Origin of the sequence: Bradyrhizobium sp. 134, from assembly GCF_023074155.1 — a bacterium.
Classification (GTDB): domain Bacteria; phylum Pseudomonadota; class Alphaproteobacteria; order Rhizobiales; family Xanthobacteraceae; genus Bradyrhizobium.
The window spans coordinates 1-56,147 of sequence record NZ_JADPKX010000087.1 but is presented as its reverse complement, the minus strand read 5'-3'; the positions used below and the strand labels follow the sequence as shown (position 1 = coordinate 56,147).

The 56,147-nt window shown below is 64.8% G+C and carries 53 protein-coding genes and 1 tRNA gene (1 of these 54 running past the window's edge); 28 read left to right on the top strand and 26 right to left on the bottom strand.

Annotated features, from left to right (window positions below; all coding sequences use genetic code 11):
- From fabF to IVA75_RS39270, 3 genes are all read right to left on the bottom strand, one after another.
- Window positions 1-47: the 5' portion of a beta-ketoacyl-ACP synthase II gene (gene fabF, locus IVA75_RS39280; RefSeq protein WP_247291192.1), read on the bottom strand. 1,210 nt of this gene lie to the left of the window's left edge; only the first 47 of its 1,257 coding nucleotides appear in the window; the start codon lies at window positions 45-47; the stop codon falls past the left edge of the window.
- Window position 48: 1 nt separating this feature from the next.
- Entirely contained in the window at window positions 49-564 is a 516-nt protein-coding gene (locus tag IVA75_RS39275) for a helix-turn-helix domain-containing protein (RefSeq protein ID WP_247291190.1), read from the bottom strand.
- Between the two features lie 414 nt (window positions 565-978).
- The gene (locus IVA75_RS39270; protein WP_247291188.1) at window positions 979-1,986 is read right to left on the bottom strand and encodes a polyprenyl synthetase family protein; all 1,008 of its coding nucleotides are present in this window, start codon (window positions 1,984-1,986) and stop codon (window positions 979-981) included.
- A gap of 132 nt (window positions 1,987-2,118) precedes the next feature.
- Here IVA75_RS39270 and IVA75_RS39265 point away from each other — a divergent pair, with 132 nt between their 5' ends.
- The 6 genes from IVA75_RS39265 (at window position 2,119) to glyS (ending at window position 7,755) form a co-directional block, all read left to right on the top strand.
- Window positions 2,119-2,346: a DUF2007 domain-containing protein gene (locus IVA75_RS39265; protein ID WP_007594964.1), complete on the top strand. Its 228-nt coding sequence runs from the start codon at window positions 2,119-2,121 to the stop codon at window positions 2,344-2,346.
- On the top strand, window positions 2,339-3,109 hold the full coding sequence (locus IVA75_RS39260; RefSeq protein WP_247291186.1) for a methyltransferase: 771 nt from the start codon (window positions 2,339-2,341) through the stop codon (window positions 3,107-3,109). Before IVA75_RS39265 ends, IVA75_RS39260 begins: the two co-directional genes overlap by 8 nt.
- Window positions 3,110-3,320: 211 nt before the next feature.
- Window positions 3,321-4,229, top strand: a complete 909-nt coding sequence (locus tag IVA75_RS39255) for a S49 family peptidase (RefSeq protein WP_247291184.1) — start codon at window positions 3,321-3,323, stop codon at window positions 4,227-4,229.
- Between the two features lie 118 nt (window positions 4,230-4,347).
- Window positions 4,348-4,539: a hypothetical protein gene (locus tag IVA75_RS39250; RefSeq protein ID WP_007607173.1), complete on the top strand. Its 192-nt coding sequence runs from the start codon at window positions 4,348-4,350 to the stop codon at window positions 4,537-4,539.
- A 169-nt stretch (window positions 4,540-4,708) separates the two neighbouring features.
- Entirely contained in the window at window positions 4,709-5,656 is a 948-nt protein-coding gene (locus IVA75_RS39245) for a glycine--tRNA ligase subunit alpha (RefSeq protein ID WP_247291182.1), read from the top strand.
- Window positions 5,656-7,755 (top strand): glycine--tRNA ligase subunit beta, encoded by a 2,100-nt coding sequence (gene glyS / locus IVA75_RS39240; RefSeq protein WP_247291180.1) that lies wholly within the window; start codon window positions 5,656-5,658, stop codon window positions 7,753-7,755. Before IVA75_RS39245 ends, glyS begins: the two co-directional genes overlap by 1 nt.
- Before the next feature lie 266 nt (window positions 7,756-8,021).
- Here glyS and IVA75_RS39235 read toward each other — a convergent pair whose 3' ends face one another.
- Complete coding sequence (locus tag IVA75_RS39235; RefSeq protein WP_247291178.1) at window positions 8,022-8,375, bottom strand: DUF1236 domain-containing protein; 354 nt, start codon at window positions 8,373-8,375, stop codon at window positions 8,022-8,024.
- 222 nt (window positions 8,376-8,597) lie between these two features.
- On the opposite strand from IVA75_RS39235, the gene IVA75_RS39230 reads away from it, so the two are divergent.
- The 3 genes from IVA75_RS39230 (at window position 8,598) to IVA75_RS39220 (ending at window position 13,762) form a co-directional block, all read left to right on the top strand.
- A complete protein-coding gene (locus IVA75_RS39230; RefSeq protein ID WP_007594951.1) occupies window positions 8,598-8,753 on the top strand; it encodes a DUF3096 domain-containing protein in 156 nt (51 codons plus the stop codon).
- A 96-nt stretch (window positions 8,754-8,849) separates the two neighbouring features.
- Window positions 8,850-11,828: a pyruvate, phosphate dikinase gene (gene ppdK, locus IVA75_RS39225; RefSeq protein WP_247291176.1), complete on the top strand. Its 2,979-nt coding sequence runs from the start codon at window positions 8,850-8,852 to the stop codon at window positions 11,826-11,828.
- A gap of 479 nt (window positions 11,829-12,307) precedes the next feature.
- Window positions 12,308-13,762 (top strand): cell wall hydrolase, encoded by a 1,455-nt coding sequence (locus tag IVA75_RS39220; RefSeq protein ID WP_247291174.1) that lies wholly within the window; start codon window positions 12,308-12,310, stop codon window positions 13,760-13,762.
- Window positions 13,763-13,918: 156 nt separating this feature from the next.
- Here IVA75_RS39220 and nadC read toward each other — a convergent pair whose 3' ends face one another.
- Genes nadC through nadA form a run of 3 tightly spaced genes read right to left on the bottom strand, consistent with a single transcriptional unit; the run spans window position 13,919 to window position 17,526 of the window.
- The gene (gene nadC / locus IVA75_RS39215) at window positions 13,919-14,797 is read right to left on the bottom strand and encodes a carboxylating nicotinate-nucleotide diphosphorylase (RefSeq protein ID WP_247291172.1); all 879 of its coding nucleotides are present in this window, start codon (window positions 14,795-14,797) and stop codon (window positions 13,919-13,921) included.
- Between the two features lie 11 nt (window positions 14,798-14,808).
- Window positions 14,809-16,410 (bottom strand): L-aspartate oxidase, encoded by a 1,602-nt coding sequence (locus IVA75_RS39210; protein ID WP_247291170.1) that lies wholly within the window; start codon window positions 16,408-16,410, stop codon window positions 14,809-14,811.
- A 9-nt stretch (window positions 16,411-16,419) separates the two neighbouring features.
- Window positions 16,420-17,526 (bottom strand): quinolinate synthase NadA, encoded by a 1,107-nt coding sequence (gene nadA / locus IVA75_RS39205; RefSeq protein ID WP_247291168.1) that lies wholly within the window; start codon window positions 17,524-17,526, stop codon window positions 16,420-16,422.
- 330 nt (window positions 17,527-17,856) lie between these two features.
- On the opposite strand from nadA, the gene IVA75_RS39200 reads away from it, so the two are divergent.
- The 9 genes from IVA75_RS39200 (at window position 17,857) to IVA75_RS39160 (ending at window position 31,848) form a co-directional block, all read left to right on the top strand.
- On the top strand, window positions 17,857-19,110 hold the full coding sequence (locus tag IVA75_RS39200) for an MFS transporter (protein ID WP_247291166.1): 1,254 nt from the start codon (window positions 17,857-17,859) through the stop codon (window positions 19,108-19,110).
- A 40-nt stretch (window positions 19,111-19,150) separates the two neighbouring features.
- Window positions 19,151-20,137 carry an MDR family oxidoreductase gene (locus tag IVA75_RS39195; protein ID WP_247291164.1) on the top strand — a complete coding sequence of 329 codons (987 nt, stop codon included), beginning with the start codon at window positions 19,151-19,153 and terminating at the stop codon, window positions 20,135-20,137.
- Window positions 20,138-20,249: 112 nt separating this feature from the next.
- Complete coding sequence (locus tag IVA75_RS39190) at window positions 20,250-20,849, top strand: hypothetical protein (protein WP_247291162.1); 600 nt, start codon at window positions 20,250-20,252, stop codon at window positions 20,847-20,849.
- Window positions 20,850-21,011: 162 nt separating this feature from the next.
- Entirely contained in the window at window positions 21,012-21,263 is a 252-nt protein-coding gene (locus IVA75_RS39185) for a hypothetical protein (protein ID WP_247291160.1), read from the top strand.
- Window positions 21,264-21,470: 207 nt separating this feature from the next.
- On the top strand, window positions 21,471-23,204 hold the full coding sequence (locus tag IVA75_RS39180) for a HAMP domain-containing methyl-accepting chemotaxis protein (RefSeq protein WP_027568627.1): 1,734 nt from the start codon (window positions 21,471-21,473) through the stop codon (window positions 23,202-23,204).
- 415 nt (window positions 23,205-23,619) lie between these two features.
- The gene (locus IVA75_RS39175) at window positions 23,620-25,689 is read left to right on the top strand and encodes a methyl-accepting chemotaxis protein (RefSeq protein ID WP_247291159.1); all 2,070 of its coding nucleotides are present in this window, start codon (window positions 23,620-23,622) and stop codon (window positions 25,687-25,689) included.
- 280 nt (window positions 25,690-25,969) lie between these two features.
- The gene (locus tag IVA75_RS39170) at window positions 25,970-27,712 is read left to right on the top strand and encodes a methyl-accepting chemotaxis protein (RefSeq protein ID WP_247359784.1); all 1,743 of its coding nucleotides are present in this window, start codon (window positions 25,970-25,972) and stop codon (window positions 27,710-27,712) included.
- Window positions 27,713-27,905: 193 nt separating this feature from the next.
- Window positions 27,906-29,876 (top strand): HAMP domain-containing methyl-accepting chemotaxis protein, encoded by a 1,971-nt coding sequence (locus tag IVA75_RS39165; protein ID WP_247291154.1) that lies wholly within the window; start codon window positions 27,906-27,908, stop codon window positions 29,874-29,876.
- A gap of 283 nt (window positions 29,877-30,159) precedes the next feature.
- Window positions 30,160-31,848: a methyl-accepting chemotaxis protein gene (locus tag IVA75_RS39160; protein ID WP_247291152.1), complete on the top strand. Its 1,689-nt coding sequence runs from the start codon at window positions 30,160-30,162 to the stop codon at window positions 31,846-31,848.
- A 3-nt stretch (window positions 31,849-31,851) separates the two neighbouring features.
- Here the strand turns inward: IVA75_RS39160 and IVA75_RS39155 are convergent, their stop codons facing one another.
- From IVA75_RS39155 to IVA75_RS39130, 6 genes are all read right to left on the bottom strand, one after another.
- Window positions 31,852-34,557 (bottom strand): DUF2339 domain-containing protein, encoded by a 2,706-nt coding sequence (locus IVA75_RS39155; RefSeq protein ID WP_247291150.1) that lies wholly within the window; start codon window positions 34,555-34,557, stop codon window positions 31,852-31,854.
- A 49-nt stretch (window positions 34,558-34,606) separates the two neighbouring features.
- A complete protein-coding gene (locus IVA75_RS39150; RefSeq protein WP_027568632.1) occupies window positions 34,607-35,575 on the bottom strand; it encodes an NAD regulator in 969 nt (322 codons plus the stop codon).
- A 19-nt stretch (window positions 35,576-35,594) separates the two neighbouring features.
- A complete protein-coding gene (locus IVA75_RS39145; protein WP_027568633.1) occupies window positions 35,595-36,101 on the bottom strand; it encodes a protein-tyrosine phosphatase family protein in 507 nt (168 codons plus the stop codon).
- Window positions 36,102-36,232: 131 nt separating this feature from the next.
- On the bottom strand, window positions 36,233-36,847 hold the full coding sequence (locus IVA75_RS39140; RefSeq protein ID WP_027568634.1) for an HD family hydrolase: 615 nt from the start codon (window positions 36,845-36,847) through the stop codon (window positions 36,233-36,235).
- Complete coding sequence (locus tag IVA75_RS39135; protein ID WP_247291148.1) at window positions 36,844-37,470, bottom strand: DNA-3-methyladenine glycosylase I; 627 nt, start codon at window positions 37,468-37,470, stop codon at window positions 36,844-36,846. The genes IVA75_RS39140 and IVA75_RS39135 overlap by 4 nt, the downstream gene beginning before the upstream one ends.
- Window positions 37,467-38,348, bottom strand: a complete 882-nt coding sequence (locus IVA75_RS39130) for a folate-binding protein (protein ID WP_247291146.1) — start codon at window positions 38,346-38,348, stop codon at window positions 37,467-37,469. The genes IVA75_RS39135 and IVA75_RS39130 overlap by 4 nt, the downstream gene beginning before the upstream one ends.
- A 101-nt stretch (window positions 38,349-38,449) precedes the next feature.
- Here IVA75_RS39130 and IVA75_RS39125 point away from each other — a divergent pair, with 101 nt between their 5' ends.
- The 5 genes from IVA75_RS39125 (at window position 38,450) to IVA75_RS39105 (ending at window position 42,576) form a co-directional block, all read left to right on the top strand.
- Entirely contained in the window at window positions 38,450-39,784 is a 1,335-nt protein-coding gene (locus tag IVA75_RS39125; RefSeq protein ID WP_247291144.1) for a dihydroorotase, read from the top strand.
- Window positions 39,785-39,960: 176 nt separating this feature from the next.
- Entirely contained in the window at window positions 39,961-40,830 is an 870-nt protein-coding gene (locus IVA75_RS39120; protein WP_247291142.1) for a sulfurtransferase, read from the top strand.
- Window positions 40,831-40,917: 87 nt separating this feature from the next.
- Window positions 40,918-41,622 carry an RNA polymerase sigma factor gene (locus IVA75_RS39115; RefSeq protein WP_247291139.1) on the top strand — a complete coding sequence of 235 codons (705 nt, stop codon included), beginning with the start codon at window positions 40,918-40,920 and terminating at the stop codon, window positions 41,620-41,622.
- 92 nt (window positions 41,623-41,714) lie between these two features.
- On the top strand, window positions 41,715-42,248 hold the full coding sequence (locus tag IVA75_RS39110; RefSeq protein WP_247291137.1) for a DUF4142 domain-containing protein: 534 nt from the start codon (window positions 41,715-41,717) through the stop codon (window positions 42,246-42,248).
- A gap of 10 nt (window positions 42,249-42,258) precedes the next feature.
- A complete protein-coding gene (locus tag IVA75_RS39105) occupies window positions 42,259-42,576 on the top strand; it encodes a cupredoxin domain-containing protein (RefSeq protein ID WP_247291135.1) in 318 nt (105 codons plus the stop codon).
- A gap of 92 nt (window positions 42,577-42,668) precedes the next feature.
- Here the strand turns inward: IVA75_RS39105 and IVA75_RS39100 are convergent, their stop codons facing one another.
- The 4 genes from IVA75_RS39100 to IVA75_RS39085 form a co-directional block, all read right to left on the bottom strand.
- Entirely contained in the window at window positions 42,669-42,935 is a 267-nt protein-coding gene (locus IVA75_RS39100; protein ID WP_007594892.1) for a hypothetical protein, read from the bottom strand.
- A 300-nt stretch (window positions 42,936-43,235) separates the two neighbouring features.
- Window positions 43,236-43,613, bottom strand: coding sequence for a TIGR02301 family protein (locus IVA75_RS39095; RefSeq protein ID WP_007607220.1), 378 nt, complete (start codon window positions 43,611-43,613; stop codon window positions 43,236-43,238).
- Between the two features lie 48 nt (window positions 43,614-43,661).
- The gene (locus tag IVA75_RS39090; protein ID WP_247291133.1) at window positions 43,662-44,096 is read right to left on the bottom strand and encodes an NUDIX hydrolase; all 435 of its coding nucleotides are present in this window, start codon (window positions 44,094-44,096) and stop codon (window positions 43,662-43,664) included.
- An 18-nt stretch (window positions 44,097-44,114) separates the two neighbouring features.
- The gene (locus IVA75_RS39085) at window positions 44,115-44,615 is read right to left on the bottom strand and encodes a hypothetical protein (RefSeq protein WP_027516476.1); all 501 of its coding nucleotides are present in this window, start codon (window positions 44,613-44,615) and stop codon (window positions 44,115-44,117) included.
- A gap of 63 nt (window positions 44,616-44,678) precedes the next feature.
- On the opposite strand from IVA75_RS39085, the gene IVA75_RS39080 reads away from it, so the two are divergent.
- Window positions 44,679-45,434, top strand: coding sequence for an SOS response-associated peptidase (locus IVA75_RS39080; protein ID WP_247291131.1), 756 nt, complete (start codon window positions 44,679-44,681; stop codon window positions 45,432-45,434).
- Window positions 45,435-45,522: 88 nt separating this feature from the next.
- On the opposite strand, the gene IVA75_RS39075 is transcribed toward IVA75_RS39080, so the two are convergent.
- The 6 genes from IVA75_RS39075 to IVA75_RS39050 all read right to left on the bottom strand — a co-directional run bounded on the left by IVA75_RS39075 (window position 45,523) and on the right by IVA75_RS39050 (window position 51,223).
- The gene (locus tag IVA75_RS39075) at window positions 45,523-46,716 is read right to left on the bottom strand and encodes a CoA transferase (RefSeq protein ID WP_247291129.1); all 1,194 of its coding nucleotides are present in this window, start codon (window positions 46,714-46,716) and stop codon (window positions 45,523-45,525) included.
- A 36-nt stretch (window positions 46,717-46,752) separates the two neighbouring features.
- Entirely contained in the window at window positions 46,753-47,682 is a 930-nt protein-coding gene (locus IVA75_RS39070) for a glycine reductase (RefSeq protein WP_247291127.1), read from the bottom strand.
- A 70-nt stretch (window positions 47,683-47,752) separates the two neighbouring features.
- A complete protein-coding gene (locus IVA75_RS39065) occupies window positions 47,753-48,334 on the bottom strand; it encodes a GDP-mannose pyrophosphatase (RefSeq protein WP_027568647.1) in 582 nt (193 codons plus the stop codon).
- Between the two features lie 9 nt (window positions 48,335-48,343).
- Window positions 48,344-48,787, bottom strand: a complete 444-nt coding sequence (locus IVA75_RS39060) for a GNAT family acetyltransferase (RefSeq protein WP_247291125.1) — start codon at window positions 48,785-48,787, stop codon at window positions 48,344-48,346.
- On the bottom strand, window positions 48,784-50,211 hold the full coding sequence (locus IVA75_RS39055; RefSeq protein WP_247291124.1) for an FAD-binding oxidoreductase: 1,428 nt from the start codon (window positions 50,209-50,211) through the stop codon (window positions 48,784-48,786). The genes IVA75_RS39060 and IVA75_RS39055 overlap by 4 nt, the downstream gene beginning before the upstream one ends.
- Window positions 50,212-50,233: 22 nt before the next feature.
- Window positions 50,234-51,223, bottom strand: coding sequence for an L-threonylcarbamoyladenylate synthase (locus IVA75_RS39050; protein WP_247291122.1), 990 nt, complete (start codon window positions 51,221-51,223; stop codon window positions 50,234-50,236).
- A 68-nt stretch (window positions 51,224-51,291) separates the two neighbouring features.
- On the opposite strand from IVA75_RS39050, the gene IVA75_RS39045 reads away from it, so the two are divergent.
- Window positions 51,292-51,368, top strand: a tRNA-Pro gene (locus IVA75_RS39045).
- Window positions 51,369-51,779: 411 nt separating this feature from the next.
- Complete coding sequence (locus IVA75_RS39040) at window positions 51,780-52,754, top strand: tripartite tricarboxylate transporter substrate binding protein (RefSeq protein WP_247291120.1); 975 nt, start codon at window positions 51,780-51,782, stop codon at window positions 52,752-52,754.
- Window positions 52,755-52,787: 33 nt separating this feature from the next.
- Here the strand turns inward: IVA75_RS39040 and IVA75_RS39035 are convergent, their stop codons facing one another.
- The 3 genes from IVA75_RS39035 to IVA75_RS39025 form a co-directional block, all read right to left on the bottom strand.
- Window positions 52,788-53,114, bottom strand: a complete 327-nt coding sequence (locus IVA75_RS39035; protein ID WP_027568651.1) for a hypothetical protein — start codon at window positions 53,112-53,114, stop codon at window positions 52,788-52,790.
- 221 nt (window positions 53,115-53,335) lie between these two features.
- Window positions 53,336-53,560, bottom strand: coding sequence for a hypothetical protein (locus tag IVA75_RS39030; RefSeq protein ID WP_007594875.1), 225 nt, complete (start codon window positions 53,558-53,560; stop codon window positions 53,336-53,338).
- A 156-nt stretch (window positions 53,561-53,716) separates the two neighbouring features.
- Window positions 53,717-53,977: a hypothetical protein gene (locus tag IVA75_RS39025; RefSeq protein ID WP_247291429.1), complete on the bottom strand. Its 261-nt coding sequence runs from the start codon at window positions 53,975-53,977 to the stop codon at window positions 53,717-53,719.
- A 177-nt stretch (window positions 53,978-54,154) separates the two neighbouring features.
- Here IVA75_RS39025 and IVA75_RS39020 point away from each other — a divergent pair, with 177 nt between their 5' ends.
- Together IVA75_RS39020 and IVA75_RS39015 are read left to right on the top strand one after the other, a co-directional pair.
- Window positions 54,155-54,613, top strand: coding sequence for a hypothetical protein (locus IVA75_RS39020; protein WP_247291117.1), 459 nt, complete (start codon window positions 54,155-54,157; stop codon window positions 54,611-54,613).
- Window positions 54,614-54,804: 191 nt separating this feature from the next.
- A complete protein-coding gene (locus IVA75_RS39015) occupies window positions 54,805-55,764 on the top strand; it encodes an N-carbamoyl-D-amino-acid hydrolase (RefSeq protein WP_247291115.1) in 960 nt (319 codons plus the stop codon).
- Window positions 55,765-56,147 lie beyond the last annotated feature (383 nt).

Below are 56,147 nucleotides of genomic sequence, written 5' to 3'. Positions count from 1 at the left end.
CCAAGCGGCGACACCGCGCCTATTCCCGTCACGACGATACGACGCATGTCAGTCTCCAGCCGGCGCGACGGCCGGGTTCATGGCTTTGAGCGAGGTCAGCCGTTTGCGCATGACACGGCTGGCGCGGGGACCGGCGATGATGACCGCATTGGTGAGCGTGATCGGCTGCATGTCGGCGGCATCGACCACGACCGGATTGAATGGACGACGATCGTGCCGGTTCGCGAGCAGGATCGCTTCGCCCTTCGGTGCGAGATGCTTGTTGCCCCAGGCGAGCAGGGTTGCGACCACGGGGAAGAAGTCCCGCGCCTTGTCCGTCAGCACATATTCATAGCGCGGCGGCCGTTCATTGTAGCGGCGGCGGACGAACATGCCGCTTTCGGTGAGATGGGCCAACCGTCGCGACAGGATGTTCGGCGCGATCCCGAGGCTTTGCGAAAACTCGTCGAACTTCGTTGCGCCCTGGAAGGCATCCCGCAGGATCAAGATGCTCCACCATTCGCCGACCGTCTCCACGGCGCGGCCGACGGGACATTCCTGGATGGAGGCGAATTTGGGCTGCATGGTTCGAAAATAGGCATGTAACTTTCAAAATGCAAGTAACAAGGGGCAACTTCCCCGCACGGGAGGACGAGGTGCGGGACTGCAAAACTATCTCTGCGATCCGGATGCGAGTTGGCGAGCGACGCCGGCGCTCCTTGCTCCGTCATTGCGAGCGGAGCGAAGCAATCTAGAGTCCCTCTGCGAAAAGATTCTAGATTGCTTCGCTGCGTTCGCAGTGACGCTGTTGATGCAGTGGTGGCGCTACCTCAACGATGTCGTCCCGGCGAAGGCCGGGACCCATAGCAACGACTGTTGTTGTGGTGCACGATCGTTGCCACAGACGCTAAGACAACGCTGATCGGGGTAATGGGTCCCGGCCTTCGCCGGGACGGCACTGAGGGTGTGGCTACCAGCAAGCGATAAGGATGCAAGTAGCTAATGAGACCGTGCCAGACAGAACGCCACGACCTGCTCCAGCGCGCTCTTCATCGGCGAGGACGGGAATAGCGCCAGCGCGTCCACCGCCATGGCGCCGTAGTGCTGGGCGCGGCTGCGCGTGTCTTCGAGCGCACGATGCTTGTTCATCAACCCGATGGCGTGGTCGAGGTCGGTGTCGCCGATCTCGCCGCGCTCGAGCGCGCGGATCCAGAAGGCGCGCTCGGTGTCGTTGCCGCGGCGGAAGGCGAGCACGACGGGCAGCGTGATCTTGCCCTCGCGGAAATCGTCGCCGGTGTTCTTGCCGAGCTTGGCGCTCTTGCCGCCATAGTCGAGCACGTCGTCGACGAGCTGGAAGGCGATGCCGAGATTCATGCCGACCGAGCGACAGGCGGTCTGCTCTGCCTTCGGGCGGTTGGCGATCACGGGTCCGACCTCGCAAGCGGCCGCGAACAGCTCGGCGGTCTTGCCGCGGATCACGGCGAGATATTCGTCCTCGGTGGTCGCGGTGTTCTTGGCGGCGGCAAGCTGCATCACCTCGCCCTCGGCGATGGTGGCGGCGGCGGCGGAGAGAATGTCGAGCGCGCGGAGCGAGCCGACCTCGACCATCATGCGGAAAGCCTGGCCGAGCAGGAAGTCGCCGACCAGCACGCTCGCCTCATTGCCCCAGAGCATCCGTGCCGACAGCTTGCCGCGGCGCATCTCGCTTTCGTCGACGACGTCGTCATGGAGCAGGGTGGCGGTATGCATGAACTCGACGCTGGCGGCGAGCTTGATATGGCCGTCACCGGTGTAGCCGGCGAGGTTGGCCATGGCCAGCGTCAGCATCGGCCGCAGGCGCTTGCCCCCGGAGGAGATCAAATGGTTGGCGACCTCCGGGATCATGGTCACGTCCGAACCGGTCCGCGACAGGATCGTGGCGTTGACGCGCTCCATGTCACCGGCGACAAGGGCAACCAGCTCTTCGATCGACGCGCCGGGAGATTCGAAAGGTACGATGACGGCCACGCCGGTCTCCAATATTTGCCCCGGAAGGGCTATTCTGATGGAAAGACAATAGAAACTGGACGGGGATGCGGCAAGGGCCGTGGAACCATTGACATTTGGCGCTTAATCCCCGTCAGGCAGGAGGCCTGTGTTTTGCGAGAACTGGTTCGGACCAACGATATGGTGCTGGTGTCGGCGATCGGCGCGCTGCTCGACGGCGCCAACATCCATCATCTGGTGCTCGACCAGAACATGAGCATCATCGAGGGCTCGCTCGGCATTTTGCCGCGGCGGATCCTGGTCCATGAGGACGACGCCCTCGAAGCCCGGCAGCTTCTGACCGAGGCCGGCCTCAGCCACGAACTGCGCGGCGATGAGTGAAGCACTGGCAGACCTCACCGAGGACGCCTTTCTCGGCGGGCAATTGCGGCTGAAGCAGAAGCGGTCCGGCCATCGCGCGGGGCACGACGCCATTCTGCTCGCGGCGGCGACGGAGGCGAGCGCGGGCGACCGCGTCGTCGATCTCGGCGCCGGCATCGGCACGGCCGGGCTTGCGTTGGCGCGGCGCGTTGCCGGGATCAGGCTCGGCCTGGTCGAGATCGATCCCCAGCTGGCGGAGCTTGCGCGCGCCAATGCGGCAGCGAATGCGATTGCCGCCGAGACGATCGTGCTCGACGTCACCGCGGACGCGCAGGCCTTCGCGGCCAGCGGGCTCGCGCCGGACAGCGTCGACGTGGTGCTGACGAACCCGCCCTTCAACGATTCCGCTCGCCATCGCGGCTCGCCCGATCAGGCGCGCCAGATCGCGCATGTGGCGACGGATAAGACGCTGAATGCCTGGGTGCATGCGGCGCGGCGCATCCTCCGCTCGCATGGCGCGCTGACATTGATTTGGCGCGCAGATGGGATCGCGGAGGTTTTGGCGGCACTGTCTCGCGGCTTCGGCAGTCTCGCGATTCTGCCGGTTCACGGTGAAGCCGGGCGGCCCGCGATCCGCGTGCTGGTGCGCGCGGTCAAGGGCGGGAGGGCCCCGGCACGATTGTTGCCGGGCCTCGTGCTCAACGAGGAATCACGCGTGCCTAAAAAAGAGGTGATGGATATTCTGGAGGGAAGGGCGGCTCTACCCCTGGTGGAGCCGTGCTGAGCTATTGCGGAAGCGATTCCGACTGCTGCTCTTGCGGAGTCGTCAGGCGGATCGCCATGAACAGCGCACCGATCAGCAGCATCAGCAGATAGATTTTCATGGTGTTCTCCGCTGGCCCATTGCAGCCTCTCAACGGGGTTTCTGCAAAACACGTTCCGGGCCCTTCCAATGACAGTCGCGTGATAAGAAATAGTTAATCAGAGGTAACGGCATGGCCGAACAATTGAACGATCGTGAGAGTTCCGGCTTGGCCGACAAGCTCATGCAATATCTGCCGGCGCGCTTCCGTCCCGGCACGGCCGTGGTGCCGGTGGTGCGGCTGTCCGGTGTGATCGGTGCAGTGACGCCGCTGCGCCCGGGCATGACGCTCGCGACCGTTTCGCGGGTGCTGGAGCGGGCGTTTTCGACGCGCAACGCCAAGGCGGTGGCGCTGGTGATCAATTCGCCCGGCGGCTCGCCGGTGCAGTCGCGCCAGATCTACCTGCGCATCAAGCAGCTCGCGGCGGAGAAGAAGCTGCCGGTGCTGGTGTTCGTCGAGGACGTCGCGGCCTCCGGCGGCTACATGATCGCCTGCGCCGGCGACGAGATCATCTGCGATCCGTCCTCGATCCTCGGTTCGATCGGCGTGGTCGGCGGCAGCTTTGGTTTCCAGGAGGCGATCAAGCGGCTCGGCATCGAGCGGCGCCTCTACACCGCCGGCGCGCACAAGGCGATGCTCGACCCGTTTCTCCCTGAAAACCCCGACGACGTCGCCAAGCTGAAGGCGCTCCAGCGCGAGATCCACCAGATCTTCATCGCGCTGGTGAAGGAAAGCCGCGGCGCGCGGTTGAAGGGCTCCGACGACACCCTGTTCACGGGCGAATACTGGGCCGGCGAGAGTTCGATCGCGCTCGGGCTCGCCGACAGCATCGGCGATCTCCGCTCAACTCTTCGTGCCCGCTTTGGCGAGAAGGTTCTCACCCCCGTGATTGCCCAGCCGACCGGTCTGCTCTCCGGCCTTTTGGGTCGGAAATCGCCCGGCGCGGGGCAGCTTTCGGCCATGGAATCAATGACCAGCCTGCCGGACGAGCTGATCTCCGCGGTCGAGACGCGGGCGATTTGGGCGAAATTCGGATTCTAGACGGAGCCCTGCCGCGCCATTTGGCCCCAAGGAGACTTGAAGCCGTGCCAATTGCAGCGCGGCCCGGTCTGCGCAAGAATGCGCGTGGGGGCTGAGCATTGTGAACAAGGAACGACCGATGCCGCCGTTCGTCGCATTCGCGGGCGTCCTGGGCGGGCTTGCCGTGGTCCGCTGGGCCTACAAGACCGCTGTCAGGATCAACCAGGAGCTGGAGGAGATGCGCCTCTCGCGCGTCGCCGAGGCCGCCCATCGGGGGGCCGTCCAGACCCTGAAACAGGATCCCGTGACCGGAGCCTATCGCCCGGGTTAGCTGCTGCGCTCGTCATGGCCGGGCTTGTCCCGGCCATCCACGCCTTGCCGACGCACGAAGAACGTGGATGCCCGGGCATGACGGGATTGGCCCCCTTTGCCTTGATTCCCACCCCTGCCGTCGATACGGTCCCGCGCGATTCAACCCCCCGCGAGAGCCCGATCTGACGATGGACGCCTCCTTGCCCGCCCATATGCGCCCGGAACGCTCGTTCCAGGGCTTCATCCTCGCGCTCCAGCGGTTCTGGGCCGAGCAGGGCTGCGTGATCCTGCAGCCTTACGACATGGAAATGGGTGCGGGTACCTTCCATCCGGCGACCACGCTGCGCGCACTCGGGCCAAAGCCCTGGAATGCGGCCTATGTGCAGCCCTCGCGCCGGCCCAAGGACGGCCGCTACGGCGAGAATCCGAACCGGATGCAGCATTACTACCAGTTCCAGGTGATCATGAAGCCGTCGCCACCGAACCTTCAGGAGCTGTATCTGAAGTCGCTCGCCGCGATCGGCATCGATTCCGCCGTGCACGACATTCGCTTCGTCGAGGACGACTGGGAGAGCCCGACGCTGGGTGCCTGGGGCCTCGGCTGGGAGTGCTGGTGCGACGGCATGGAAGTCAGCCAGTTCACCTATTTCCAGCAGGTTGCGGGTGTCGAATGCGCGCCGGTCGCGGGCGAGCTCACCTACGGGCTCGAGCGGCTCGCGATGTACGTGCAGGGCGTCGATCGCGTCTACGACCTCAACTTCAACGGCCGCGACGGTGACGCCAAGGTCACCTATGGCGATGTCTTCCTGCAGGCCGAGCGGGAATATTCGAAGCACAATTTCGAAGTCGCCGACACCACGATGCTGTTCGAGCAATTCAAGATGGCGGAAGCCGCCTGCCGGAAATATCTGGACGCGGGTTGGCAAAAAAATTCGGAGTCCGGCAAGCGCGAGGCGCATCTGATGTCGCTGCCGGCCTATGACCAGTGCATCAAGGCGAGCCACGTCTTCAACCTGCTCGACGCGCGCGGCGTGATCTCGGTGACGGAGCGGCAGAGCTACATTCTTCGTGTGCGCGAACTGGCAAAAGCTTGCGGCGAGGCCTGGATCCATACTGAAGCGGGCGGAGCGGCCTGATGCCCGATCTTTTGCTTGAACTGTTCTCGGAAGAAATCCCCGCGCGGATGCAGGCCAAGGCGGCCGACGATCTGCGTCGCATGGTCACCGACAAGCTCGTCGCCGAAGGTCTCGTCTACGAAGGCGCAAAGGCGTTCGCGACACCGCGCCGCCTTGCGCTGACCGTGCACGGCATCCCGGCGCGCCAGCCCGATCTGAAGACCGAACGTCGCGGCCCGAAAATGGGCGCGCCCGATGCGGCCGTGCAGGGGTTCCTGAAAGCGACAGGTCTGGCTTCGCTCGACGAAGCCAAGATCCAGCGCGACCCGAAGGGCGACTTCTACATCGCGCTGATCGAGAAGCCCGGCCGCGATGCGATCGACGTGCTCGCGGAAATCCTTCCGGTGATCATCCGGACTTTCCCCTGGCCGAAATCGATGCGCTGGGGTGCGCGCTCCGGAAAACCGGGATCGCTGAGCTGGGTGCGTCCGCTGCACGCGATCACCGCGACGTTCGGGCCCGAGACCGAAGAGCCCGATATCGTGAAATTCTCGGTGGATGGCATCGAGACCGGCCAGATCACCTACGGCCACCGCTTCATGGCACCAGCTGCGATTTCCGTGCGCCGCTTCGAGGACTATGAAGCGAAGCTGAAGGCGGCCAAGGTCATCCTCGATCCGCAGGCGCGCAAGGACATCATCTTCGCCGACGCCAAGGAGCTGACCTTCGCCCAAGGGTTCGAACTGGTCGAGGACCAGGTGCTGCTCGATGAGGTCTCAGGCCTGGTCGAATGGCCGGTCGTCATGATGGGATCGTTCGAAGCGGAGTATCTGGCGATCCCGGACGAGGTGATCCGCGCCACCATCCGCAACAACCAGAAGTGCTTCGTCGTCAAAGATCCCAAGACGGGCAAGCTGACGAACAAGTTCGTCCTCACCGCCAACATCGAGGCGCCCGACGGCGGCAAGACCATCGTCGCCGGCAACGAGCGCGTGATCCGTCCGCGCCTGTCGGATGCGAAGTTCTTCTACGAGACGGATTTGAAGACGAAGCTGGAAGACCGGCTGCCGAAGTTCGAGCAGATCGTGTTTCATAAAAAGTTGGGGACGCAGGCGGAGCGTATTGAGCGGATCACGCGTCTCGCCGCTGAGATCGCGCCGCTCGTCGGTGCCGATGTCGCGAAAGCGAAGCGTGCTGCGCAACTCGCGAAGGCGGATTTGTTGACGGAAGTCGTCGGCGAATTCCCTGAAGTGCAAGGCCTGATGGGCAAGTACTACGCGCTGGCGCAGGGCGAGGATGCCTCGGTGGCCGCCGCTTGCGAGGAGCACTACAAGCCGCAGGGGCCCGCGGATCGCGTGCCGACCGATCCGGTCAGCGTCGCAGTGGCGCTCGCGGACAAGCTCGATACGCTGGTGGGCTTCTGGGCAATCGACGAGAAGCCGACGGGAAGCAAGGACCCGTATGCGCTGCGTCGTGCGGCGCTGGGCGTGATCAGGCTGATCATCGAGAACGGACTGCGTCTGTCGCTTATGAAGATGGCGACATCCGCACTCGCCGCCTTGTCCTTGAAGCCTGCCGATGCGCAGAAGCTTCCGAGCGACCTGCTCGCCTTCTTCGCAGATCGCCTGAAAGTTCAGCTCCGCGAGCAGGGCGCGCGGCACGATCTCGTCGACGCCGTGTTCGCGCTCGGTGGCCAGGATGACCTTCTGATGATCGTCCGCCGCGTCGAGGCGCTCGGCAAATTCCTCGAGTCCGAGGACGGCAAGAATTTGCTCGCCGGCATCAAGCGCGCCAGCAATATCCTCGGCATCGAGGAGAAGAAGGACAAGCGCACGTTCGACGGGGCGCCGGATGCCGCGCTCTACGGTCTCGGCGAGGAGAAGGCGCTGGCCAAGGCGATCGGCGAGGTGACGGCGGAGGCAAGCGCTGCTGTCGCGAAGGAAGACTTCGCGGCCGCAATGAGTGCGATGGCCAAGCTACGTCCGCCGGTCGATGCGTTCTTCGAGAAAGTTCGCGTCAACGACGACGATGCGAAGGTGCGCGAGAACCGCCTGAAGCTGCTCAACGAGATCCGCAGCGCCACGCGTGCGATGGCGGATTTCTCGAAGATCCAGGATTGAGCGCGGTTTGGGCGCAATGAACACCGTCATGCCCGGGCTTGTCCCGGGCATTCACGTCCTTCTTCTCGTGGAGACGCGTGGATGGCCGGGACAAGCCCGGCCATGACGACGGAGTTGCTGGCCGCATTACTGTGCGCGAAGAGTGTCCACACAAAAAAGCCCCGCCCGGCGGGGGGAGGACCGGGCGGGGCCTGATGTCCGACTATACTGCTCGCGTCAGCCTGATTGATGTGACGCGCCGGACATCTAGTTGATCTCTGACTGCGCTAGTCCATCACCTCGACGATGCGCCGCGAGCGCGGCTCGACCAGCACGGTCTCGCCGTTCACGACGGTATAGCGATAGGTGGTGGCGCCGAAACGTTGCGGCACGTCATAATAGGTGACGCCGCTTTCAGGTAAGGTGGCACCGACCACCACGCGATCCGGGATGCGGAAAGCCGGCACGCGTTGTTCGACGACATAGTCGCGGAAAGCCGGCCGCTGCTCGACGGCAATGGTCGGGCCGCTGTCGACGACGACGGGCGCGCGTCCCACTGTGACGCCGCTTTGCGCCTGCGCCGCAAGGGGCGAGCCGATCACGGCCGCGAGCGCTGCAAGAGCAAGAATCCTGTTCCGCATGGGCAACTCCTTCGAGAAGGTTTTCGGAAGCGCCAATGGCGCGACCGGTTGCCAATGCATGCGTCTCCGCGATGTTCCGGAAAACGCCCGCCGCATTCGCGGCATTTTCGGGCTGTTTTCGCGGAGCCGGGAACTCGCCCGCGCCCAGTGCGTCTCTACCCGCGGAACCCAGTCCGCTATGATCCCGCCGCGATTCGCCCCCACCCCACGGAAAGAAAATTCATGCACATCACCGTCGCCCATATCTCGCCGATCCTGTCGCTGCTTGCGGGTGTGCTCATCCTGATCATGCCGCGCCTCCTGAACCTGATCGTCGCGATTTTTCTCATCATAAATGGTGCGATCGGGCTCGGATTGTTGAAGTGGCTCCATCTCTAGGCCTTCATTCTACGGAACTCTTCGACTTGCGCGGACCTGCCCAAAGTGGTGTAAGGCCCGCAATTACCCATTCCTCTCGCAGGTTGTGTGCAAGCTATGGCCAAAGCCGCCTCGAAAACTCCAGCGAAAATGCCAGCGAAATCAAAGTCCTCCGCCAAGGCGAAAGCCGCGCCGGCGGCCCGCAAGGCACTTGCCAAGCGCGCCCCGAAGCCCGTGGCCAAAGCCGCTGTTAAGCCGCTGGCCAAGCCGGCTGTGAAGCCTGCCGCCAAGTCGGTTTCCAAGTCGGTTTCCAAGGCTGTTGCAAAGGCACCGACGAAACCGGTTGCGCCGAAGGTTGCCGTGAAGCCGGTACCGAGCAAGGCTGCTTCAAGCAAGGCCGTGCCTGTTGCGGCCAAGGCCGGCAAGTGGGTGTTCACGTTCGGCGACGGCAAGGCCGAGGGCAAAGCGGAGATGCGCGACCTGCTCGGCGGCAAGGGCGCCAACCTCGCCGAGATGGCCAATCTCGGCCTGCCGGTGCCTCCGGGCTTCACCATCCCGACCTCGGTCTGCACCTATTTCTACGCGCACGACAAATCCTACCCCAAGGAACTGCGGTCGCAGGTTGAGAAGGCGCTCGATCATGTCGGCAAGTTGACCGGCAAGATCTTCGGCGATTCCAGGAACCCGCTGCTCGTCTCCGTGCGTTCCGGCGGCCGCGCCTCGATGCCGGGCATGATGGACACCGTGCTCAATCTCGGCCTCAACGACGAAACCGTCGAAGCGCTCTCGGAACTGTCGGGCGATCGCCGCTTCGCCTATGACAGCTATCGCCGCTTCATCACCATGTATTCGGACGTGGTGCTCGGCTTCGAGCATCATCATTTCGAGGAAATCCTCGACACCTTCAAGGACAGCCAGGGCTACACGCTCGACACGGATCTCACCGCCGACGACTGGGTCGATCTGGTCGGCAAGTACAAGGACGCGGTCGCTCGCGAAACCGGCAAGGATTTTCCGCAGGATCCGCACGACCAGCTCTGGGGCGCGATTGGCGCCGTGTTTTCATCCTGGATGAACGCCCGAGCGGTGACCTACCGCAGGCTGCACGACATTCCGGAATCCTGGGGCACCGCGGTCAACGTGCAGGCCATGGTGTTCGGCAACATGGGCGAGACCTCGGCGACCGGCGTTGCCTTCACGCGCAATCCCTCGACCGGCGAGAGCAAGCTCTACGGCGAGTTCCTGATCAACGCGCAAGGCGAGGACGTGGTCGCCGGCATCCGCACGCCGCAGGACATCACCGAGGAAGCGCGGAAGGACTCGGGCTCCGACAAGGCGTCGATGGAATCGGCGATGCCGGAGGCCTTCAAGGAGCTGACGCGGATCTACACGCTGCTCGAGAAGCACTACCGCGACATGCAGGACATGGAGTTCACGGTCGAGCAGGGCAAGCTTTGGATGCTGCAGACCCGCGGCGGCAAGCGCACCGCGAAAGCGGCGCTCCGCATCGCGGTCGAGCTCGCCAATGAAGGCCTGATCACCAAGAAGGAAGCGGTGACGCGGATCGACCCGGCCTCGCTCGATCAGCTGCTGCATCCGACCATCGACCCCAACGCCAAGCGCGACGTGATCGCGACCGGCCTGCCGGCCTCGCCGGGTGCGGCCTCCGGCGAGATCGTGTTCTCCTCGGACGAAGCGGCCAAGCTTCAGGCCGACGGACGCAAGGTGATTCTGGTCCGGATCGAGACCAGCCCCGAAGACATCCACGGCATGCACGCCGCCGAAGGCATCTTGACCACCCGCGGCGGCATGACCTCGCATGCTGCGGTGGTCGCGCGCGGCATGGGCAAGCCCTGCGTCTCCGGTTGCGGCACCATCCGGGTCGATTACGGCCGCGGTACCATGAGCATCGGCTCGCGCACCTTCAAGACCGGCGACGTCATCACCATCGACGGCTCGCTCGGCCAGGTGCTCGCCGGCCGCATGCCGATGATCGAGCCCGAGCTGTCCGGCGAGTTCGGCACGCTGATGAAATGGGCCGACCAGGTCCGCAAGATCGGCGTGCGCGTCAACGCGGACACGCCGGAGGACGCGCACACCGCGATCAAGTTCGGCGCGGAAGGCATCGGCCTCTGCCGTACCGAGCACATGTTCTTCGAGGAGACGCGCATCCGCACGGTGCGGGAGATGATCCTCTCCGAGGACGAGCAGTCGCGCCGCGCTGCGCTGGCAAAGCTGCTGCCGATGCAGCGCGCCGACTTCGTCGAGCTGTTCGAGATCATGAAGGGCTTGCCCGTCACGATCCGTTTGCTTGATCCGCCGCTGCACGAGTTCCTTCCGCACACCCATGCCGAGGTCGAGGAAGTGGCCCGCGCCATGAACACCGACCCGCGGCGCCTGGCCGACCGCGCGCGCGAGCTTTCGGAGTTCAATCCGATGCTCGGCTTCCGCGGCTGCCGTATCGCGATCGCCTATCCCGAGATCGCCGAAATGCAGGCGCGTGCGATCTTCGAAGCAGCGGTCGAGGCCGAGAAGCGCACCGGCAAGGCCGTCGGCCTCGAGGTGATGGTGCCGCTGATCGCCACCAAGATGGAGCTCGACCTCGTCAAGGCGCGCATCGATTCCACCGCGAAGGCGGTGATGCGCGACACCAACACCAGGCTGACCTATCAGGTCGGCACAATGATCGAGCTGCCGCGCGCCTGCCTGCTCGCGGCCGAGATCGCGGAGAGCGCCGAGTTCTTCTCGTTCGGCACCAACGACCTCACGCAAACGACGTACGGCATCAGCCGTGACGATGCCGCGAGCTTCCTCGGCACCTACGTGTCCAAGGGCATCCTGCCGATCGATCCCTTCGTCGCGCTCGACCAGGAAGGCGTCGGCGAGCTCGTCAAGATCGGCGTCGCACGCGGTCGTAAGACGCGCGCCTCGCTCAAGGTCGGCATCTGCGGCGAGCACGGCGGCGATCCCGCCTCCGTCGCCTTCTGCCATGCGATCGGCCTCGACTACGTCTCCTGCTCGCCCTACCGCGTCCCGATCGCCCGCCTCGCCGCCGCGCAAGCCGCGCTCGGCAAGGCGGTGGCGAGCCAGGCATAATCGGAGCGGCGACTTGAAATATTGAGAGCGAAAGAGGCGGGGCAAAACCCCGCCTCTTTTCATTTTGAGGCTCGACTGCTTCCACGCCGTCATTGCGAGCGCAGCGAAGCAATCCAGAATCTTCCTGCGGCAGCAGTCTCGATTGCTTCGTCGCAAGAGCTCCTCGCAATGACGAGCTTGAGCGCGTGCGTGTGAGCACATCGCAGTAGCGGGAACTCAGCGCGCGTCCCGTAATGAGACGTGCGCGCAAGAGTTCCTTCACCATTCGCGTTGACCAATTGTTTACCCCCTCGCGTGAGGGCGCATTTACCAAGGCGCATCATCACCCCGTGAAAACACCTGCGATTGCTTGCGTGTGCCGCAAGCGCAACGCCGATTAACGCCCCGGCAACCTAAATTAGATACTCACGATAAAGATCGAATTGCACGGATGTACTGCGGCTCGATTTTTCTAGCGTAAGCGTAGCGTGAGCGTATCGATGTTTTTGTTGCGTACCCATCCGAAGGGCGCGCGGTTCGCGTCCTTCGGCATCGGTCTCTGCATCTTCGCATTGATGCCGAGAGAGACCGGCTATCAGGACATTGCCTCGCTGCTGGCGCGCCAACCCGGCGTCGCGGAGCGTTGGCAGAAGCAGGTGTTCTCTGCTGCGTCTTCCATCCAGCTCGCCACTTACAGTTTTTCCCGGCCGATCGGCACTTCGGCTCCGCAGAGCGCGATGGTTCGTCTCGCGAGCCTCGACGGCCGCGACGTCACCGGCGCGATCAGCCGCAATCCGGCGCTTCAGGCGCCGCCGCGCTACCAGGCCGCCGATTTTCCCAAGGTCGATCGCTCCATGAAGGGTGATCGCCTCGCAACGGTCACACCGACGCAGGCTCCCGAAGCGGGTGCGCCGACGGCAGCGCCGACGCAGGAAGATCCCGCAACGTCGAACAGCTCGGTGTTCGGCGCCAAAACCGTCGCGCTGCCACAGGCGATGTCGCCGGAGTCCGCGGCCGCGCTCGATCCCGAACTCGCGGAAGCGCTGCGCGCGCCGCCGCTGCCGCAATACACCAATGCACCACAAGCCAGTGATGCTGCGCGCTCGCTCGCGCTCCAGCCGCTCGAAGCGCTGAAGCAGGCCACCATACCGGCCGCACCGCCGCGCGATCCATTCCGCGTCAAGACCTCGAACCTGTTCTTCGGCAGCTCCTCGCTTGGTGGCAATGTCGAGAGCATCGAGAGCTGGCAGCCGGGTGCCGAGCCGCTGATCGTGATGCCCGACCCCGACATGAAGGTGACGGCCTCGCTGTCGCCGCCGTCGGAGGAAATTGCGAAGGATATCGAAAGCGGCGAGAGCGTCGCGCCGAAGGGTGAGGTCAACGTCGACAACCAGCGCGCCAGATCGCCGGCGGAGCGGCTCGCGCTCGACGACAAGTCGCGCGCGAAGTCCGAAAAATGCCTTGCGGAAGCCGTCTATTTCGAGTCCCGCGGCGAGGCCGTGCGCGGCCAGATGGCGGTTGCGCAGGTGGTGATGAACCGCGTGTTCTCCGGCAAATATCCGGACACCGTGTGCGGCGCGGTCTATCAGAACAAGCACCGCCATCTCGCCTGCCAGTTCACCTTTGCCTGCGACAGCAATGCCGACGTGATCCGCGAGCCCGAGATGTGGGAGCGTGCGAAAAAGATCTCCAAGGCCATGCTCGACGGCCAGATCTGGCTACCCGAGGTCGGCAAGTCCACGCACTACCACGCCTACTGGGTTCGCCCGTCCTGGGTCGCCGAGATGAAGAAGATGTACAAGACCGGCGTCCACACCTTCTATCGCCCACGCGCTTGGGGCGACGGCAGCGAGGAACCAAGCTGGGGCACCCCAGCGCAGACCGCCGCGCTCTCCGCCGAGCTCACCCAGGAAGCCAAGAGCTCCGCCGAGATGGGCGCGACCGAGCGAAGGTAGCTGTTCACAAGAATTCGTCATGCCCGGGCTTGTCCCGCCTGCGCGGCCGAAGCCGCTTCGGCGAGGCGAAGGCCCGGGCATCCACGTTGTTTGCACAGAGTTGCAAGGCGTGGATGGCCGGGACAAGCCCGGCCATGATGGAGAGGGAACCCCGCATCACGCCTCGATATCCAGTGCGCAGTCGAAATTCGGCGCCGAATGCGTCAGCGCACCGGCTGAGGCGTAGTCGACGCCGGTCGCCGCGATGGCTGCGATCGAGTCCAGGGTGACACCGCCGGATGCCTCCAATTCGAGGCGTCCCTCGTTGATCCCAACGGCTTCGCGCAACGTCGCAATGTCCATGTTGTCGAGCAGCACAGCGTCGGCAAGGCCTGTGTCGAGCACCTCGCGCAACTGCGGCAGCGTGTCGACCTCGATCTCGATCTTGACGAGGTGGCCGGCATGGGCGCGGGCGCGCTCCAGCACGGGGCGGATGCCGCCGGCGACCGCGATGTGGTTGTCCTTGATCAGGATCGCGTCGTCGAGCCCGAAGCGGTGATTGAAGCCGCCGCCGCAACGTACCGCGTATTTCTCCAACGCGCGCAGCCCGGGCGTGGTCTTTCGCGTGCAGCAGATTCGCATTCGGGTGCCCTCGGTGCGCGCAACATAGTCCGCCGTGAGCGTCGCAACGCCTGACAGGCGGCCGACGAAATTCAGCGCGGTCCGCTCCGCCGTGAGGATGGCGCGTGCCGGCCCCGAGATCGTCAGCACCTGCTGCCCGCGGGCGACGCGCGCGGCGTCGCGAACATGTGCGCGTATCTCGATGTCGGGCGAGAGTTTTTGCAACGTGGCGAGGGCCAGCGGCAAGCCGGCGATCACGCCGGACTGCCGAGCGACCAGGATCGCTTGCGCCTTCGTTGCCTCGGGGATCGTCGCAAGCGAGGTGATGTCGCCGGCGCGGCCGAGATCCTCATCGAGCGCGCGGAGCACGGCCTCGTCGATCGCGAGCGGGGAGAGAAAGGCGTCGGGATAGAGCAGAGAGGTTGAGGTGATCATGGCAGACTCCGTCAGGCGATCATGGGTTGCGCGGTGCGCGGTGTCGGGCGTTCGGTCAGGCTATCTGCGATCTCGCGCACTGCTGCGAGCGTCGTCATTGTGCGTTGCGCGAGTGCGGGAACGTCCGCGGAATGGTCGGAGCGGAAATGCGCGCCGCGGCTCTCGCACCGGTTCCAGGCCGACGCCGCCACGAGCAGGGCTGCCGTTGCCATGTTGCGCACCGCGATGCTCGTGGCCTCGCGTTCGAGCGTGGTGAAGCTGCGAACCGCGTCCGCAAGCCCGTCACCATCGCGGATCACGCCGACATGCGCGCTCATCAGCGTCCGCAGCCGCTTCACGGCCGCAGCATCCGGCGCGCCGCCCCGCGGCGTCGCCACGTCCGAAAGGTGGGCGGGCGAGGGAATCGCGCGGCCGGCGATGTCGTCGGCGATGCGCGCGGCGTAGACCACGGCCTCCAGCAGAGAATTCGAGGCGAGGCGATTGGCGCCATGCGCGCCGGTGGACGACACTTCGCCACCGGCCCAGAGCCCTTCGATCGAGCTGCGTCCGCGATGGTCGACCGCGATGCCGCCCATGTGATAGTGCGCCGCAGGTGCGATCGGGATGACCTGCGTGGCGGGATCGATGCCGGCGGCGATGCAGCTTGCATGAACGGTCGGGAATCTGTCGGCAAAACATGCGCCCAGCGCTTGCCGCGCATCGAGGAAGGCGCCGCGCCCTGCCGATATCTCCGCGGACACGCCGCGGGCCACGATGTCGCGCGATGCAAGCTCGGCGAGCGGATGACGCGCCGCCATGAAACGCTCGCCACGGCCGTTGATTAGTGTCGCGCCTTCGCCGCGCAGCGCTTCCGTGGCGAGCGGCGCGGGATCGCGGCCGACCATGATGGCGGTCGGGTGAAACTGCACGAACTCGGAATCCGCGATGACCGCGCCTGCGCGTGCAGCAATCGCAAGGCCGGATCCGCTAGCCTCGCACGGATTGGTGGTGACGGCATAGAGATGGCCGATGCCACCCGTGGCCAGCACCACCGTCCGCGCGGCGAGCAGGACCGGCCGTGCGGCGAAATTGTCGGCTTCGCGCAACTGAAGGCCGGTGACGGCGCCGTCCTCGGTCAACAGCGCCTCGGCGACGAAACCTTCGATCAGTCGGATCGACGGCGTGCGCCGCACGGCATCGCTCAGCGCCGCGATGATGGCGGCGCCCGCGCCATCGCCACGCACATGCACGATGCGGCGCGCCGAATGTGCGGCTTCGCGCCCGACTGCGAGCCTGCCTTCGAGATCGCGGTCGAACGGCACGCCATAGGCGAGAAGGTCGTGAATCCGCGGTGCGGCCTCGCGCGCGATCCCGAGAGCGACAGCTTCGTCGACGATGCCGCCGCCAACTGCAACCGTGTCCGCGGCGTGCGCTTCCGGCGTATCGCCTTCAGCCATTGCCGCGGCGATGCCGCCTTGCGCCCATGCGGACGACGCGCCCTGTCCGAGCGGCGCGGCCGAGATCAATGTCACGGGCCGCGGCGCGAGCTTGAGCGCGCAGAACAATCCGGCAAGGCCGCCGCCGACGATGATAACGTCTTCGGAGCGGGGGAGCGTGTTGATGTTGTTTGTCATGGCTTTATCTCAATTCTTTAAATTGATCATCCGCTCGACCGAGCGCCTTGCGCGGTCCGCAAGTGCGGGATCGATCGTCACTTCCTCGCGAAGCGTCAGCAGGCTCTCCAGAATGTTGGCGAGCGTGATGCGCTTCATGTGCGGGCAGATATTGCAGGGACGCAGCATCTCGACATCGGGCAGCTCGGCGCGGACATTGTCGGCCATCGAGCATTCCGTGATCATCACCAGCCGCCGCGGCCGCCGCTCACGCACCCAGTTGATCATGTGCGCGGTCGAGCCCGTGAAATCGGCCTCGGCCAGCACGTCCGGCGGGCATTCGGGATGAGCGATGATCTGCACGGAGGGATCGGCCTCGCGGTAGCTGCGCAGCTCGGCGCCAGTGAAACGCTCGTGCACCTCGCAGGCGCCCTTCCAGGCAATGATCTTCACGTCGGTCTTCGAGGCCACGTAGGTGGCGAGATAGCGGTCGGGCAGGAAGATCACGCTGGGCGCGCCGAGGCTCTCGACCACCTGGACCGCATTCGACGAGGTGCAGCAGATATCGACCTCGGCCTTCACCTCCGCGGAGGTGTTGACATAGGCAACGACAGGCACGCCGGGAAATTTGTCACGGAGCAGGCGGACGTCGGCGCCGGTGATGCTGGCAGCGAGCGAGCAGCCGGCGCGCGTGTCAGGAATCAGCACCGTCTTGTCCGGATTGAGCAGTTTCGACGTCTCCGCCATGAAGTGCACGCCGCACTGGACGATGATGCCGGCCTTCACCCTGGTGGCTTCGACCGCGAGCTGGAGCGAATCACCGCCGATGTCGGCGACGCAGTGGAAGATCTCCGGCGCCTGGTAATTGTGCGCGAGGATCACCGCGCCCCGGGCCTGCTTCAGCTCGTTGATCGCCTTGATCGTCGGGGCCATCAGCGGCCATTCGATTGGCGGGATGACGTGTTTCACGCGCTCGTAAAGCGGCGCGGTGGCTCGCTCGACCTCCGGCGTCCATTCCAGCGAAGGCATCGGCAGCGGAGGTCCGGTTCGCGCCTGCTCGGCCCGTGCCGGGGTGATGACGTGGCCCTGCGGCCGGTTCGCAAAGTCGTCGGGGCCGTAAATTCCAGTTAGCGGCATCGAAGCCTCCGTGCATGTCTATTTATACTCATCATGAGTATATATAGAGCCTGAGAAATCCGGCCGACGGGCCCGAATCCCATTCGATATGCTCGATATGAGCAAATAGTAAATAACACGTCGTGTTGGGAGCCGCCAGATCTCGCCGCACACATTTCCGTCAGGTCGGGCGCCTGGCGCGTCCGACGAGGCCGCGAGGAAATGCAATGCTCCCGCGCCAGCTCTTCGCGGAATGCAATCGTTTTTGACTTGGGGTTTTCATGCAGATGCATTAAACGAGCTCGCTCGCGGCTGCCATTTGCGAAACCGCGCCGACGCACGAGGAACAGCATGTCGACACAGATGGGTGAGCTCGGTTCGGTCTCCCGTTCCTCCTCCTGGCGCACGCCGGCGATCATCATTCTCTGCGGCTGCGCGATCGGGATGCTCGGCTTCGGCCCGCGCTCGGCGCTGGGCTTCTTCGTGCAGCCGATGAGTCATGAATATGCCTGGGGTCGCGACGTGTTCGGCCTCGCGATTGCCTTTCAGAATTTGCTGTGGGGACTGGGCCAACCCGTCGCCGGTGCGGTCGCCGATCGCTTCGGCCTGTTCCGGGTGATGTGCGTCGGCGCTCTGCTCTATGCCGGCGGCTTGCTCCTGATGCGCTATTCCTCGACGCCGCTGTCCCTCAACATCGGCGCTGGCGTCATGGTCGGCTTCGGTCTCGCCGGCTGCTCGTTCAATCTGGTGCTGTCAGCCTTTACCAAGCTCTTGCCGGCCGAGAAGCGCGGCCTTGCGCTCGGCGCCGGCACTGCGGCGGGATCGTTCGGGCAATTCCTGTTCGCGCCGATCGGTGTGGCCCTGATCGACAATTTCGGCTGGCAGCAGGCGCTCACCGTGTTCGGCTTCCTGATGCTGCTGATCATCCCGCTGGCGCTGGCGCTCTCGACGCCGCCGGTCGCAAGCACCGCAAACGCGCCGCCTGCGGACCAGCAGACCTTCACCAAAGCGCTCGCGGAAGCCTTCGGCCATCGCTCCTACGTGCTGCTGGTGCTCGGCTTCTTCACCTGCGGCTTCCAGCTTGCCTTCATCACGGTGCATCTGCCGGCCTTTCTGGTCGACAGCGGCATCTCCACGCAAATCGGCGGCTGGGTGATCGCCGCGATCGGCCTGTTCAACATCATGGGATCGCTGAGCGTCGGCTATCTCCAGAACAGCCTGCCCAAGCGCTACATCCTCTCGACCATTTATTTAACGCGCGCGCTTGCGACGCTTGCCTTCATCTCGTTCCCGATCACGCCGTTCTCGGCGATTGCGTTCGGCGCGGTCTCCGGCCTGACCTGGCTGTCGACCGTCCCGCCGACCTCGGCGCTGGTCGCGATCATGTTCGGCACGCGCTGGTTCGCCACCCTCTATGGCTTCGCCTTCGTCAGCCATCAGGTCGGCGGCTTCCTCGGCGTCTGGCTCGGCGGCATCGTGTTCGAGCGGTTCGGTTCCTACACGCCGATCTGGTGGCTCTCGATCCTGTTCGGCGTGCTCTCGGCGCTGATCAATCTTCCGATCGTGGAGAAACCGGTCCAGCGGGCGGTTGCGCAGCCTGCCTGATCGGCTAAACATCCCCTGAAACAAGTCAGGGAGTTTTGCTGTGGCGACGTTCAAGGCGATCCGGATTGACAAGGCGGACAAGGGCACCACCGCGCAGCTCACGCAGTTCGACGAAGCCGAGCTGATGGAGGGCGACGTAACCGTCCGCGTGGAATGGTCGACCTTGAACTACAAGGACGGCCTTGCGCTCACCGGCAAGGCGCCGGTGGTGCGCCGCTTCCCGATGATTGCCGGCATCGATTTCGCCGGCACGGTCGAGCAGTCCTCGCATCCGCAATGGAAGGCGGGCGACAAGGTCGTCTGCACCGGCTGGGGCATGGGCGAGACGCATCTCGGGGCCTATGCCGAGAAGGCGCGGGTGAAAGGCGACTGGCTGGTCGCTCTTCCGCAGGGCCTGTCGGCGCGCGACGCCATGGCGATCGGCACCGCCGGCTTCACCGCGATGCTGTCCGTGCTTGCGCTGGAGAAGCACGGAGTATCGCCGAAGAGCGGTCCGGTCGTGGTGACGGGCGCGGCGGGCGGCGTCGGCTCGGTTGCGACCGCCGTGCTCTCAAAGCTCGGCTATCACGTCATCGCGTCCACCGGCCGTGCGTCCGAAGCGGACTATCTGAAAGAGATCGGCGCGACGGAGGTGATCGACCGCAACGAATTGTCGGCGGCCGCCAAGCCCATTGCGAGGGAGCGCTGGGCGGGTGGCGTCGACAGCGTCGGCTCGACCACGCTCGCAAACCTACTGTCGATGACGAAGTACGGCGGCGCGATCGCGGCGTGCGGCTTGGCTGCCGGCATGGACCTGCCGTCTTCCGTCGCTCCCTTCATTTTGCGCGGGGTGTGCCTTCTCGGCATCGATTCCGTGATGTGTCCGATCGAGCCGCGGAAAGCCGCCTGGCAGCGCCTGGCGTCCGATCTGGATCGGACAAAACTAGCTGAAATTACTCACGAAATTTCGCTTTCCGACGTTCCGGAGCGGGGCGCGAAAATCCTGGCCGGCCAGGTCCGCGGTCGCACCGTTGTAAAAATTGTCTAACGGCGTTCAGACTTTACCAACCATGCTGCTTCAATGTCGCCATGGTTAGTATGGTAAGCAGCGGGTAAAGAGATAAGGCATAGCCCGCTGCGGGGTTGGTTCGGAGTTGAGCATGCTTGCGCGTATTGTGTTGGGGGCGGTCACGGCGGTAGCGACGCTTGCGCCGGCCATTGCTGGAAGCATGAACGCCGATGAGGCGCGCCGCTTCGTCGCCGGGAAGGTGTTTGCTTTCACCTGCTTTGACGGGACCCGCGGCGCTGGCCGCATCATGGACGACCTCGGCGCCGCCGGCGCCGTGCAGTTCTCGGGTGCAGGTCCGGTGAAACATCTCCGCCTGCCCGGCAACACGCTTCAGATCCGCGGCCAGAACGTCTGCGCCTCCATCAAGGGCATTCCGTTCGAGCCCTGTTTCAACCTTGAAAAGACCGACGATCGCAGTTTCCGCGGCTCGGTATCGGGGATGGGCTTCGCCTATTGCGACTTCCATCATCAGGGCGGCAACCAGATGCTGATGGCGCGCGCCGTGGCGCGGCCGCGCTCGCTGCGCACTTCGGAACACACGGGTTCGGTCGGCACGCCCAACACCGAAGTCGCCGCGCGTGTCGAGACCCCGCGCGTCGAGAGTAGCCGGCTCGAGCCGGTGAAGCCGCAAGTCAAATCGGAGCCCGCCAGGGACGAGGCCCCGCTGGAGCTGCGCCGCTCCACCCAGTGAGTTGGTGCGCGGGACAGTCCGCGCACTTTGTCGTTGAGAGCTGCCATCAGACACGAAGCCGCCGCGCCGTAGTCATACGGACGGCGGCTTTCATGCGTTGGTAGCTGTTCGCGCCCCAGTTTGCATACGGCCGGGGGCGCGGCCCGATAAAAGGGTTCAACGATGTCGCTGTACTTCTTCCGTATCAGCACGGGCCGCTATTCCGGTGCTGCCGACCAGCCATATGAGTTCGAGGACCGCGCCGCAGCCTGGACCGAGATGACCGAAGTCTGTGCCAATCTGCTCGGCGGCATCTCGCGCAGTCTGAAGCCGAACGCCGAATGGCGCATGGAGCTGCTCGACGAGAACAAGGAGCCGGTGTTCCGGATTAGCCTGATCGGCGAGGGCCAAAAGGCCCTTGGTCGCACTGGCTAGAAATCGGGCATCCTACCGTTGCGTGTGGTTAACCTGTTAAGCGCGCAGACCGTGCCGTTTTTCAAGGGATTTTCCGGTAAGTCCGGTATTTGTCCGGGGGCGATCGTTAACCGGATCACCACACCTGAAGCTCAGTTTTTAGGCAAGGGCGATCAACGCCGAGGGCGGCCGACAATGACTTGGCCGCGCAACCCGGGAAACGCCCTCATGTCGAGACTCATCCAGAATCTGCAAATCGGTACCAAGCTCGCGCTCGCTTCGGCGTTCGGCGTTATTCTCGTCGGCGCCATGATCGCGAGCCAGGTCATGGGCAACAACACCGTGCGTCATTCCAACCAGGCCGCGATTGCGCAGCAGGAATTGGTGCGCGAGGCCACCGAAGCCAAGCTTGGGATACGCGGCTTGCAACTCGCCGTACGAGACATGCGTCTCGCCAACAATCAGGGTGACTTGCAAAAGGCGAGCGAGCTTCTGCTGGAGCGGTCGAAAGCACTGAACGGCGTTGTCGATTCCATGCTCAGGTTGTCGCACGCCCCGGAAAACCGCGCGCGGATGGAGAAGCTCAAGTCTACGTCGGCCGATTACCTGAAGGGCGCGCAGCAGAACGCCTCTGTTCGCAGCGAGGCCATTGCGGTTGCGGCCACGGACCCCGTCCGCGCCGCCAAGATTTCCGAGGAAGGCGCGCGCCAGATCCGCGAGGTGACGCTGCCGCTTGCCACACAGCTGGACAATTTGACCAGCGAGATTGCCGATTTCGCCAAGCACAAGAGCGATGAAGAAATCGCTGCCGCGAGCCAGGAGATGGCCGCGAGCGAGCGTCTCGGCATGGTGGTCGGTGCGTGCGCCGTGCTCGTCCTCATCGGTTCGTGGTTGATGTCCTTCCTGACCATCGCGCGGCCGATCCGCGCGCTCACGGTTGCCATGGACAAGCTCGCTGGTGGTGACTTCTCTGTTGTCCTGCCGGGTCTCGGCCGCAAGGACGAGGTCGGCGGCGTTGCCGGTGCCGTCGAGAAATTCAAGATCGTGTCGGAGCAGAAGGCGCGCGAAGAAGCGGAAGCCAAGATGCGGCAGGACCAGGTGGCGGCCGAGCAGCGCAAGGCCGATATGCGCAGGCTTGCCGACAGTTTCGAAGGCGCCGTCGGCGAGATCGTCGATACGGTGTCGTCGGCCGCGACAGAGCTCGAGGCTTCGGCCTCGACGTTGACCTCGACGGCGGAGCGGGCACAGGAGTTGACGATAGTGGTGGCCGCAGCCTCGGAGGAAGCCTCGACCAACGTGCAGTCGGTCGCGTCGGCCACGGAGGAGCTGTCGTCCTCGATCACCGAGATCAGCCGCCAGGTGCAGGAATCGGCGCGGGTCGCGAGCGAGGCGGTTACCCAGGCCCGAACCACGACCGACCGTGTCGGCGAATTGTCCAAGGCGGCGGCGCGCATTGGCGACGTGGTCGAGCTGATCAACACCATCGCCGGCCAGACCAATCTGCTGGCACTCAATGCCACGATCGAGGCGGCACGCGCCGGCGAGGCCGGCCGCGGCTTTGCCGTGGTGGCTTCCGAAGTGAAGGCGCTGGCGGAGCAGACCGCGAAGGCGACCGGCGAAATCGGCCAGCAGATTTCGGGCATCCAGGCGGCGACGCAGGACTCGGTCGCCGCCATCAGCGCCATCAGCAACACCATTGAAAAGCTGTCCGAGATATCGTCCACGATCGCTGCGGCCGTCGAGGAGCAGGGCGCGGCGACGCAGGAGATCTCGCGCAACGTGCAGCAGGCGGCCGAAGGCACTCATCAGGTCTCGTCCAACATCACCGACGTGCAGCGCGGTGCAGGCGAAACCGGCTCGGCATCGTCGCAGGTGCTGGCAGCCGCGCAGTCGCTGTCCGGCGACAGCAACCGCCTCAAGCTCGAGGTCGGCAAGTTCCTCGACACCGTGCGCGCCGCCTAAGAACCTCGTTCCAGACAGTTAGTAGAGACGCCCTGCCTCTCTCAGGCGAGGCGTTTTTGCATCCGATCGTCGCCGCGAACGTCTCGCGCATGCCTTCGGCGAACATCGGCTGCAAAAGCAAACGGCGGCGACCTCCAGCTGAAATTTACAACTTACTCGCGAAATTATCTCTTCCATTTCAATTATTTGGGCTGAAATCTCGGTATTTCTCCGGGCCCTCCCGTTAACCAGAATGCGAAACTCGAGGACTAGATTCTCCGGCAAGGGCGATCAACGTCCATGCAGCCGGCAAGGACTTGGCTGCGTGTTTCCTTTGGGGGAAACTAGCATGTTGAGCCCTGCTCATCATCAGCAGGTCCGAACTCAGGCCGCCAGCGCGTGGAGTCGGCTTGGAAATGTTCGGATCGGCACGATCTTGCCGATCATCATCTCTGCCCTGGTCTTGCTGGGGTTGGCCTCGGCTGGATTCATCGCCTATGAGGCCATCCTCAAGAGGCGAGAGTCAGAGGCATTCCTGAAGGTCAATGCAGTTGCCCATCTGCTGCTGCGCAGCGCAGGACATTGGGCGATTGAACGCGGGCTGACCAACGCCGTGCTGAAGTCTCCTGATGTCGTCAGCCCCGAGCGCCGTGCCGAAATCGCCAAGGCGCGCGCGACGGCCGACGAGGCCTTTCGCCAAGCCGCCCTCGATATCAGCGCGGTTCCCGAAATGACGGCGGGGCAAAAACAGATTGCGGACGCCGCGGTGAAATTTGAGGCGCTGCGTCTCTTGCGTGAGAAGGCCGATGCGGGAATGTCGCGCCCGCGCGTCGAACGCGAGCCTGACCTCGTAGATGGCTTCGCGCCGACAATTACGGAGGTGATCGACGTCGCGAGCAACCGTTTGCGGCTGACGCTCGAGACGCTCACCAGCCCGCCCGTGGCAAGGCTGGCTCAGCTCATCGGCTTGCGACATCTGACAGCTCAGATGGCCGAGAATGCCGGAAGGGAGCGGGCCCTGCTGGCTGGGGTCGTCGGTGCGCGCGCGAAGCTCGGGATGGAGGGCTATGAGCGCCTTTCGGCGCTCCGAGCCAAGGTCGAACTCGCATGGGACACGGTATTGCCGGTGCGGCTGCGCTCCGACCTCGCCGTGCAGATCGGCGAGGCGATGACGGAGGTTGAGAAGTCCTATTTTGGAGCCTACGGCGAAACGCGGGCAATTGTGCTCGCCGGTGGCGAAGGCGGGGACTACAAGATCACCGGACCCGAATACTTCACGCGGGCCACTGCCGGCATCAATGCGGTGCTGAAGCTCGGTGAAGCCATTGGCGCGGCCGCTGACCGCGAAGCCACGATGCAGGCAGAAGGCAGCACTCGTAATTTCGCTTTCACGGCCGTGTTGCTCTGCGCCTCGGTGATGCTCGCTGGCCTCAGTTTCTGGATCACCTTTGGCCGGATCCTCAAGCCGCTATCAGCCATTTCGGTTGCGATGGGTGGGCTCGCCAATGGCGACTTCACGACATTCGTGCCAGGCACCCGCCGAGGTGACGAGGTCGGCGAGATGGCGCGGACCGTCGAAGTCTTCAAGCAAAACGGCCTCGAAGTCGAACGCATGCGCGGCGATCACGCTGCGGCCGAGCGGCGGGCAGACGAGCAGCGCAAGGCGGATATGCGGAAGCTGGCCGACGGCTTCGAAGCCGCCATCGGGGAGATTGTCGATACCGTGTCCTCTGCAGCGACCGAACTCGAAGCCTCGGCGTCGACGCTCACATCGACCGCGGAGCGCGGGCAGCAGCTCACGACCATGGTTGCTGCGGCCTCCGAGGAGGCGTCGACCAACGTGCAGGCGGTGGCGTCGGCGACCGAGGAGCTATCGTCCTCTATCACCGAGATCAGCAGGCAGGTGCAGGAATCGGCCCGCGTGGCCCACGAAGCTGTCGGCCAGGCGCGCGTCACCACCGAGCGTGTCAGCGAATTGTCCAGGGCGGCGACGCGGATCGGCGACGTGGTCGAGCTGATCAACACCATCGCGGGTCAGACCAATCTCCTGGCGCTCAACGCGACCATCGAGGCCGCGCGCGCCGGCGAAGCCGGTCGCGGCTTTGCGGTCGTCGCCTCCGAGGTCAAGGCACTCGCCGAACAGACCGCGAAGGCCACCGGCGAGATCGGGCAGCAGATCGCCAGCATCCAGACCGCGACCGAGCATTCGGTCGACGCAATCAAGGACATCAGCGGCACTATCGAGAAGCTCTCGGAGATTTCCTCCACCATCGCGGCTGCCGTGGAAGAGCAGGGCGCGGCGACACAGGAAATCTCCCGCAACGTGCAGCAGGCGGCGGAAGGCACCCATCAGGTCTCGGCCAACATCACCGACGTGCAGCGCGGGGCGAGCGAGACCGGCTCGGCGTCGTCGCAGGTGCTGGCGGCGGCCCAGTCGCTCTCCGGAGACAGCAACCGCCTTAAGCTCGAGGTCGGCAACTTCCTCGATACCGTGCGCGCAGCGTGACGCGGCATCGCGCAGTCGCGACCGAATCCGAAATCGGTTGCGTCTGCGGAGCGACCTCGTAGGGGGTGGACGTTATCGCACGCGGACCTCGCAAATTCGCGAAGCATGTTCCGATTGCGCGGGATAGTTCCGGTAATCCGGCAATTCGAGCGGCGCATTCAGTATTTCTACCTAAGCGGCGCCGCTCTCGCGCTTAACGTTAATGGAGGGCTCGTCAGATATTCTTCCCAGCTGTTCACGCGCTTGGTCGCGACAATGCGTATCCCAAGGATATTTTTCGATGATGATCATTCAGAACCTGCGAATTGGCACCAAGCTCGCCATCACCTCGGCGCTGACTCTCGCGCTCGTCGCCGTGATGATCCTCCTCCAGATGAGCGGAGGCGCCGAGGTCCAGAAGTTCGGCGATAGCGCATCGAGACAGCAGGCGATCGCGCTCAATGCCGCGGAAGCGAAATCGTCGGTGCGGGGCATGCAGATCGGCATTCGCGACATCCTGATGTCGAGCTCACCGACCGAGATGCAGAAAGCCGCCAGCTATTTCAATGACCGGCAGACGTCGGCCCTGAAGTTCTCGGGTGAAATGGCAAGGCTTTCGCAATCGCCGGAGAACCACAAGCGTATCGACCGCCTGACCGTGTTGATCGGAAATTTCCAGAAGGGCGAGCAGCAGATCGAGGCGATCCGCAAGCAGGAGCTCGCACTCGAGTCGAAGAAGGACGGCGAAGCGGCGACGCAGTTAGCAAAGCTGACCGCCGAGATCGACCGCATCCGCAAGGAAACGTTGGCGCCGATCAACGCGGAAATATCGGAGCTCGCCGACGAAATCACGAACTTCGCCAAGCACAGGAGTGAGGAGGCGCGCACGGCGGCGGAAGCGCAGGCTGCGTCCGTTGCGCGGACGTCATTGATCGCAGGCGTGCTGGTCGCGCTCGTCCTGATCGGCGCCTGCGTCTTCTCGATCTTCAGTATTGCCCGTCCGATGCGCGCCCTGACTGCCGCAATGGAGAAGCTCGCCGGCGGCGACTTCGCCGTGGTGCTGCCGGGCCTCGGCCGCAAGGACGAGGTCGGCGGCGTTGCCGGTGCCGTCGAGAAATTCAAGATCGTGTCGGAGCAGAAGGCGCGCGAAGAAGCGGAAGCCAAGATGCGACAGGACCATGTGGCGGCCGAGCAGCGCAAGGCCGATATGCGCAGGCTTGCCGACAGTTTCGAAGGCGCCGTCGGCGAGATCGTCGATACGGTCTCCTCCGCCGCGACAGAGCTCGAGGCTTCGGCCTCGACGTTGACCTCGACGGCGGAGCGGGCACAGGAGTTGACGATAGTGGTGGCCGCAGCCTCGGAGGAAGCCTCGACCAACGTGCAGTCGGTCGCGTCGGCCACGGAGGAGCTGTCGTCCTCGATCACCGAGATCAGCCGCCAGGTGCAGGAATCGGCGCGGGTCGCGAGCGAGGCGGTTACCCAGGCCCGAACCACGACCGACCGTGTCGGCGAATTGTCCAAGGCGGCGGCGCGCATTGGCGACGTGGTCGAGCTGATCAACACCATCGCCGGCCAGACCAATCTGCTGGCACTCAATGCCACGATCGAGGCGGCACGCGCCGGCGAGGCCGGCCGCGGCTTTGCCGTGGTGGCTTCCGAAGTGAAGGCGCTGGCGGAGCAGACCGCGAAGGCGACCGGCGAAATCGGCCAGCAGATTTCGGGCATCCAGGCGGCGACGCAGGACTCGGTCGCCGCCATCAGCGCCATCAGCAACACCATTGAAAAGCTGTCCGAGATATCGTCCACGATCGCTGCGGCCGTCGAGGAGCAGGGCGCGGCGACGCAGGAGATCTCGCGCAACGTGCAGCAGGCGGCCGAAGGCACTCATCAGGTCTCGTCCAACATCACCGACGTGCAGCGCGGTGCAGGCGAAACCGGCTCGGCATCGTCGCAGGTGCTGGCAGCCGCGCAGTCGCTGTCCGGCGACAGCAACCGCCTCAAGCTCGAGGTCGGCAAGTTCCTCGACACCGTGCGCGCCGCCTGACGGGCGCATATCATGAGAGAACTGCAACCGCCGCGCGTAGAAGCGCGGCGTTTGCGCGCGTGCATATTGCGGAGCCGCGACGAAGACCGCGCAGGGTTAACCTTCCGGAAAACCGATGCAGTCATGATGCCCGCAATATTCCGGGCGCTGAGTCGCCCTCCCGTATTGCGTATCGACGTATTGGAGCACACTCATGAGCGGCCTTTCCATCCGTCTCACCCACAAGGTCATGGCGATCGGACTTTTCGGTCTCGTCGGCCTCGTCGCTTTTGGCTCGATCTACCAGATCGGCAGCCTCTCCCAGGATGCCTCCCGTGCCGTCTCCAACCGCGCTCGCGCGATCGCTGACCTCGACAAGCAGCTCTCCATCGAGATGCTGGAGGCCCGCCGCAACGAGAAGAACTTTCAGCAGCGCCGCAACGAGAGCTACGCCAAAGCCCATGCCGAATTGATCGGGCCGATCAATCGCGATTTCGACGAGGTGGAGCGGCTGATGTCGGCCGGCGGCTTGGGCGCGCTGTCCGACCGGATGAAGCAGGCCCAGGACGGCTTCAAGCGATACGCGTCGGACTTCGGCGCATTGGTGGTCGCGGAGACCCGGCTCGGCCTAAACGAGACTCTGGGCCTCTCCGGCTCACTCCGCGCCGCCGTGCACGACATCGAGGCCAAGCTCAAGGAGATCGACGATCCCAGGTCCACCAGCTGGATGCTGATGATGCGCCGGCACGAGAAGGACTTTATGCTGCGGCGCGACCCAAAATACATCGCCGAGATGAAGAAGGCCGCAGTCGAGTTCTCCAAGGCGATAGAGGTCGTCGCAATCCCTACCGTAGTGATGAACGACATCACAGCCAAGCTGCAGAAATACCAGTCCGAGTTCACGGCGTGGGTGGAGACGGCGCAGCAAACTGCGGCCCTCGACGCCAGCATGATGAAAACGTTCCGTGGGTTAGAACCAAGCATGATCGAGGTGCGCAACACAGTCGAAGACCTCTACAGGAAGGCCGACGTTGCGGAAGCTGCGACCCGCGATGCCGTGCGCATGTGGATGATGGTCGCCTTCGGCGTTACCGTCGTCGTGCTCGCCGCGGTCGGCTTCCTTCTGGGGCGTTCGATCTCGAAGTCGCTTGCCGGCATGGTCGGTGCGATGACGCGGCTTGCGCGCGGCGAGCTTTCGATTTCCGTCCCCGGCGTCGGGCGCAGGGACGAGATCGGCGAGATGGCCGGCGCCGTCGAGGTGTTCAGGACCAGCATGGCGGAGGCCGAGCGGCTGCGCATCGAGCAGATCGAGGCCGAGGCGCGCGGGCACCAGCAGCGCAAGGCCGACATGCACCGGCTCGCGGATAATTTCGAAGGCGCGGTTGGCGAGATCATCGATACTGTTTCGTCGGCTGCAACCGAGCTCGAAGCATCTTCGAACACGCTGACGCAGGCCGCCGAGCGCGGCAACGGGCTTGCCACCGTCGTGGCGGCCGCCTCCGAAGAGGCCTCCGCGAACGTGCAGTCGGTGTCTTCAGCGAGCGAGGAAATGACCTCCTCGATCTCCGAGATCAGCCGCCAGGTGCAGGAATCGGCGCGTGTTGCCGACGTCGCGGTCGAGCAGGCCCAGCGCACCAATGCGCGCGTCGCCGAGCTGACCAAGGCCGCCTCCCGCATCGGCGACGTGGTCGAGCTCATCAACACCATCGCCAGCCAGACCAATCTGCTGGCGCTGAATGCAACGATCGAGGCGGCGCGGGCGGGCGAAGCCGGCAAGGGCTTTGCCGTGGTCGCGACCGAAGTGAAGGCGCTCGCCGAGCAGACTGCAAAAGCCACCGGCGAGATCGGCCAGCACATCGGTGCGATCCAGAACGCGACGCAAGACTCGGTCGGTGCGATCAAGGAGATCGGCAACACCATCGCGCGGATGTCGGAGATCTCGTCGGCCATCGCCGCCGCGGTCGAGGAGCAGGGCGCCGCGACGCAGGAGATCTCCCGCAACATCCAGCAGGCGGCGAACGGCACCTCCGAAGTCTCGGCGAATATCGGCGACGTCCAGCGCGGCGCAGGCGAAACCGGCGCTGCCTCGGCGCAGGTGCATTCGGCCGCGCAATCGCTGTCGCAGGAGAGCAACAGGCTCAAGAGCGAGGTCGCGCGCTTCCTGGACTCGGTGCGGGCGGCGTGACGGCGGCTGTCTCTGTCGGATGTTGCAACGCAAGCGCAGCGCTCGCGTGGCAGCATGAGGTGCCGCTGCCGCTGCAACAGATGGTTGCAGAAGAAATAATGACGGTCAGGGCTATCCCGTAGTTTTACGTAGGTTCCTGTTAACGCCTGTTTGCAACTATGGGCGCAAGCTCACGGGATAAAAATCAGCCAGCATTGTTGAACTGACCTCCGTCTCGCCACCGTCGTGGCGATTGCGGCGAAGGTGATTTGCGCCTTGCAAGGTAACATCGGGATTTGTCGTGATGTCGAAATTGTCCATCGTCTTCAAGCTTCTGGCCGTGCTGTCGGTCCTCGTCCTTTCGCTCGCCGGTGTCGGCGTGACGGCGATCGGCACCATGCAGAACATCAATTCCCATACGGTCGAGATCGCGGAGAGCTGGCTGCCCAGCGTGCGCGCGCTCGGCTCGCTTCGCGCCGACATCAACGAGCTGCGCGTCGCGCTCCGGTTGCATCTGATGCAGGACACCGTTGAGGGCAAGGACGCCGCCGAGAAGCGCCTCGCCTCGCTCCGGGCGCGTATCGACCAGACGCGCAAGGTCTACGAGCCGCTGATCACCTCCGCCGAAGAGCGCTCGCTCTATGGGCAATGGAGTACGGCGTGGGCCGAGTATCTGAACGGCGTGCAGGACGTGATGGCGCTGTCGCGCAAGGGTGTTGGACGTTTCCCGGCCGACGCCAACGAGCTACTGCAGACCAAGGTTGCGAAGATGGCCCAGGCCGCCGACCCCCTGCTTCAGAAGGGCATCGAGCTCAACAACCGCGGCGCCGAGCTTGAGACGAAGCAGGCCGCCGACAGCTACGCGATGATCTTCCGCGTGCTGGTCGGCATCATCGTGCTCTCGGTCGTGATCGCGATCGGCGCCGCCTATTATCTCGTGCGCGACGTTTCTCGTGGCATTGCCTCAATCATCCGCCCGATGCAGTCGCTCGGCGAGGGCGACCTTTCGGCCGAGGTGCCGCATCGCGGCGAGAAGACCGAGATCGGATCGATGGCGGATGCGCTGCAGATCTTCAAGGAGGCGCTGATCGCCAAGAAGGCCGCCGACGAGGCCGCTGCGCGCGATGCCGAAGCCAAGATCGAGCGCGGCCGCCGTGTCGACGCCATCACCAGCAAGTTCGAAGCCATGATCGGCGAGGTCGTCGGGACCGTATCCTCGGCCTCCACCGAGCTCGAGGCCTCCGCCTCGACGCTGACCAACACCGCGCAGCGCGGACAGGAACTCGCGACCGTCGTCGCGGCCGCCTCCGAGGAAGCCTCGACCAACGTCCAGGCGGTGGCGTCCGCTTCGGAGGAGCTGTCGTCCTCCATCACCGAGATCAGCCGCCGCGTGCAGGACTCGGCGCGAATGGCCGCTGAGGCCGTCGAGCAGGCGACGCGGACCAACGACCGCGTCAACGCGCTGTCGCAGGCGGCCTCCCGCATCGGCGATGTCGTCGAGCTCATCAACACCATCGCCGGCCAGACCAATCTGCTGGCGCTGAATGCGACCATCGAGGCCGCACGTGCCGGCGAAGCGGGCCGCGGATTCGCCGTCGTCGCGTCCGAGGTCAAGGCATTGGCCGAGCAGACCGCGAAAGCGACCGGTGAGATCGGGGCGCAGGTCGCGGGCATCCAGGCGGCGACGCAGGAATCGGTCAGTGCCATCCAGGAGATCGGCGGCACCATCGAGCGGCTGTCCGAGGTCGCTGCAGCCATCGCTGCCGCAGTCGAGGAGCAGGGCGCGGCCACGCAGGAAATCTCGCGTAACGTGCAGCAGGCCTCGGTCGGCACGCAGGAGGTCTCGTCGAACATTACCAACGTGCAGCGCGGCGCGATCGAGACCGGCGAGGCTTCGACCGAGGTACTGTCGGCGGCGAAATCGCTGGCGACGGACAGCACCCGTCTCAAGGTCGAGGTCGCGCAATTCCTGGAATCGGTTCGCGCGGCCTGATTCTCACATGCTCGTCTGCGGAGCCGGCGGCGGTGCGACCTGCCGCCGGAACAGGATGCGCTGGTAGAGCCAGCCGATCGCGACCAGCACGATGCCGAGGCACATGAACGACAGCGCGCGGTAGACGCCCGTCAGCGTCGACATGTCGATGACGAACGCCTTCAGGATCGTCAACGCGATCACGACGGCCGATGCCAGCCGCGCCCGCTCGGAATTGACGAGAATGCCGACGCCGAGCAGCACCACGCCGAAGCCGAGCCAGCCGATCGAATAGGTATATTGCTCGGCGCCCGTCGTCGCCCCGGCGGAGAGGATCGGGCCGTGATAGAAACGGCGGATCTCCAGCGTGACATAGGCAAGCGCAAACAGCAGCGCGCCGCCCGCAATCGTGTTGGCGTAGGCCTTGCCGCGTTCGCCAACCACGGCATAGGACAGCAGCAGCATCAACACCGCTGGCAGTGCGTAGCCGAGCAGCAGCAGGTTGAACACGGCGCCGCCAACGTCAGTGCGCCACAGCAGCGGGTTCTCCAGGATCAGGAGGCCGAACACACCGACGAGCCCGCCGATCACCGTGAGCACGACCGCGCCGACATTGTGCACGATGCTGCGGCTGCGCTGCCGCAGACGCTCCAGCCCGATCGCCATGGCGAGCGCGACGCAGGCCTGCAGCGCGCATTCGAGCAGCGACGGTGCCGACGTCACGTCGCCGCCGGTCGCAAAATGGCGGATCTCCATGAAGGCAAGCAGCGCGGTGAACAGGATCGCGGCGCTCTCGACCATGCGCAGCGGGGCGTCGTCGGCGCGTCGGCGCAGGAACAGGCTCGCCGCCCAGAACGACGCCGCCGGCAGTCCGTAGCCCCACAACAGCCAGTTGAAGATCGGCGTGGTTCCGACGGCGTCGCCGACGATGCGGGGGTCATAGCCGATCCGTGCGGTGACGAGGCCTGCGAAGATCGCGGCCAGCCAGCGCAGGAACGGGATCGGCCGCTGCATCGAGATCCAGGCGGTGCCGAGCGACATCAGCGCGAGTGCTATCGTGAGCCAGCCCTTCTCCAGCGCAAATGTCAGCGCCAGCGCCAGCGCACCGAGCGTGCCGGTCGCGAACAAGGCCGTGGAGATCATGGCGCCCGGCCGGGTCTCGCGGCGCGCCAGCGCCTCGGTGGCAGCGCCGAAGGCGGCGGCGAGCAGCACCGCGAGGATGGCGAACGGAATCGAGCGGTCGAGATGCGCGATGCGTGCGTAGAGCGCGACCAGGATCGCGATCGGCGTCGCGACAGCCGCGACCGACCACACCACTGGAATGATCGCCGAGTTCGAACGGCCCTGCGCGAGAAAGCCCGCGATGCCGAAGCCGGCGGCGAAGATCGCCGCCATCACCAGATGCAGCGTCACCGCGCTATCGGTCGCCGTCGGTGCTATGCCGGCGATGGGGCCGCCCGGCAGCACCAGCATGTCGGGATTGGCGCGCACCGCCCATTCGGCGAACACGACGAAGACGGTCGCGGCGGCTGCGCCGAGCGCGCCGGTGGCCGCCGGCGCGCGCCAAGCGACAAGCAGCGTCGCGCCGACCAGTAGCGCGAAGGCGATCAGCGCCAGGTCCACATGCGCGCTCGACAGCACGATCAGCATCGCGCCGAACAGATAGGCACCGAGCGAGCCCGACGAGACCGGTTCGATCTCGCCGTCCTCGATCGTCGGGCCGAACATGAAGCCGCAGACCACGAGAAGAGCGGCAAGAACGAAGCCTGCGATCACATGGAAAGCGTGCGGCGCGACCTGCAAGTCGCTGGTATCGAGCCCCGGGAAGATCCAGAGTACGGCGAAGGCGATGGTGGTGACTGCAAGCCAGCGCCACAACCGGATACGGGCGAGGCCGAAGCTCGCGGCGGTGACGATCGCGAGATAGATGTAGAGCGCCCAATAGTCCGGCTTGCCGCTGGAGACGAGGATCGGCGTCACGAACGCGCCGACCACGCCGAGGCCCGCGAGCGCGGGCCCGTGCAAGAGCGCCGCGGCCAGCGTGCCGAGCGCAACGAGGCCGAGCAGCACGAAGGCGGTCGCGGGGACGAGGAAGCCATAGAGCGCGTAAGCCGCGTAGATGGTCGCAAATGCCACCGCCGTACCGGCAGCGGTGAGGATCGCGGGAATGTTGGCGATCGGCAGCGCGGCGATATTGGAGATGCTCTCCTTGCGGCGTGACCATTCGCCGGCCCCGAGCAGCGCCAGCGCGAATACGCCGCCAAGGAACACGCGCACGCCGGGGCCGACGAGGCCGGCCTCGATCGAATAGCGCACCATGAAGAAGCCGCCGAGCGCGAGCGCAAGGCCGCCGATCCACACCACCCAGCGCGTGCCGAGCCGTTCCTCGAAGCCGGGCGCGGGTGCGGGCAGCGGCGGCGCGTCGGCCTCGGTGTTCGCTGCGAGCGGTGGCGGCGAAACATCCTCGGTGACGAGCGGGGGCGGCGCCTCGGCTCCCGGTTCGGCTTGGGGCACAAGTGGCGGCGGCGCTGCGGAACTCGTCGCGGACGCTTCAGCCCACACATCTGCCGGGATCCGCGGCGGCTGCACGGGCCGTTGCGCGTGGAACGTCTCTTCGAGCGAGCTTAGCCGTCGTCGCAGCTCAGACGTTTGGCTGGAGGCCTTAATCGCGATGATGAAAGCGATGACCGCAATGATCAGCGCGAAGACGTCAAACGGGCCGTCAGACATAAAGCCTCCAGGCAATCGGCGGGCAGGGGCCGATCACACATATATCGGGTTAGCGCCGGGAGCGTACGCGCAAGCCCGGCGCGGGCCGCTCCTGGAGCACGTCGCGACGGAAGCGGTAGAGCGCCGCCGGACGTCCGCCCGTCTGTGTCGACATCACCCCGGTCGGTTCGACCAGGGCTTCCATTTCGACCAGGCGGCGGAAATTTTGTTTGTGCAGGTGTCGGCCGGAGATCGCCTCCACCGTATACTGCAATTCGGTGAGTGTGAACTCGGCGGGCAAAAGTTCAAAGACCACAGGACGATACTTCAGTTTGGCACGCAGTCGCGCGATCGCTGTCGCAAGAATCCGGCGGTGGTCGAAGCGCATGGATGTGCCGAGCGCGGACAGGGCCTTGCGCGCTAATGCCGCAGGGCGGCCGTCGCGCCGTGCTTCCTCGACCAGCCCGGCCTCATACAGGAGCTCGTAGCGGTCGAGCACGCGCTCCTCGTCCCAGGACGCGCCGTCCAGACCGAAATAGAACCGCACCCGATCCTTGCGCGGCAATGCGCGCGTCGTCTCCGGCGTCTCCTCTTCGGCCCACTCGGTCAATGCCGGGATGATATCGTCCGCGATGATCGCGGGCGGGCCCTCTCGCCGGTCCTCCCAAGGCAGGAAGCGATACCATGGCGCGAAGCTCGCACTCGTGGCTGCCAGTTCGCCGCCGATGGCGCGCGTCAGTGCGAGATAGCCGATCGACACCATGTGCGCGCCGGTGTCGCCGGCCTCGGCATGCCGGCCGCGATCGCCAAACGTGTAGAGCTGTTCGACATAGCCGAGCCGCAGCCCCGTCTGTTCCTCGACCCAGGCCCGCAGGCCGATCTCGAAAGTGCGATGGCTCGGCGCATCGAACGGGCCGAACGGCAGGCCCGCCAGTCCGTCACTGTCGCGCGCGGTGAGGATCAGCGGCTCGTGATCCTCGATCGCGACGATCGCGGCAGTCAGGCCGATCTCGATCGGCGTCAGCAGCTTTTCGCTCATGCGATGGCGATCGCAACTGTCATTCGAGCTCGATCACGAAGGGGCGGCCCTCGACCATCATCGCGCCCGGGCCCATCTCGTCGAGTGCGCGCAGCATGCGGCCGTTGCGGCCCAGCGCACGGTCGGCAAGGCCGACGATGCGGCGGTTCGGCGAGGCGATCGGGGAAGCTGCCCGGATCTTCTTCGCGATCTCGGTCTCGTCGCGATCCGGATTGAGTGCGCACACGGCGGCAAAGGCGCTCGCGGTGGAGCGGCTGATGCCAGCATAACAATGCACCACCAGCGGCGCGTCGCGGTCCCAGCCGCGCACGAAGTTCAGCACTTGCTCGATATGCGTTTCCGATGGCGCGACGAAGCCGTCCATCTCCTCGGTGATGTCGTCCATCGATACCTTGAGATGGTTGGCCGGCAGCACCGACACCGGCCGGGCCACCTGCTCGACATTGGCCATCACGGTCAGCACGTGGCTGGCCTTGGTGAGGCGGACGGTTTCGGGAAGGGCGGCGAGAGAACAGACATGGATCATGGCGGACCTTTTTCCGCGGATTATAGCGAGCGTTGGCGGGGTGGGCAAAGCGAAGCGTACCCACCACTTTCGTCTCATTGCGCAAAATCAGTGGGGGCGGCGCAAGGGCCCTATTGCCCGCCCTGCAGGACCTACGCAAATACGGCGCCAAACCGCTCCAGAAACTGCTTCTCGGCCCGGGCAGCCGTCCAGGGGGTGAGATAGTCGCGCCGGACGCTGTCGGACAGGCCGGGGTCCTTGCCGAACAGGCGCTTGGCCTCGCTTTCACTGAATCCGGCAAGTGCGGTCGCCTCCAGATAGGCCGCGCCGTGATCCGCTGCCTTGATCGCCAGCGTGATCTCGTCCGGCAGCACCGGCGGCAGGCCAAAGCGGATGTGGATGGCGCCGAGCAGGCGTTTCTCGACCGCTTTGTAATGACCGTCGAGCACGGCCTTGAACGGTGAAATCATGTCGCCGATCACATATTCGGGCGCGTCATGCAGCAGCGCGGCAAGCCGCATGCGCTGATCCACGCGGGGGTTCTCGTGCCGCATCACGGTTTCGACCAGCAGCGTATGCTGCGCGACCGAGAAGATGTGTGCGCCGATGGTTTGGCCATTCCAGCGGGCGACACGCGCCAGCCCATGCGCGACGTCGGCAATCTCGATGTCGAGCGGGGAGGGATCGAGCAAATCGAGCCGCCGGCCCGACAGCATGCGCTGCCAGGCACGAGACGCCACATCGCGTGACGATTTCCTGGCCGTCATTTGGCCTTGAGGCGCGGCTTGCGCTGCGACTTGCCGCAGCTCGCGTGACAATTGCAGTCGACGAGATGATCGTTGACCATGCCGGTCGCCTCCATGAAGGCATAGACGATGGTCGGGCCGACGAACTTGAAGCCGCGCGAGGACAGCTCCTTGGAGATCTGCATGGAGAGCGGCGTCGAGGCCGGCACGCTCGCGGTGGTCTTGAAATGATTGACCTTGGGCTTTCCGTCCATGAAGTCCCACAGGAATCTCGAGAAGCCGGGGCCCTTCTCCATGATGTCGAGATAGGATTTCGCGCTCGATATCGCGCCGTCGATCTTGGCCTTGTTGCGCACGATGCCGGCATCGTTCATTAGCGCGTGAACTTTCTTCTCGTTGTAGCGTGCGATCTTTTCCGGCTGGAAATCGTCGAAGGCTTTGCGGAAATTGTCGCGCTTGCGCAGGATCGTGATCCAGGACAGGCCGGCCTGGAAACCGTCGAGGATCAGCTTCTCATAGAGCGCGCGGTCGTCGTATTCCGGCACGCCCCATTCGGTGTCGTGATAGGCGACGTAGAGCGGATCTTCGCCGGGCCAGGGGCAGCGCGTCTTTCCGTCGGGATGCAGGCGGGGAGCACGGCTCATGCGATGGGTTGCTTCGTTGGAATGCGCACGACGTCTGGTTCGGCAAGCCTCACAGTGAGGCCACCGGCAGTCAGCGCCTGTCCTGCATCGAGCGCATCAGCGACGCGGTCGATGCGCACCAGCGCGATACCCTTGCCCTGCGCCGACGAGCCCATCGTGCCGACCGGCTTGTCGCCGGCGAGAACGCTGACGCCGGGCTCGGGCGAGGAGTCCTCGAGCAGCACCTTGACGCTACGGGTGCGCGCGGTGCCGCGATGCTGCATGCGCGAGACGACCTCCTGGCCGACATAGCAGCCCTTGTCGAAATCGACGCCGGAAAGGCGGTCCATGTTGGTCTCGTGCGGGAACGCATCGCTGTACGTGAAATCGAGCCCGCCGCGCGGCACGCCGAGCGCGATGCGGTGGGCCTCGTAGGCGGCGGCGTCGACCATCTCGGCGCCGATCAGATCGGACAGCTTCTGTTTGAGATCTTGGGGGATCAGGATGCGGGTGCCGAGGTCCTCATTGCGCGGATCGGTGAAGGCGAGGTCGGGCTGGGCCGCGGGCTTGCCGCCCCAGGCCGCGAGCACGCCGAGATCCTCAGACAGGTTTTCCACCGTGACCTTGGCGCGCAGCTTGTAGAATTTCAGCTTGGTGGCGAGGCCGTCGGCAAGCGGCTTCGGGCAATCGATCAGGAACCCGCCGCCATGGCCGGCAGGTGCTTCCGTGATCAGGAAATCCACAATGATCTTGCCCTGCGGCGTCAGCAGCGCGCCGAATCGGCCCAGGCCCGGTTTCAGCTTGTCGACATCGGTCGTGACGAGGCCATTGAGGAAGTTGCGCGCATCCTCGCCCGCGACCTTGATCACGCCCCGGTCCGGAAGAAACGCTGATTTCATACGAAAATCTCTTGCGACATGTTGCTCTGGAACGTAAGCCCGCAAGGCAAAAACGACAAGACCTCAAGCCCTGCGCTTGGGGACGAGAGAGGCCTTCAGCCATGACCCAGCGTTTCGACGTGATCCTCAAGGGCGGCACTGTCGTCAACCAGGACGGCGAGGGAGCCCGCGATATCGGCGTCGTCAACGGTCGCATTGCCGAGATCGGCGCGCTGTCGCAGGCTTCCGCCGCCGAGGTGATCGACTGCAAGGGCCTGCACATCCTGCCCGGCGTGATGGACACCCAGGTGCATTTCCGCGAGCCCGGGCTGGAGCAGAAGGAAGACCTCGAGACCGGCTCGCGCAGCGCCGTGATGGGCGGCGTCACCGCCGTGTTCGAGATGCCGAACACCTCGCCATTGACCGTGACCGAGGCCACCTTCACCGACAAGGTGAAGCGGGCCCATCACCGCATGCATTGCGACTTCGCCTTCTTCATCGGCGGCACCCGCGAGAATGTGCAGGATCTGCCGGTGCTGGAGCGTGCGCCCGGTTGCGCCGGCGTCAAGGTGTTTATCGGCTCCTCGACCGGCGCGCTCTTGGTGGAGGACGACGAGAGCCTGCGCCGCATCTTCCAGGTGATCCGCCGCCGCGCCGCGTTCCACGCCGAGGACGAATACCGTCTTAATGAACGCAAGCCGCTGCGCATCGAGGGCGACACGCGTTCGCACCCGGTGTGGCGCGACGAGACCGCGGCGCTGATGGCGACGCAGCGGCTGGTCAAGCTCGCGCACGAGACCGGCAAGCGCATCCACGTGCTGCACATCTCGACCAAGGAAGAGATCGAATTTTTGCGCGACCACAAGGATGTCGCGTCCTGCGAGGCGACGCCGCATCATCTCACGCTGGTCGCGCCCGAATGCTACGAGCGGCTCGGCACGCTGGCGCAGATGAACCCGCCCGTGCGCGGCGCCGATCACCGCGCCGGGATCTGGCGCGGCATCGAGCAGGGCATCATCGACGTGCTCGGCTCCGACCACGCCCCGCATACGCTTGAAGAGAAACAGAAGACCTATCCGGCCTCGCCCTCCGGCATGACCGGTGTGCAGACGCTGGTGCCGCTCATGCTCGACCACGTCAATGCCGGCCGCCTGTCGCTGGCAAGGTTCGTCGATCTCACCAGCGCCGGCCCCGCGCGCCTCTACAATATGGCCTGCAAGGGCCGCATCGCCGCCGGCTATGACGCCGACTTCACTGTCGTCGATCTCAAGCGCAGCGAGACCATCACCAACAAATGGGTCGCGTCCAAGGCCGGCTGGACCCCCTATGACGGGTTGCGCGTCACCGGCTGGCCCGTCGGCACCTTCATCCGCGGCCGCCGCGTGATGTGGCAGGGCGAACTGGTGACGGCCGCGCAAGGTGAGCCGGTGCGGTTTCTGGAGACGTTGAAGCAGTAGGAATTGCAGGTAAGCGGCACAAACTTCCCACACATCCGGCGTCGTCCTGGCGATAGCCAGGACCCATTACCCCGACTGCATTTTTTTGCGAAGATGGGTGGCTACACGTGTGCGCTGCAATTTGATCTTGGCAATGGGTTCTGGCTTTCGCCAGGACGACGCTGAGGGAGGAATGAATGACCCAACCAACACCCCTCATCACCACCGAGCAACTCGCAGCCCAGCTCGGCGATCCCAACCTGCGCCTCTACGACTGCACGACCTACAACGAGCCGGTGCCGCCAGGCAGCGACATGCCCTATCGCGCGGTGCCCGGCGACAAGACGTTCGAGGCGGGCCATATTCCGGGCGCCGGTTTTCTCGACCTGCAGGGCGAGTTCTCCGACGCCTCCGCGCAGCAATTCTTCATGATGCCTGACGTGGCTCAGCTGGAGGCCGCCTTCGGCCGCCACGGCCTCGATGCATCCAAGTCTGTCGTGCTCTACAGCATCGGCACCATGATGTGGTCGACGCGGGTCTGGTGGATGCTGCGCTCGCTCGGCGTCGACGCGCGGGTGCTCGACGGCGGCCTCGACAAATGGAAGGAAGAGGGACGGCCGGTCGTAACAGGAGGACCGAAGGGTTATCCCGCCACGACCTTCAAGGCCACGCCGCGCGCAGGCTTCTTCGTCGACAAAAATGCAGTGAAGGCACGGCTCGGCGATCCCGCGACTGTTATCGTCAACGCGCTCGGCCCGCAATTTCATCGCGGCCTCGAGCCGAGTCGCTACGGGCGGCCCGGCCGCATTCCCGGCAGCGTCAACGTATCAGCGGCAACGCTCACCAATGCCGACAAAACGCTGACGACGCTCGCCGATGCCGAAGCCAAATTCGTTGCGGCAGGCGTCACCTGCGACAAGAATGTGATCTGCTATTGTGGCGGCGGCATCTCGGCGACGATCGACCTGCTGCTGCTGACGCAACTCGGCTACGACAAGCTGACGCTGTACGATGCCTCGATGGGCGAGTGGGCGAGGGATCCGGCGCTCCCGATCGAGACGGATTAGGCCTTCGGGGGAGGCTAGAAAGTTGGGAACCTTTCCCTTGGGGCGGCATCCAATGTCCGGACGAAGCTAAACGAGCAGGTGACCGCCATGCCACGGACCGCAGCCGGCCTATCCGCCGGCGCCAAAACATCGGAAATCCGGACCTTGGAAGCCGAACTGGTCGAGCGGGCGCGGGGCCGTGACGAGGCCGCGTTACGCGAGATCATGCAGGCCAACAATCGCAGGCTCTATCGTCTGGCGCGCGGAATTCTGCGCAGCGACAGCGAAGCCGAGGATGTCGTTCAGGAAACCTATGTCCGCGCCTTCACCCATCTCGACGGCTTCCGCGGCGAGTCCGGGCTGTCGACCTGGCTGTCGCGCATCGCCATCAACGAGGCGCTTGGCCGGGCGCGAAGCGCCAGGCCGCATGTCGAACTCGGCTCGGTGCCCGAAGCGATGCTCGAGGCGCAGATCATCAAATTTCCCGTTTCTTCCGCAGGCGATCCGGAAAGGACCATGGCCCAACGTGAAATCCAGCGCGTCGTCGAGCGCGCCATCGATGAGTTGCCGGATGTCTTCCGGATGGTCTTCGTCGCACGCGTCATGGAAGGCATGAACATCGAGGAGACCGCCGAGCTGCTCGGCGTCAAGCCCGAGACCGTGAAGACGCGGCTGCACCGTGCGCGGACCATGCTGCGCGAGAACGTCGAGAAGGAGATCGGTCCGGTGGTGATGGATGCGTTCCCGTTCGCCGGGTGGCGCTGCGAGCGGCTGACCGTGTCGGTGCTGAAGCGGCTCGGCATCGGCGGCTGAAGTTTTTCGGGAACGTTCGCGCGAGAATTCCATCCAACGCCTGTGAAGCAACGCGCCGGCAAAAGCGTCCGGCACCACAGGAGTGTCAAACCATGTTCGTTCGTTGGAGCGCGGCGATCGCCGCTGCAATTTTGTTGTCGAGCCCTGCGCTGCTGCAAGACGCCAGAGCAGCCGACAAGCCGACCGATCCGCAGATCGCCCACATCGCCTACACCGCAGGCGTGATCGACATCAACGCAGCCAAGCAGGCGCAGAAGAAGGCCAAGAACAAGGACGTGAAGGCATTTGCCGAGGACATGCTGCGCGACCATGAGGCCGTCAACAAGCAGGCGCTCGCGCTGGTCAAGAAGCTGAACGTCACGCCTGAAGACAACGACACCAGCAAGGCGCTGTCAAAGCAGGCGAGCGATAAGCTCGCCGAACTCGACAAGCTAAATGGTGCGGCCTTCGACAAGGCCTATGTCGCAAACGAGGTCGCCTACCACAAGACGGTCAACGGCGCGCTGGAAACCCAGCTCATTCCATCCGCCAGCAATGCCGAGCTGAAGAGCCTGCTGCAGACCGGCCTGAAAATCTTCCAGGGGCATCAGCAGCATGCCGAGCATGTCGCGGCGGAGCTGAAATAGGGAGGCAATGATGCCGGGACGATTGTTTGCGATCGTGTCAGCGGTCCTGCTCGTGGCGTTGGCCGTCCCGGCGCACGCTGCGACCATCGAGATCACGATGGAGAATCTCGAAGTGTCGCCGAAAGACGCTTCGGCCAAGGTCGGCGACACCATTGAATGGATCAACAAGGACGTCTTCGCCCACACCGCGACTGCCAAGAACGGCGATTTCGACGTCAACCTGCCTGCGAAAAAATCAGGGACGTTGGTTCTCAAGAAGGCAGGCACGGTCGATTATTACTGCCGCTATCATCCCAACATGAAAGCGACGCTCAAGATCGAGCCGTAACGGCTGGGGAGCGTATTCCTGACGGCAGCGGAAACTGGCCCCGCCCGCGTGGCGGGGGCATTTTCGGCAAGGCTTACTGCCTCGAGGAAGACTTACTGTCTGGAAATATCGACCGAGAATTCGCCGTTGCGGATGCGGCCGGGAAAGCCTTCGACGAACTTCGCCACCGCGTCCTCGCCATAGGTGCCGACGAGCTCGGCAAGGGCCGCAAACAGGCTCGCCTGCGCCAGGCAGTCGCCGTCGACGCCATCATGGCGCGCTTCGGCCCAGGCCTCATTGAGATAGCTCAGTGCGGCCTGCTTCTGCTCGTGATCGGGCAGCGGCGCGCGTGCGGGGGCGTAGGACACTGGATGGCTCATGAAACTCGATCAGGGCTGGGGCGCGATCCACGGCGATGCGCTGTGCGAGGGGTGTAGCACGCGCGTTAACGCCCGCTAGGCCACATCTTTAGGAACGGTTAACGGCTGTGTACAAACTCGACGACGGGGTTCCCCGCCGCGCGTCCGACAGCCCAATCCTCATGGTGAGGAGCGCGTTCTTCGCGCGCGTCTCGAACCATGCAGGCCCCGCTAGAGCCGGGCCTTTCATCCTTCGAGACGCCCGCTTTGGCGGGCTCCTCAGGATGAGGAATTTGCGTTGCAGGATGAAGCCGACAGGAATCAGTTCGCGTAACGCGCCGTGAGATCGCGCGAGATCTTCGCGCCTTCCTCGATGTAGCGGCGGATCGCCACCGTCGCGGCCGGCGTGCAGCTCCGGTAGGTCTGCTGGAAACCGTTATAGCCGCGGTTGAAGCCGGCGATCATGCGGGTGCGGCGTTCGCCCGCGGGGGTTTCGGCATCGATCAGCGCCTGCATCTCGCTGCGCCATTTGTTGCCCTCGTTGGACCCGCAGATGCCGCGCAGATAGTGCAGCCCACCGAGGATCTCCGCCAGCCGCTGCAAATCGCCGTCAAACGGCGCTGCCCCGTCCTGAGCCCTCGTGGGCACCGAGGCACAGGCGAGAATCAGGGCAAAAATGGCCAGAAATCGCGTCGACATCGGCCGGGTGTATGCCTCCTCGGGGCGGTGGACGCAAGGCGGGGGCTGTCAGGGGCCGATCAGCCGGTGGGCCGACTGGATGACCTCTTCCAGCCCGCCGGTCAGCTTGAGGTCGCCAAGGCCCGCTAGGACCTCCGGGGCGATCCAGCGGTAGTCGTCGAGCTCGTCGTTGAGAACCGGCTCCCGGGCCACCCATCGGGCAGCAAAGGACATGATCAGGTAGTGGCCGGCGCCGGCCGCGGCCGGGAGCACTTCGCGCCAGCCCGCGAGGCCGATGATGTCGATATCGAGCCCGGTCTCCTCGTCGATCTCGCGCGCCAGCGCCTGGTGCAGCGATTCGCCGAACTCGACCCGACCGCCCGGCAGCGAATAGAACCCCTTTGCCGGCGAGCGTGCGCGACGGGTCAGAAGCACCTTGCCGTCACGAAAAATCGCGGCACTGACCGCGATTTGGGGACGGGTGGGCTGAACGATCGCAGCCATGACTTCACCTGCTCGGGCCTAGTTCGCCATGATGTTGTCGACGTCGGCTTCCGCGCCGCCATTGATGATGCCGCCGCAGGCCGCGATCAGCGGCTTGACCCAGTGGGCGGCCTGCTCGGCGAGGCGAACGCGGGTCGTGTCCTTCTCGACCTCGCGCATGGCCGAGCCGACCGCCGTCAGGATCGAGGTCATGGTGTCGGTGAGGTGGTCGAACTGGGCGCGCACGTTCGGGTCGGCTTTTTCATAGGCCTCGATCGCCAGATCCCGGGCCTTGAAATTCGACGCCGTGAAATGCTCGGCATAGGACAGCGGCGACCAGGTCAGAAAATCTTCCGCGCATTCCGGCATGTCGGGGACCATTTCCAGCAGCATCACGGCTTCATTGAAATGGTTGAGATAGTCGGTGGCAAGCCCGGTCCGCGGGTTGATGTTGGCCACGCGCAGCCGCTCGGCCCAGGCCGCGGCCTCGGGCGCCGTCTGTCCATGCATTCGCGCCGGCTGGGAGACCGTTGAGCTCATCTGCCGCAGTGTTAACGTTCGGGGTTAAAAGGACCTGAACGGACCCTATATAGGCCCTCAAGGATGTGTGGACGCTTCGTCATAACTTCGGCCCCCGCGGCTTTGCGGCAACTGTTCGGCTACATTGAGCAGCCGAATTTCCCGCCCCGGTTCAACGTGGCCCCGACACAACCGATTCCGGTCGTGCTGGCCGAGAACGGCGCGCGCCATTTCCGACTGATGCGCTGGGGTTTGCTGCCGGGCTGGGTCAAGGATCCCAAGGGATTTACGCTCCTGATCAATGCCCGTTCCGAGACGGTGCTGGAGAAGCCCGCCTTCAAACGCGCGATTCGCCGGCGGCGCGGCCTGATTCCGGCCGACGGCTATTACGAATGGAAGACGGAGGATGGCCGCAAGCAGCCCTTCTTCATCCATCGCGCCGACGGCGCGCCGCTCGGCTTTGCCGCATTGTTCGAGACCTGGATTGGGCCGAACGGCGAGGAGCTCGACACGGTCGCGATCGTCACGGCGGCGGCAGGCGAGGACCTCGCCACGCTGCATGACCGCGTGCCCGTCACCATCAGCCCGCGCGATTTCGAGCGCTGGCTCGACAGCCGCAGCGATGACGTCGATGCCGTGTTGCCGCTGATGACCGCCCCGCGCATCGGCGAATTCGCATGGCACCCGGTCTCCACCCGCGTCAACCGCGTCGTCAATGACGACGACCAGTTGCTGCTTCCGATCAGCGCGGAGGACATGGAAGCGGAAGCGCCGAAGAAGAAGGTGGTGCGGAAAGCGGCGGCCGGCTCAGCCGATGACGGGCAGGGGTCGTTGTTCTAGCTGCGAACCACAAAACAACGGTCGTCCCGGCCTAGTGCGCAATTGCGCACGGGGGGCCGGACGACGGTGGAGTTTTAGGCGGCAGCCCTTACACGATTTCCCTCGCCCTCAACGCCGCGATCTCCGCCGCGTCGAATCCCAGTTCGCCCAGCACCGCGTCCGTATCCGAGCCGAGCTCCGGCGCCATCCGGTCCAGCCTGCCGCCGCCATGCGCGAGCTTGAATCCGCTGCCGGCGAAACGAAGCCGCCCATAGGGTGTGTCGAGCTCCTGGATCGCGCCGCGCGCCTTGATCTGCGGATGGTCGATCACTTCCTCGACCTTCCAGATGCTGGCGCAGGGCGCGCCGGCATCTTCCAGAATGGTCTCCCATTCGCGCGCCGGCCTTGCCGCGAGCGCCTCTTCGATGATGGCGCGTAGCGCCGGCTCGTTCTCGTTGCGGGCAAACCACTCGGCAAAGCGCGGGTCGCTGAACGTATCCTCGCGGCCCAGTGCAGACATCAGCGCGCGATATTGCTTCTCGTTGTTGACGGCGAGCAGGATGTGACCGTCGCCGCATCTAAACAAATTCGCCGTGGTCCTGCGGCTGACAGCCTGATTGCCTGACAGCTGCTGGCGATGGCCGGCGACCGACCAGTCCGCGATCTGCCCCGACAGAAACGCCATCGTCGCCTCCAGCATGGAGACGTCAATGAGCTGGCCCTTGCCGGTGCGATCGCGCTGGTACAGCGCGCTCGACACGCCGAACGCAGCCGTGGCGCCCGACAGCACGTCGCACACCGCAAAGCCCGCACGCGTGGGGCCGGTTTCGGGATGGCCCGTGATCGCCATGATGCCGGACAGCGCCTGCATCTTGCCGTCATAGCCGGGTCGCAGCCGATCCGGACCGGTCTGCCCGAAGCCTGATACCGCACAGTAGATCAGCTTCGGATTGATCGTCGACAGCGCCTCATAGCCGATGCCGAGCTTGTCCATCACGCCGGGGCGAAAATTCTCCATGACCACGTCGACCTGCGCGGCGAGCTTCTTCACGATCGCGATCGCATCGGGCTTTTGCAGATCGAGCGTCAGGCTGCGCTTGTTGCCGTTGATGGCCTGGAACGCCGGCGCGAGACCGCGGTCGGCCCATTCGCGCGAGAGCGGCGTGCGGCGCATGTCCTCGCCCTCGCGCCGCTCGACCTTGATGACCTCGGCGCCCAGGAGCGCGAGCTGGTAGCTCGCATAGGGGCCAGCCAGCACTTGCGTGAAGTCCAGGATCTTCACGCCTTCGAACGGTCGCGTCACGTCGCTCTCCCTTTTTGTTTTGGTTGTCGGAGGACGTCAGGCGGCGCGATTGCCGCGCGCGATCTCCTTCTGCTTGTCGAATTCGGCACGGCGGCGCGCCAGCTCTTCGGCCGAGAGCTGCGCGACGTTGTTGTAGTCGAGCTTCCAGGAGGCGTCCTCGCTCCAGCGTAGCGGTGACTGCATGGTGGTCTGCGGGCCGCTCGCGTTCTCCAGCAATCTGAGCGCCAGCTCGAGCGTCTGCGCCTGCGAGGCGACGTCGTGCGGCTTGCCGGCGGAATTGCCGAGCGGAAAATCCGAGAACAGGAAGCGCGGCACCGCAGCGTGCTCAATGATGTCCTTGGCGCAGCCCATGATCACGGTCGGGATGCCGTTCGCCTCGAGATGCCGCGCCACCAGCGCCGTGGTCTGGTGACAGACCGGGCAGTTCGGCACCAGCACGGCGACATCGACCTTGTCGGCGACGGCCCGCGCCAGGATTTCCGGCGCGTCGGTGTCGAGGGTGACGCGATGGCTGCGATTGGTCGGCGCGCCGAAGAAGCGCGGGGCCACCTCGCCGATGCGCTCCGCAGCACTCGCCTTCAAAAGCTGCGGCAGCGGAAACCAGGTGCCGTTGTCGGTGGCCGTGGTGTGCTTGCGGTCGTAGCCGATATGCGAGATGCGAAGGTCGTGCGGCTTCGCCGTGTCGCCGTCATAGACCTGGTAGAATTTCGCACCGCCATTATACGCCGCGCCCGGACCCTGGTCGCCCTTGGCTGGATCGTACGGCGCGGCCGTCGTGATGATGGTGACGCGCGACTGCGACAGCGGCTTCTTCAGCGGCTGGAACGGCGCCTCGGTGTAGTGGGCCCAGCGATACGCGGTGGTGTAGCCAATCGCGGCGTAATAGTCCCGCGTGCGCTGCATATAGGGCACGGGGGCGTCATAGTCGGGCGCAAAACCGAATTCGTCGTCGCGCGAAGCGGACATGGGCGCGTCTCCTGGTTCCTGTTGGCGACAGACTAGAGATAGTCGGGGGTGAGCTCAAGAGTAAGCAAGTTCACCGAAACACATGCAGCGCCACATGCTGCAGCAGCATGATCGCCTTGGCGTCGATGATGCGCCCGTCCGCGATCATCGCCAGCGCCTCGTCGATGCCAAGCTCGAGCACCTCGATGTCCTCGCCTTCATGTTCGAGGCCGCCGCCGTCGCTGACCCGCATCTCCGGCTCGTATTCGGCGACGAAGAAATGCAGCTTCTCGGTGATGGCGCCGGGACTCATGAACGCCTCGAACACCTTGTGGACGTGGTGCAGGCGATAGCCGGTTTCTTCCTCCGCTTCGGCGCGGATGCGCATTTCGGGCGAGGCATCGTCGAGCACGCCGGCGGCCGCCTCGATCAGCAGATCGTCGTAACCGCGGATGAAGGCCGGCAGGCGGAATTGCTTCACTAGGATCACCGTACGGCGTGCCAGATTATACGGCAGCACGGCGGCGGCGTTGTCGCGCTCATAGGTCTCGCGATGCTGCGTCTGCCATTCGCCATTGGCGCGCCGGTACTCGAACGTCGTGTTCTTGAGTGTGGTCCAGCCGTCCGAGAGCACGCGGACGTCCTTGATGCGGACGCGGTCGGAAATGGTCATGGCTCGATCTCAATTGCTTGGCGTTGTGGTGCGGCCGTCGAGCCACTTCTGGAACATCACCGAGGTCGATTCCTCGAAACCCAGCGACTGGTAGAACGCATTGGCCTGCTCATTGCCGCGGCGGACCAGGAGCTGGAGTTTCAAAATTCCAGCCGCACGCAGCCAGTCTTCCGCCGCGGCCATGATGACGCGGCCGTGACCACGCTTCTGGCTGCCCGGATCGACGGCGACGTAATAGACCCAGCCGCGATGGCCGTCATGGCCGACCATGACGGTGGCGACGATGGCGCCGCCGTCCCGGCCGAGCAGGATCGTGGAATTGTCGCGCCGCCGCGCCAGCGCGATGTCGGCATGCGGATCGTTCCACGGCCGGGTCAGGCCGCAGCGCTGCCACAGCGCGACCACGGGCTCGACATCGGCCTCGGTGATCGCGTCGATCTTGAGCGCACTCACAGCACTTTTCCCGGGTTCATGATTCCGAGCGGATCGAGCATCGCCTTGAGCTGTCGCATCAGCTCGATTGCGGTCTTGTCCTTCACCTCGGGCAGCTCGTCGCGCTTGAGCACGCCGATGCCGTGCTCGGCCGAGATCGAGCCGCCCATGCGCAGCACGATGGCGAACACCACCGCGTTCATCTCGTGCCAGCGCGCCAGATAGTCCGCGGTGTTGGCCCCGATGGGCTGGCTGACATTGTAGTGCAGATTGCCGTCGCCGAGATGGCCGAACGGCACCGGCCGCGCGCCGGGGATCAGTTTCACCACGGCTTCATTGGCCTCGGCGATGAAGGCGGGCACGGTGGCCACCGGCACGGAAATGTCGTGCTTGATTGAGCCGCCCTCCGGCTTCTGCGCCGACGACATCTCGTCGCGCAGCTTCCAGAAGACGGCGCGCTGGGTCAGATTGGCCGCGATCACCGCGTCGTCGACGATCTCGTCCTCCATGGCGCGGCCGAGGATCGTTTCCAGCGGCGTGCGGGCGTCGTCGCCGGGCGACGACAATTCCATCAGCACGTACCAGGCATGCTTTTGCGCGAGCGGATCGCGCACGTCGATGCCGTGGCGGATCGAGAAATCGACCGCCATCTCCGAGAGCAGCTCGAAGCTCGTCAGCGCATTGGCGGCCTCGCTTTGCGCGATCGCCAGCAGTTTCAGCGCGGCGTCCGGCGACTTCAGCCCGACGAAGGCGGTCTCGATCGACCGCGGCTTCGGAAACAGTTTCAGCGTCGCCGCCGTGATGATGCCGAGCGTGCCTTCGGCGCCGATGAAGAGATTGTGCAGATTGTAGCCGGTGTTGTCCTTCTTCAGCTTTGACAGCACGTTGAGCACGCGGCCGTCCGCCAGCACCACCTCGAGCCCCAGCGCCATCTCGCGCGCGACGCCATAGGCGAGCGCGGCCGTGCCGCCGGCATTGGTCGAGAGATTGCCGCCGATGGTGCAGCTCCCTTCCGCGCCGAGCGAGAGCGGGAACAGCCGGTCCATTTCGGCGGCCTTTTGCTGTGCGATCTGCAGCACCACGCCGGCCTCGCAGGTCATGGTGTTCGACGCAGTATCGACCTCGCGGATCTTGTCGAGCCGCCGCAGCGACACCACCACCTCGCCATTGTGCGGGGTCTGGCCGCCGACCAGCCCGGTGTTGCCGCCCTGTGGCACCAGCGCGATTTTGTGCTCGGAGGCGAGCTTGCAGATCGCGGCGACCTCGGCGGTCGAGCCGGGGCGCAGCACCAGCGGCGAGCGGCCGTGGAACAGATTGCGCTCCTCGGTGACATAGGCCTCGATGTCGGCCGCATCGGTGATGGCCTGCCTCTCGCCGACGATTCTGCGGAATTGTTCGATCAGCTCGGGCGCAACCGGTGGGGTCGCGGAATGATTAACGTTCATTGTCTTGTCTCTTGCTTCGCTCTTATCGCGCCACGGCCGCCCGGCGCAGCCGGTCGTTGATCGCTTCGCCCAGATCTTGTTCGGGGATCGCCATCACCGCGATCGCCCGCGGCCCGCTGGCATCGAGGGCGCGAAGATAGCCGAACAGATTGGCGGCGGCTTCATCGAGATCGCCGCTGGGCGACAAATTCATGACCGCCGTGGCGGCCTCCAGTCCGGGCAGGCGCGCGGGGCCGAACGCCAGCAGCGCTTCGCCCGGCGCGACGTCCCGCGCATTGAGCCGCACATTGGCGCGCGGCGCGTAATGCGAGGCCAGCATGCCCGGCGCCAGCGGCTGGCTGTCGTCGCTTTCGGCCTCCGCGGGCAGTCGCGCCAGCGGTGCACCGAGCACGGTCTCGATCCGTTCGCGTGACAGCCCGCCGGGCCGCAGCAGCATCGGCGCCGCAAAGCAGCCGACGATGGTCGATTCGACGCCGACCGTAACCGGCCCGCCGTCGACGATCAGGTCGATCCGCCCCGCAAGGTCGCCCTCGACATGGGCCGCCAGCGTCGGCGAGACGTGGCCGGAGAGGTTGGCGGACGGCGCCACCACCGCCCCGCCGAAGGCGCGCAGGATCGCCTGCGCCACCGGATGGGCCGGAATGCGGATCGCGACCGTATCGAGGCCCGCGGTGGCAAGCTCGGCCACCGGGCAGTTTTCCGTCTTCCTCACCACCAGCGTCAGCGGCCCCGGCCAGAACGCCTCCGCGAGGCGCAAGGCGCAGGCGTCGAATCGTCCGATCCTCCGCGCGGCCGCGAGGTCGGCGACATGCGCGATCAGCGGATTGAATGCCGGCCGCCCCTTGGCGGCGTAAAGATGGGCGATCGCGCCGGCATTTCCGGCGTCCGCCCCGAGCCCGTAGACCGTCTCGGTCGGGAACGCGACCAGCCCGCCGGCGGCCAATGTCCGGGCGGCAGCTTCCGCGCCGGCCTCGCCGGCCGGTAAAATCAGCGTTTCAAGACCCGTTTTCACAGGGATAAGATTCCTCAGCTCGGCCGCTTGCGGTGCGCCAAACCCGACGCTATAAGCCGGCCTCTTGTCGGAGTGTGGCTCAGCCCGGTAGAGCACTGCGTTCGGGACGCAGGGGTCGCAGGTTCGAATCCTGCCACTCCGACCATTCTTCCAAAAGTCGACGTTCTAGAGGCTCGGCGGACCGGTCGCCGGGGCCTCGGAAGCGCCTTATTGCAACGATTTAGAGCGCGGGTCCACGGCCGATTTGGCCGGGCAGAGGCGTGTGCCGCAGCGGCATGGCTTTCTTTTCGCCGGCATCCCTGATCCGGCGTTGCACGGTAGGTCGGAGAATTACCGTCTCGCCGCGAGGGAGCCAATCAAATCACCACCAGGCACGGCTCCCACGAGGCCTCCTCTGACGCTTCCGCAATTGCCTCTAAAACCGCCGTAACTCATCAAACGCTCGCGCTCGGGACGGTCGGTTGCCATCCGGTCAGACCGACGGTTAGATGAACCTGCAGTCGATCGCAGCTTCAAGCGGCGCAATCCGCCAATAACAAAAAACAGGGCAGGAATCATGAACAAGAGAATCATCGCGCTCGTTGCAGCTTTTGGTTTCGCTGCTTGCGGATCGGCATGGGCCGCGTGGCCGGAAGACAAGCCAATCGAAGTCGTCGTCGGCTTTGCGCCCGGCGGCGGTACCGATGTCATGGCTCGCAAACTTCTTCCCTTTGTTGAGCGCGCGCTAGGCGGTAAGGCGAAGTTTGTCGTCCTGAACAAGCCTGGCGCTGGTGGAGAGATCGCGTTTGCTGCGATCGCGCGCGCGGCGCCCGACGCCTATTCGATCGGCGTCGTCAACGTGCCGGGCTACAACTTTCTGCCGATGACGCGCAAAACCCAATACACTACGGATGAAATCCGGCTGGTCGCACGGATCGTTGAAGATCCGAACGTGATGGTGGTTCCCGCGGACAGCAGATTCAAGAATTTGCCGGATGTCATTGCCGCACTTCGCAGCAAGCGGGGCTCGGTGACGTTTGGTCACAACGGTGCCGGCACGAACGGTCATTTGGCCATTCGCATGCTGGCAGCAGCCGCGAAGGTCGAGCCCAACGAAATCTCTTACAGAGGAACTGCCGCGCAGCGGACCGATCTATTGGGCGGGCATCTGGAAGTCGGGATGGTCACTCTCAGCGAGATTCCCGAATTGCATGGGACCAACAAGGGGCCACTTCGCGTCATCGCGATCCTGTCGAAGAAGCGCTTTCCATCGCTGCCCGAAGTTCCGACAGCAGAGGAAGTGGGCTTTCCAATCACGACGACGGCAGAACGCGGCTTCGCGGTGCCGAAGGGCGTTCCGGACGACATCGTCAAGAAGCTGGAAGCCGGGATTGCGGAAGGCCTGCGCAATCCCGAGTACCTGACGAATTCGCCTGGCGACGAGCCGGTGATCGCTTTCCTGACTGGCGCTGAGTGGCAGAAACGACTCGACGGCATGTCTGAGGCGTTGCGTCCTTATGCTGAAGACATGCGCGCGAACGAGCAGAAGTAATCAACCCAGCTGTCGCCGGCGGTTGTTGCGAGACTATCGCCGCGCCACCAGAACGCCGACCATAAACGCAATCATCAGTGCCGGCAGCGGCGCCTCGCGTACCATGCCGCGAACGACATGTGTCCAATTTTGCTCCGGGACGAGGTTCGGAGACCTGATCTCCGGTGTTGGCGTGATGCCCCATTCGGAGGCGAGTTCGGCAATCTCGCTTGAGGCGAGCCGCACGCCGTCGCGGACGCGGAAGATGGCGGCGTCCGCGCGCTCGCGCGGCGCAAGCAGCATCATCGTCGTGACGGCCGTACGCAGGGTCATCTCGCCGTAACCTTGCAGCCTGACCGATTCCTCGGGGTCGGACGTCATCGGAAATCCCTCACAGGGCCAAATGCCTTACAACGCGAAGTGGCGCGCGATGGTGAAGGCCATCGTCGCGCACAGGACCAGCGTGGATACCGCGCCGGCCACGCCGCGCGCGAGATCGGTCCGCGTCAGGTGCCTGGTCATGATTTTGCTCCATGCTCGGCATGGCAATGGCGGGGAGGCGGCGTTGGTTCCAGCCGCGACGGGCGAATCGGGAACGCGGGCTATTTCCGCAGCAGCTCGCTCAGCGCCGCCGTCGCCTCGGCGCAGCGGATGTCGTCGATCTCGCGCGACAGGCTGAGTGCGCTCGATCTGAGTTCTTCGACTTTCCAGCTCTCGGGGTGCTGGGTCTCGAGTTGACCGAGCCGCTTGTTCAGATCGTCCAATCTGGTTTGCAATTGTTCGACGCTGGCGGCCCCATTGACCACCCAGACTCGTTGCGCACGCATCGTAGTTCCCCTGCTCGTCTCACGGCGTTGTGAGAGGGGTTCGTGGCCGCAATGGGAGTTTCTTTTGTCCGGCTTCAGACGGACGGGAACCGTTGCAGATCAGCAACGGGAGTTCCCTCGCGTTAGCGTGCGTCTGGAGTTCGGCCCGTCACCGCATCAGGCCGCGCGCGGCCACTCGGTCGATTGCTTTTCAAGCCGGCTTTCGAGAATGGCGATGCTCACCCGGATATTGTCGCGCCGGGCCCGCAGGTTCTGCGCGAGCATGGGGTACGCGACGTTCTGGGGATCGGAGATTCCAGCCTTCCGCTCTTCCTCCAGAATGTCGGCGTCGATCATTTGCATGCGCCAGCGCAGATCGGAGAGCAATGCGTGGAGCTGTGTCGGCATGGTCGCTTCGAAACGGGACGTCGGGTGCATGATCGCCTCACGATGAAACAGACCCACTGCGGGTCTGAGGGATTTGACTGCCGTCCAGCAAGCACAATGCCAGTGGACGGCTGAGCGTCTCCCGCGATTGCTCCACGGCGCACCGGAACGATTACCACTCTTTCCCGTTGCTGCAGGGGCCTCGATAACGAGGCGATCGAGGGACCCATGCCGCTCATCCGCTATTTCGTCTTCACCGGCGCCGCTCTGCTCGCCCTCCTGTACCTTGCTGATTACTACCTGGCCGGCCCCGTGAGTGCGGCCGCCGAAACCGGGCCGGACCTCTCGATCGCCCGAATTCATTCTGCACAGACCTGGCCGGAGAAGATCATCTTCGACACCAACGTGCGCCAGATTCCGTTGACCAAAACTGTGGCGTCAACGTCAGACGCGGCGGCGCCAGTCGCGCCGGACGGTACGCGCCAGGCATTTGCCATGGCGGCGCAGCCCGCCGCGGAGCCCAAGGTTTCGGACGGCAAGGCTTCGGACACCAAGGCCGCATCGCCCACGCAGGCCAAGGCGGCCGCTCCGAACAAGCGCGTCGCCGAGCGGCATCGTCGCCGCCAGCCGTCGCGCATGGCGGCGCGCAGTCAGTTCTTCAACGAGCCCGTCGCCGCAGAATGGTGAGTGCCGCTCTGCGAGGGTGTTTTCGCGCGACGTGGATGCGGTCGATCGCCATTCATCCTCGGCGCCCCCCGCGTGACGGTCGAACTGCCTCTCGATTGGGCACCGTGCCGGACAGCGAGGCTGTGCGCGCGACGCATCGCACGATAGTCTCTGCCGCGACCTGACCCAGGAAGCGGACGAGGGAAAGATTCGTGACGAGATTTGTGACGATCGCGGCCGGCCAGCTTGGCCCTGTCGCGCGGACAGAGACGAGAACCGCGGTCTTGGCGCGCCTGATGGCCTTGATGCGCCAGGCGCACGCCAACGGTTGCGACCTGATCGTCTATCCCGAGCTCGCGCTGACCACGTTCTTTCCGCGCTGGTATTTCGAGGATCAGGCGGAGATCGACAGCTTCTTCGAGCGCGAGATGCCGGGGCCGGAGACGAGAGGCCTGTTCGATCTCGCGCGCGAGATCGGCATCGGATTTTACCTTGGCTATGCCGAGCTGACGCTCGAGGCCGGAATTGTCAGGCGCTACAACACCTCCATCCTGGTCGAGAAGAGCGGCGAGATCGTCGCGAGATATCGCAAGGTCCATTTGCCCGGCCATGCGGAGCACGAGCCCTGGCGCGAATTCCAGCATCTGGAAAAGCGCTATTTCGATCCGGGCAGTAGTTTCGGCGTGACCGAGGCCTTTGGCGGCGTGATGGGGATGGCAATCTGCAACGATCGCCGCTGGAGCGAGACCTACCGGGTCATGGGGCTGCAGGGCGTCGAGATGGTGATGATCGGCTACAACACGCCGGTGCACAATCCGCCCGCGCCCGAGCATGACGATCTCTCGCTGTTCCACAATCATCTGGTGATGCAGGCCGGCGCCTACCAGAACGGCACCTTCGTGGTCGGCGTCGCTAAGGCCGGGGTCGAGGAGGGCGTCGACCACATCGGCGGAAGCTGCATCATCGCGCCCTCGGGCGAGATCATCGCGAGATGCACCACCAAGGGCGACGAGATCGCGCTGGCCCGCTGCGATCTCGATCTCTGCAATTCCTACAAGCGTACCACGTTCAATTTCGACGTTCACCGTCAGCCGCGGGCTTACGGGATGATTGTCGAACGGAAGGGCGTGACCCTCATGGCCGACGGAACGCCGGTGCGAACGAAGGGGTGATGTTTCTTTCTCTGTCGGCCACACCCACCGCTGTCGTCCCGGCGAAGGCCGGGACCCATTACCACAGGGAGAGGTTTGGCGAAGGCTGGTTGGGATAAATACCGAGCAGATCGATGGACCTCGCGGTATGGGTCCCGGCCCCCCGTGCGCAATTGCGCACTAGGCCGGGACGACGGTCGAGCTCGCGACTTGATGCCGAGCGCCTCACTGCCCGACGGGCAAAACACCTGCAGGGCCGTCAACCCCACCGCACAAAAATATTCCACTTTACCGAAATTCGGTTTTGGCGTATGTGTCGCCCATCCCGGCTCATCCTTGAGGGGCGATCTTGTGGTCGTCACGTTCGCGAGCCGGGCTTGCGGTGGACGCGGCAGCGTTCGGGT

Excerpts from the sequence above, each read along its gene's own strand:
- IVA75_RS39275 (WP_247291190.1), bottom strand. The coding sequence starts at position 564 with ATGCAGCCCAAATTCGCCTCCATCCAGGAATGTCCCGTCGGCCGCGCC.
- IVA75_RS39260 (WP_247291186.1), top strand. The coding sequence starts at position 2,339 with ATGAGTGAAGCACTGGCAGACCTCACCGAGGACGCCTTTCTCGGCGGG.
- IVA75_RS39255 (WP_247291184.1), top strand. The coding sequence starts at position 3,321 with ATGGCCGAACAATTGAACGATCGTGAGAGTTCCGGCTTGGCCGACAAG.
- IVA75_RS39250 (WP_007607173.1), top strand. The coding sequence starts at position 4,348 with ATGCCGCCGTTCGTCGCATTCGCGGGCGTCCTGGGCGGGCTTGCCGTG.
- IVA75_RS39245 (WP_247291182.1), top strand. The coding sequence starts at position 4,709 with ATGGACGCCTCCTTGCCCGCCCATATGCGCCCGGAACGCTCGTTCCAG.
- glyS (WP_247291180.1), top strand. The coding sequence starts at position 5,656 with ATGCCCGATCTTTTGCTTGAACTGTTCTCGGAAGAAATCCCCGCGCGG.
- IVA75_RS39235 (WP_247291178.1), bottom strand. The coding sequence starts at position 8,375 with ATGCGGAACAGGATTCTTGCTCTTGCAGCGCTCGCGGCCGTGATCGGC.
- IVA75_RS39230 (WP_007594951.1), top strand. The coding sequence starts at position 8,598 with ATGCACATCACCGTCGCCCATATCTCGCCGATCCTGTCGCTGCTTGCG.
- ppdK (WP_247291176.1), top strand. The coding sequence starts at position 8,850 with ATGGCCAAAGCCGCCTCGAAAACTCCAGCGAAAATGCCAGCGAAATCA.
- IVA75_RS39220 (WP_247291174.1), top strand. The coding sequence starts at position 12,308 with ATGTTTTTGTTGCGTACCCATCCGAAGGGCGCGCGGTTCGCGTCCTTC.
- nadC (WP_247291172.1), bottom strand. The coding sequence starts at position 14,797 with ATGATCACCTCAACCTCTCTGCTCTATCCCGACGCCTTTCTCTCCCCG.
- IVA75_RS39210 (WP_247291170.1), bottom strand. The coding sequence starts at position 16,410 with ATGACAAACAACATCAACACGCTCCCCCGCTCCGAAGACGTTATCATC.
- nadA (WP_247291168.1), bottom strand. The coding sequence starts at position 17,526 with ATGCCGCTAACTGGAATTTACGGCCCCGACGACTTTGCGAACCGGCCG.
- IVA75_RS39200 (WP_247291166.1), top strand. The coding sequence starts at position 17,857 with ATGTCGACACAGATGGGTGAGCTCGGTTCGGTCTCCCGTTCCTCCTCC.
- IVA75_RS39190 (WP_247291162.1), top strand. The coding sequence starts at position 20,250 with ATGCTTGCGCGTATTGTGTTGGGGGCGGTCACGGCGGTAGCGACGCTT.
- IVA75_RS39185 (WP_247291160.1), top strand. The coding sequence starts at position 21,012 with ATGTCGCTGTACTTCTTCCGTATCAGCACGGGCCGCTATTCCGGTGCT.
- IVA75_RS39180 (WP_027568627.1), top strand. The coding sequence starts at position 21,471 with ATGTCGAGACTCATCCAGAATCTGCAAATCGGTACCAAGCTCGCGCTC.
- IVA75_RS39170 (WP_247359784.1), top strand. The coding sequence starts at position 25,970 with ATGATGATCATTCAGAACCTGCGAATTGGCACCAAGCTCGCCATCACC.
- IVA75_RS39165 (WP_247291154.1), top strand. The coding sequence starts at position 27,906 with ATGAGCGGCCTTTCCATCCGTCTCACCCACAAGGTCATGGCGATCGGA.
- IVA75_RS39160 (WP_247291152.1), top strand. The coding sequence starts at position 30,160 with ATGTCGAAATTGTCCATCGTCTTCAAGCTTCTGGCCGTGCTGTCGGTC.
- IVA75_RS39155 (WP_247291150.1), bottom strand. The coding sequence starts at position 34,557 with ATGTCTGACGGCCCGTTTGACGTCTTCGCGCTGATCATTGCGGTCATC.
- IVA75_RS39150 (WP_027568632.1), bottom strand. The coding sequence starts at position 35,575 with ATGAGCGAAAAGCTGCTGACGCCGATCGAGATCGGCCTGACTGCCGCG.
- IVA75_RS39145 (WP_027568633.1), bottom strand. The coding sequence starts at position 36,101 with ATGATCCATGTCTGTTCTCTCGCCGCCCTTCCCGAAACCGTCCGCCTC.
- IVA75_RS39140 (WP_027568634.1), bottom strand. The coding sequence starts at position 36,847 with ATGACGGCCAGGAAATCGTCACGCGATGTGGCGTCTCGTGCCTGGCAG.
- IVA75_RS39135 (WP_247291148.1), bottom strand. The coding sequence starts at position 37,470 with ATGAGCCGTGCTCCCCGCCTGCATCCCGACGGAAAGACGCGCTGCCCC.
- IVA75_RS39130 (WP_247291146.1), bottom strand. The coding sequence starts at position 38,348 with ATGAAATCAGCGTTTCTTCCGGACCGGGGCGTGATCAAGGTCGCGGGC.
- IVA75_RS39125 (WP_247291144.1), top strand. The coding sequence starts at position 38,450 with ATGACCCAGCGTTTCGACGTGATCCTCAAGGGCGGCACTGTCGTCAAC.
- IVA75_RS39120 (WP_247291142.1), top strand. The coding sequence starts at position 39,961 with ATGACCCAACCAACACCCCTCATCACCACCGAGCAACTCGCAGCCCAG.
- IVA75_RS39115 (WP_247291139.1), top strand. The coding sequence starts at position 40,918 with ATGCCACGGACCGCAGCCGGCCTATCCGCCGGCGCCAAAACATCGGAA.
- IVA75_RS39110 (WP_247291137.1), top strand. The coding sequence starts at position 41,715 with ATGTTCGTTCGTTGGAGCGCGGCGATCGCCGCTGCAATTTTGTTGTCG.
- IVA75_RS39105 (WP_247291135.1), top strand. The coding sequence starts at position 42,259 with ATGCCGGGACGATTGTTTGCGATCGTGTCAGCGGTCCTGCTCGTGGCG.
- IVA75_RS39100 (WP_007594892.1), bottom strand. The coding sequence starts at position 42,935 with ATGAGCCATCCAGTGTCCTACGCCCCCGCACGCGCGCCGCTGCCCGAT.
- IVA75_RS39095 (WP_007607220.1), bottom strand. The coding sequence starts at position 43,613 with ATGTCGACGCGATTTCTGGCCATTTTTGCCCTGATTCTCGCCTGTGCC.
- IVA75_RS39090 (WP_247291133.1), bottom strand. The coding sequence starts at position 44,096 with ATGGCTGCGATCGTTCAGCCCACCCGTCCCCAAATCGCGGTCAGTGCC.
- IVA75_RS39085 (WP_027516476.1), bottom strand. The coding sequence starts at position 44,615 with ATGAGCTCAACGGTCTCCCAGCCGGCGCGAATGCATGGACAGACGGCG.
- IVA75_RS39080 (WP_247291131.1), top strand. The coding sequence starts at position 44,679 with ATGTGTGGACGCTTCGTCATAACTTCGGCCCCCGCGGCTTTGCGGCAA.
- IVA75_RS39070 (WP_247291127.1), bottom strand. The coding sequence starts at position 47,682 with ATGTCCGCTTCGCGCGACGACGAATTCGGTTTTGCGCCCGACTATGAC.
- IVA75_RS39065 (WP_027568647.1), bottom strand. The coding sequence starts at position 48,334 with ATGACCATTTCCGACCGCGTCCGCATCAAGGACGTCCGCGTGCTCTCG.
- IVA75_RS39055 (WP_247291124.1), bottom strand. The coding sequence starts at position 50,211 with ATGAACGTTAATCATTCCGCGACCCCACCGGTTGCGCCCGAGCTGATC.
- IVA75_RS39040 (WP_247291120.1), top strand. The coding sequence starts at position 51,780 with ATGAACAAGAGAATCATCGCGCTCGTTGCAGCTTTTGGTTTCGCTGCT.
- IVA75_RS39035 (WP_027568651.1), bottom strand. The coding sequence starts at position 53,114 with ATGACGTCCGACCCCGAGGAATCGGTCAGGCTGCAAGGTTACGGCGAG.
- IVA75_RS39030 (WP_007594875.1), bottom strand. The coding sequence starts at position 53,560 with ATGCGTGCGCAACGAGTCTGGGTGGTCAATGGGGCCGCCAGCGTCGAA.
- IVA75_RS39025 (WP_247291429.1), bottom strand. The coding sequence starts at position 53,977 with ATGCACCCGACGTCCCGTTTCGAAGCGACCATGCCGACACAGCTCCAC.
- IVA75_RS39020 (WP_247291117.1), top strand. The coding sequence starts at position 54,155 with ATGCCGCTCATCCGCTATTTCGTCTTCACCGGCGCCGCTCTGCTCGCC.